Raw genomic sequence first — 56,168 nt, 5'->3', positions numbered from 1 at the left:
CCGCGTGGCCCGCACTGCCAAGCGCCTGGGTGTGCGCACCGTGGCCGTGTACTCGGACGCCGACGCCAACGCCCAGCATGTGCGCGCCTGCGACGAGGCCATTCACATCGGTGGCAACGCCGCCAAAGACAGCTACCTGCAGTGGCAGCGCATCCTCAACGCCGCCAAGGCGACGGGCGCGCAAGCCATTCACCCCGGCTACGGCTTTCTGAGCGAGAACGAAGACTTCGCGCGGGCCTGTGCCGCCGAAGGCCTGGTCTTCATCGGCCCGCCGCCCGAGGCGATTGCCGCCATGGGCTCCAAGGCCGCGGCCAAAGCCCTGATGGAAAAGGCCCAAGTGCCCCTGGTGCCCGGCTACCACGGTGACAACAACGAGCCCGAGTTCTTGCTGGCCCAGGCGCAGGCCATGGGCTTCCCGGTGCTGATCAAGGCCAGTGCCGGCGGCGGCGGCCGTGGCATGCGGCGCGTGGACAAGGCCGAAGACTTCATCGCGGCACTGGCCTCTTGCCAGCGCGAGGCCCAGGCCAGCTTTGGGGACCAGCACGTGCTGGTCGAGCGCTATGTGCTGCGCCCTCGTCACATCGAGATCCAGGTCTTTGCCGACACCCTGGGCGACTGCGTCTACCTTTTCGAGCGCGACTGCTCGGTGCAGCGCCGCCACCAAAAGGTGCTGGAAGAAGCCCCCGCACCGGGCATGAGCGCTGAGCGCCGGGCCGAGATGGGTGCCGCTGCCGTGGCGGCTGCCAAGGCCGTGGGCTATGTGGGCGCGGGCACAGTGGAGTTCATCGCCGAAGAGCGCGACGATGGCGACCTGCGCTTCTTCTTCATGGAGATGAACACCCGCCTGCAGGTGGAGCACCCCGTCACCGAGGCCATCACTGGCCATGATTTGGTCGAGTGGCAATTGCGCGTGGCTTCGGGTGAACCGCTACCCGCCAAGCAAGAGGCCCTGCGCATCCACGGGCATGCCATCGAGGCGCGCATCTGCGCCGAGAACCCCGAGGCCGGCTTTCTGCCCGCCACCGGCGAGTTGGCCGTGCTGCGTTGGCCCGAGCACGTGAGCTTCCAGCGTAACGCTGACAATGAGCCCATGCATGACCCAGCGGCCGTGCGCGTGGATGCGGGTGTGCGAGAGGGCGATGCCATCAGCCCTTACTACGACTCGATGGTGGCCAAGCTCATCATCTGGGGTGCGGATCGGGCGCAAGCCCTGGCCCGCCTGGAGGCGGCGCTGCGCGACACCCACATCGTCGGCCTGAACACCAATGTGGCCTTTTTGCGCCGCGTGGTGCAGAGCAAAGCCTTCTCTCAGGCTGACTTGGACACGGCCTTGATCGAGCGCGAGCGTGAGGCGTTGTTTGGCCCCTCCAAGCTGCCCCTGGAAGTGGCTGCGGCCGGTGTGGCCGCGCTGACCCTGCACAGCGAGGCTGCGCTGCAAGGCAGCGACCCTTGGTCGCGCCGCGACGGCTGGCGCTTGCACGGCGGGGCGCGCCGCCGCTTAGATCTGGCGGTGGGCGACACCCATCATGTGGTGACCTTGGCGCATCAGCATGATGGCAGCCTGCAGATGGGCTTAGGCGGCCAGACTTGGCCGATGCAATGGCAGTCTTTAGGTGGTGGCCGCTTCGATGTTCAACTGGCCTCTTGCCGCAGCACTTTGTCCGTCTACGCCCAGGGCGAGCGCGTGGCGGTGTTTGGCGAAGCCGGCAGCCTGGAGCTGCAAGAGTTCGACCCCATCGCCCATGCGGCCGATGGTGCGGGCAGCGCGGGCCGCCTCACAGCCCCCATGCCCGGCAAGGTGATAGCCTTCCTCGCCAAAGCGGGCGATGCCGTCAAGGCAGGTCAAGCTGTGGCCGTGATGGAAGCCATGAAGATGGAGCACACCCTGACTGCGCCGCGTGACGGCACCGTGGAAGAGCTCTTGTATGGCGTGGGCGACCAAGTGGGCGAGGGCGCTGAGTTGCTGAAGTTGGCTGATTGAGGGGCGGGGCCACGGCTCCCCGGGCGCCCTGACCTTTGAGCCCGCAAGCGCTGAGCCTCCCACCTACAATCCCGCCCTTATGAAGTTTCTTGCATTTGGCCTTGTGGCTGGGCTGAGCCTGGGCTTGTCTGCCCAGCCGGTGGTGGCCCAAGCGGCTGCGCCGTCCGGCCTTCCTTGTTTGACGGCATCGTCGGTGGTGGCGTTGCCTAAGGCTGAGAGGGCTCGGCATCATGCCTCTACCTTGGTGGTCGATGCCCAGGGGCGGCTGCAGGCCTATTGGTTTGCAGGCAGCCGAGAGGGTGCCCGCGACGTGGTCATCTTGCGCTCCTTGTGGCAGGCTGGGCAGTGGACGGCACCACAAGCTGTGCTGGACGCCGCGCGCCTGAGCGAGCTCTTGGGACGCAAGGTCAGAAAGCTGGGCAACCCGGTGCTGTGGCGCGGCAAAGATGGCGCTTTGCAGATGGCCGTGGTGCATGTGACGGCCGGGGGCTGGGCTGCGGCGCGCGTGGCGCACTTGCGCTCAGACGACCATGGCCTGACATTTGGCCAAGCCCGCGATTGGGTGTTGAGCCCGCTGTGGAATGTCTCTACGCTGGTTCGCTCCCCGCCTTGGCCTGCGGCTCAGGGTGGCTGGTTGCTGCCGGTGTATCACGAGTTGGCCGTCAAGCGGTCCGAGTTGTTGAAGCTGAGTGAGACGGGTGAGCTGATCAGCCATCAGCGCATGGAGTCTGGCGCCGGCGTCTTGCAGCCGACCTTGGTGGGCCGCGATGACAAACCAGGCTTCATGCTGTCGCTCAGCCGCACGGGTGATGCGGAGCAGGCCCCCTTTATTCACCAGCAGCAGTCGCTGGACGGCGGGCGCACTTGGAGTGCGCCCCAGCGCTTGTCGCTGCCCAACCCCAACGCGGGCATTGCCTTGATGGCTTGGCCGGCACTGCGGGGTTGGCTCTTAGCCTATAACCCTGAAACCAGCAGTCGCAAAACGCTGAGCTTGGCCTGGCGCGCTTGGGACGACCCGCAAGGCGAGTGGCGGCCGCTGACGGCGCCGGCTTTGACCTGGCAAGAGCCGGGTGAAGCCTCTTACCCAGCCTTCCAATGGCAGGCCGGCCCTGCTGGCGCGGGCGAAGTGCATCTCAGCTACACCAGCAACCGCGAGCGCGTTCTCCATGTCCGGCTGAACAGCTGTGCGAGCCCCCTGGCGGAGGGCGTGCGTCAATGACCATGATGAGTGGGCGCAGCATGCGCTGGATGGGGCCGCTGCCTTTGGTGTGGCCTGCCGCCTTGCGCTGGGTGCTGTTCTGGCTGGTGTGCATGTCGCTCTATCGTCTGGTGTTCTGGCTGTGGTTTGGCCAGCCAGGCACATCCTCGGGAGACTTGGCGAGTTCCTTTTTGTTGGGCCTGCGCTTTGATCTGCGCTTGGCCCTGATCAGCACGGTGCCCTTGCTGCTCTTGGGCCATTGGCCACTCTTGTCGCCGTGGTCCAGCAGCCTGGGTGTTCGACGGGCCTGGAAGGTTTATGGCGTGCTGCTGACCGTGGTCTGGACGCTGCTGAGCATGGTGGACTTTGCCCAGTACAGCTATCTTGCTCAGCGGCTCAATGTCAGTGTCTTTGGACACTTGAGTGACCCCTATGACGCGGGACTGATGGTCTGGCAGTCCTACCCGGTGGTGACTTTGGTGGTGGCCTGGCTTTTGATCAGCGCCCTGATGGCCTGGGGCTTGAACCGCCTGATGTGGCCGCCCTCACACCTGCTGGCCTGGCAGCAGTGGCGTGCTCAAGCCAAAGCCTGGCCGCGCCGGGGCCGCAGCGTGGCCTGGGCGGTGTTGGGCACCTTCTTGGCGCTGCTTGGCATGCATGGCCAGTGGTCTCAATATCCATTGCGCTGGAGCCAAGCGCATGAGTTGAGCGGTGGGCCCTTGGTGGCCAATATGGCCCTCAACCCCAAGCTCAATCTTTATGACTCCCGCAACACCCTGGGCGATGACGCCGACCTGCAAGCCCTGCAGCGCCACTATCCGCGCTTGCGCGAGCTCTTGGCGCTGGACGCAGCTGCTGAGGGTGCTTCGTCCAAGGGGTTCAACTTCGCGCGCAAGGTGATCCCTCGCGAGCCTGTGCTCTCACCGCAGAGCAATGTGGTGTACATCTTGTTAGAGTCCTTCGCGGGCTATAAATCCAGCCTGTCGGGTAATACGCTGGACACCTCGCCCCACATCAGGGCCTTGGCCGAACAAGGGCTGGTGTGGGACCGCATGTTTTCGGCCCACCACTTGACGGCACGCGGGGTGTTTGCCAGCCAGACCGGCCTGCCCGATGTGAAGGTGCGCGACACCGCCAGCAAAGACCCACTGGCCGTCAGCCAGAACATGTTCATGAATGCGTTGCCCCAGCACCGCAAGTGGTACTTCATCGGTGGCAGCACCAGCTGGCGCAATGTGCGTGGGTTCTTGAAGCGCAGCACTCCCGAACTCACCATTGTCGAAGAAGGCCAGTACGAGTACCCCGTGGTCGATGTCTGGGGGGTGTCGGACCATGATGTCTTCAAGACGGCTGCGGCCCGCTTGACGGCCACCCAGGCGCAAGACGGCAAACCCTTTGTCGCGGTCATCCAGACAGCCTCCAACCACCGGCCCTATACCCTCCCCAAGGCCGATCTCGGCACCCCTGGCCAGGCGGACAAGTTTGTGCCCTTGACGGCCGCCGAGGTCTCCGCTGCCCAATGGCAGGCAGCGGGCTTTGACTCCTTGGAGGAGCTCAACGGCTTTCGCTACCTGGATTGGAGCGTCGGTCAGTTCTTTGAGATGGCGCGCGCCCAGCCCTGGTTCAAGAACACGGTGTTTGTGATGGTGGGCGACCACGGCCTGCGTTCTGACCACCCTGGCGCCCATGTGCCCAGCTACTTTGCGCCCTTGGGTATGACGGTGGGCCACACGGCGGGCATCATCTTGGCCCCCGGCCGTTTGGCGCCCAAGCGCTACACCACCTTGGCCAACCAAATCGACCTCTGGCCCACAACCCTGGGCTTGATGGGCGTGCCCTATACCCACACCAGCTTGGGGCGCGATCTCTTGGACCCACGCTTCGACGCCCATCGCTTTGTGTTCAATATCGACCATGAAGCCGGGCCACAGCTGATGCTGTGGACGGATCAGCGCTATATTTCTGTGCAAGCCGATGGGACAGCCTTCAAACGCCATGACCTGAAGGACGGCCAAGCTCAACTGCACCGTGGCCCGCCCGATGCCCTGGACCAGCAGATGCGAGACGACGCCCTGGCTTGGCATGAAGCCGCCCGTTACCTCATCCGACACAACCCCGCGCGGCCCCAACCATGAGCGACTTCTCCTCCCTCGGCGCGGCCTGGCCCCACCTCAACGGCGCGGCACAGTTCAGCTTGTTGGCCTGGACAGCCGTCGCCTTGCTTGTGGTGCACGGCTTGCTGGGGCGCCTCAATGTGACTGCTTGGGCGCGGGGCATTGCCCTGGCGCTGTCTTTACCGTTGTGTGTGCTGGCGGCTTGGTGGCTTCGCGGCACCTTTGGCGACCTGGCGCTGCTGAGCCTGGCGGCGCTGGCCGTGGCGGTGTGGCGGGCGCTGGCGCGGCCAACGTCCGCGATGAGCCTGGGCATGTCTCAGCGCCCCAAGCGCTCCACGCTCACCATCGTCCTAGCCGCCATGGTCGCCCTGCTGGGCTGGGTGTTGTATGCCAATTTATTGGGCCTGGGCGCGGTAGACCTCTATGCCTGGGGCGACGTTGATGAGCCCCAGGCTCGCCAAGCCTTGCTCAACACCGTGGGCCATGCCAACCTCTGGGCCTTGGTCTTGGACCCGTTTGCTGTGTTGGCCGCGACGAGTATGGCGCTGAGAGGCGGGCTCGCAGCCCACCGCCAGCGGGGTTGAGGCGGCACCCTCCTTCACGCTAGGCTGGCCATGGACTTTCCCCGTTTCATCGTCTGCACCGGCGGCACCAAGGGTGACCTCTACCCCTATCTGCGCCTGGCCCAAAGCCTGGCGGCCAAAGGGGTGCGCGTCACCATGCTGGCGCCTGAAGTGTTTGGCGAGCAAGTGCGGGCGGCCGGGCTGAGCCATGAGTCCAATGTGTCGGAGGCGCGCTACCACCAGCTCTTGGATAACCCGCTCCTCTTTGATCCGCACCAAAGCTTTAAGGCTTTGTTTTCGCTCCCAGATCAAGAGTTGCTGGATGCCCGCGCCCAATTGCTGAGGGTGGCGGCCGGCGAGCCCGCCGTGCTCTTGTGCCACCCTTTTTACCTGTTTGCAGCGGGCTTGGCTCGCGCCGCAGCGCCTGAGCTGCGCGTGGTTGGGGCCTACCTGGCACCCTCCAATTTGCGCACCGTGCATGACCTGCATTTCATGGGGCCTATGCCTATCGCGCACTGGCTGCCGCTGGCGGCTCGGCGCCTGCTGTGGCAGCAGGCCGATGCGCGCTTCATCGACCCGGTGGCCTTGCCCAGCCTCAACCGCGCGCGCGCCAAACTGGGCTTGCCCGCCGTGGAGCACGGCTTTTTGCTGCACATGCAAGCCCAGGCCGAGTTGTCGGTGGCGCTGTTTCCCTCGTGGTTTGGGCCGACCCAGGTGGACTGGCCCCAGCCCCTGCTGGAAGGCGGATTCGCCCTGCACGATGGCGAGGCCCACCAAGCCTTGCCCCCCGAAGTGGAGGCCTTTTTGCAAGCCGGTGCAGCCCCCTTGGTGATGACCTTGGGCACGGGCCACAAGCATGCAGCAGCGGTCTATCAAGCGGGCGTGGCCATGGCCCAGCAAACGGGCCGGCGCTTGATCTGCCTGACGGGCTTTCGGCAACAGTTGCCGCAAGACCTGCCACCCAACGTGCTGTGGGCGGCCTATGCGCCCCTGCACCTGTTGCTGCGCCGCTGTGCCGCGCTGCTGCATCACGGCGGCATAGGCACCGTGGCCGAAGGCTTGCGCGCGGCCGTGCCCCAGTTGGTGCTGCCCTTTGCCTGGGACCAGTTCGACAACGCCTTCAGGGTGCAAGCCCTGGGCGTTGGCTTGAGCCTACCTGCCAAGAAAGCCACGCCCGCCCGCTTAACCCGCGAGTTACTGCGCTTGATGCAAGACGCGCAGCGCATCACCCAATGCCACCGTGTGGCTGCCTTGCTGCCCCACGACCCCAGCCCTGATGCCATCGTGGACCACCTGATGCAGTGGTCCACCACCCCTTGACTTGACCGAAAGCCCTGCCATGAGCGCCACCTTGCCCACCTGCGTCACCCTGGTTGAAGTCGGCCCCCGCGACGGCCTGCAAAACGAGAAGCAGGCCGTGCCTGCGGCGACCAAGATTGAACTGGTGCATCGTCTGCAAGCCGCCGGCCTGCGCGAGATCGAGGTCACCAGCTTTGTCTCGCCCAAGTGGGTGCCGCAGATGGCCGATAACGCCGAGGTCATGGCCGGTGTGCAGCGCCAAGCGGGCGTGCGCTACTCGGTGCTGACGCCCAACCTCAAAGGCTGGGAGGCGGCTGCCTTGACTCGCCCCGATGAAATCGTCGTCTTTGGCGCCGCCAGCGAGGCCTTTAGTCAGAAGAACATCAACTGCTCCATCGCCGAATCGATTGAGCGCTTTGCGCCCGTGGTGGCTGCTGCGCGTGCGGCTGGGGTCAAGGTGCGCGGCGCCATCTCCTGCGCGGTGGGCTGCCCCTATGAGGGCGAGATTGCCCCAGAGCGGGTCGAGTTGGTGGCCCGCTTGATGGCCCAGATTGGTGTGCAGCATGTGGGCGTGGCCGACACCATTGGCGTGGGCACCCCGCGCAAGGTGCAGCGCGCGCTGGAGGCGGCACTCAAGCACTACCCCTTGGCAGAGGTCAGCGGCCATTTCCATGACACCTACGGCCAGGCCCTCTCCAATGTCTATGCCAGCCTGGAGCTCGGCATCAGCACCTTCGACACCAGCGTCTCCGGCCTGGGCGGCTGCCCCTATGCCAAGGGCGCCACGGGCAATGTGGCCACGGAGGACGTGGCCTATCTGCTTCAGGGCCTGGGCATTGACACCGGCATCAACCTGGATGCCTTGATCGACGCCGGTGTCTTCATCCGCGAGGCCCTGGGCCAGCCCACCGGCTCGCGCGTGGCGCGGGCGATGCTGAGCAAACGCCAAGCAGCCTAAGGCCGTCTGGGCTGTGCGGATCTTCGTCTACGGCACCCTCAAAGAGGGCTTTCCCAACGCCTACCTCAACCTGGGTCAGCGCGTGCCTGGCCTCTTCCGCACCGTGCAGCGCTTTCCCTTCTACGTCGTGCGCCTGCCCCTAGAGAACCGCGCGCCTTGGCTCATCCACCAACCCGGCTTGGGCCATCACGTCATCGGCCAGGTCTTTGAAGTGGACGAGGCCAACCTTGAAGCGATCGACCGCTTTGAAGAAGTGGGCCAGCCGACGGGCTACACCCGCGTGCCGGTAATGCTGCAAGCTCTGGCGGACCCCGTCACCCAAGTACAGGCCTTTGCCTACATGAAGCAGCCGCAGCAACTGACAGCAGACATCCCGCGCGAGGGGCCGTTTGAGGAATACACGGCAGAGTTGGCTGCGGGGTACTGGATAGAGCAGCCTACGGCCCAGTGAGCTTATTGCAGAGAAACTGTTCTTGGGGGGCTGATGGACTTGGGGCGAAACTCCGCGTAGGGGCGTTGCCAAATCCCGAGTCGAGCTCCCCCTGGGTCAATAGCTCACTTCCTCGGCACCACCTTCAAGGTCGACGCCGTCTGCCTCGCCACATCCTCCTCCGCTAACCATTGCGGCCGGGTCTCACCCCGGGCATGGCCTTCGGCTTGGTCGCGGTAGTGGCGGTCGGGCCAGACGCCGCTTTGGCCCACGGGGTTGCCGCCCTGGGCTTTGTGCGGGGCGGCAAAGTCGATGACGCGGCGGGTAGAGGGGCCGTAGGTCACAGACCAGGGGGCGGGGCCTAAGGGACCGGAGTAGTTGTTGGGGACTTCGCGGCCGCCGGGCACGGGCAGGGGGCCGATGTTGAAGAGCTTGTCCAGCGGCTTTTGCTGGCCCAGGGGGTGGCCGTGGGTCAGGGTGTGGGCGCGGCCCCAGGTCCATTGAGCCGGGTCTTTGCCAAAGGTGGCGCGCAGGTGCTGCAGCGTGGCGGCCCAGGCGGCTTTGAGCACGTCGTCCCGCGTCTCTTTGGCGGGCGTGTCGCGCTTGTCCCACCAGGGAGAGTTGGCGTCGGCCGCCAGGCGGGGCAGGGCGTGGTCCAGGGCCTTGGTGCGGCGCAGGTTGCTGAAGGGCGTGGGGGCCGCACCGTCTTTGCTGTCTCCGCCCAATTCGTCGGCCATGGCCTCGCGCGCCAATTCGTAGATGAACTGCTGGAAGATCGTGGGCGCGGTCAGCTCCATGTCGTAGCGGCCGGGCCATTGCGCCAGTTGTTGCAGCAGGGCTTGCTCTTCGGGGGCTTTGACCAGCTCATTCAAACGCGGCAGCAGGGGCTTCAGCACGCGCTGGGCATAGGTGGTCTCGGTGTCGAGCTGCAGGGCGTGGGTGGTGGCGGCGGTCCAGCGCTGGGTCGGGTCGCGCAGTTGGCGGTCTAGGCGCAGGGCGCGGTCCCAGAGGTTGTAGTAGCCGGGCGCGGCGGTGGCAGCGGCCGGTTGATGGTTGGCCGAAACGATGTAGCCGCAGGCTGGGTTCTCTTCTTGCGGGTTGCTGCTGAAGGGGTGGAAGCCGGGCTTGTCGGCCTCGGGTTTGCTGCCGTCCAGCACAAAGGCCGGGTTCACGCCCTCTGGGCGCTGGGGCAGCTTGGCGGCGGCCCACCAGGCGATGTCGCCCTGGGTGTTGGCCCAGACCACGTTCAAGCCGGGGGCATGAATGCCCTCAACAGCCTGCCTTGCTTTGGCCAAAGTGTCGGCGCGGTTCAGTTGATAGAAGGCTTCGACGGCGGGGTTGGGCGCCACCAACTGCGTCCACCACATGGCAATGGGGCGGGTCTGCTCGCGGCCGGTGGTGAGTGCGTCGCTGATGATGGGGCCATGCGGCGAGCGCCGCAGTGTCAGCGTCACGGGCGCTTGGCCTTTGACTTGGATGGTCTCGGTGCGTTCGGTCATGTTCACCCATTGGCCGCCCACCATCACTTGCTGGGGGTTGGCGGGGTTCACCGTTTCGGCGACGAGGTCGATGTCGTCGTTCTGGAACATGGTCAGGCTCCAGCCGAACTGGCTGTTCATGCCCAGCAAGGCCATGGGGTTGAGCGCGCCAAAGTGGCCGTAGAGCTCAAAGCCGGGGCTTTGCAAATGCGCTTCATACCAAACAGCGGGGGCGGCAAAGCTGATGTGCGGGTCGCCCGCCAAAATGGGTTTGCCACTGGCACTGCGGCTGCCCGCCACCACCCAGGCATTGCTGCCTTCAAACAGGGGTACTTGGGCCTGGGCCAAGGCGGCATCGCTGAGCTGGCCCAAGGCCGCCAAGGCTTGCTTGTCTGCAGGCTGTAGCAAGGCCGCGCTCGGCTTGGGTGCGGCAGTGGCAGCGGCGGGCAGGCCCGCTGCGGTGGCTTGGCGTTCGCCCTCGGCCACGGCGCCGTTCGAAGCCCAGCTCAGATCAAAGGCCTTGAGGTAGTCGGGGCCGAGTTCATCGCGGATCTGGGTCAGCACCGGCCCGGTGCGGAAGGCCGAGGCAAAGCTATAGGCCAAGTAACCGGCCACGCTCAGGGTGTCGGCCGTGGTGAAGGGGCGTTTGGGAATGCCCAGCAAGGCAAATTCCAGCGGCGCGGGGTGGCTGTCTTGAAAGGCGTTGACGCCGTCCAGGTAGGCCTGCAAGGCCTGGGTGGAGGGCGCGTTGCGGTCCAGCAGGGCGGCGCGTTTGTCGGCCTCGTCACGCAGGGTCAGCGTGCGCATCAGCTTGTCGGTGGGCAGCAGCTTGGGGCCTAGCACTTCGGCCAACTCACCGCGCGAGAGACGCCGCATCATCTCCATCTGGAACAGACGGTCTTGGGCATGCACCCAGCCCAAGGTGCGGTAAAGATCGGCCTCGTTTTGCGCCTGGATGTGCGGCACGCCAGCTTCGTCATAACGCACGGTCACAGGGGCCTTCAGGCCGGTGATGGCCACCTCGCCGCTGCGTTGGGGCAGGCGTTGCTGCACAAACCAGGTGGCACCGCCCACGCCCAGCGCGATGAGGGTGGCCGTGGCGATCAGACTGCGTTTCAACCAAGGCTTCATGGTGTGCCCTCAGGGGTGTTGAAGAGGCGCTGCCAGCCCGCGTGGCCCAGCGACTCCATGGTTTCAATATTGCGCTCGTAAATGTCCTCAGCCTCGGGGAAGGCCTCCACCGCGCGGTCAATGCTGGACTCGCGGATCAGGTGCAGGGTGGGGTAGGGCGAGCGATTGGTGTAGTTGGAGATGCCCTCGGGCTCGGTGCCCCCAAACTGGAACTGGGGGTGGAAGCTGGCGACTTGCAACTCGCCCTCCAGGCCTAAGCGTGCGACGGCCTCTTCGGCGTCATGCACAAAGTCGTTGAAGTCGAGGAAATCGCCCAAAACATGCGGGTGGACCAGCAGCGTGGTCTCCACCTCGTCGGGGTTGGCCTGGGCCAAGAAGTTCAGCTCGGCCACCAACTCGGCCATCAAGGCCTCGGGCGTGGTGGCGGGGCTCAGCACCCAGCGGATCTGCCCCTTGATATGCGGGGCTTTGGCAAAGGGGCAGAGGTTCAGGCCGATCACGGCCTTCTCCAGCCACTGGCGGCTGAGGGCCAGGGCTGGGCTTTCAGAAGAGGGAGACGACATCAGGTGATTGTCACCCGGCGTCAGCGCGTCGTCTGCCCCCCGTTTACGTTGTTGACGCGGTCTTCACTTGCCAGGCTGATAGGGCAGCGAGGAGTGGTGCAGCACGATGCGCATCTGGCCCTTGTCGTCCTTCTTGAAGCCCCAGGTCTTGTCCACCACGGTGACCTTGCCGTTCTTGTCGGTGAGGATCACATTGCCTTGGGTCAGGGCCAGGTCGCCATTGATGAACACACCGGCGTTCTTGAACTCATACTTCTTCCAGCCCTTGAGTGCAAAGCCGCTGTCGTTGGGGAAGGCCTTGTCGTCACCCACAAAGTAAGCCAAGGCACCTGCACGGGTGGTGCGGAAGGTCTGCTCGCCATGGGTCAGGGTGGGCTTGAACAGCACCACACCCATGTTGTAGCCGTAGGCGCCATCCAGCACGGCACCGGCGGTGGCCTTAGCCTTGGTCAGACCGCCCGAGGCAAAGTCGTCGCTGATCTGGATCAGGGCTTTGCCCCAGCCCTCTTGGATAGCGCGCACATCGGCTTCAGTGATGTTGGTGTTGACCACCGTAGGCTGGAAGGCCATGGCAGCGCCCGAGAGGGCCAGCAGGGCAGAGGCCAGGGCGCCGCGGCGGGCGCAAGTGGTCAAGGTCATCGCACGGGTCATGGAATTCTCCTGTCAGTTCAAAAACGGATGGACCGGCTGACGGCGCCCCAACGACGCCCTACTAGGGCCTGTTAACACTACGGTAAGGGAACGCGTTGTGAGTCAAAAATGGCGCAGGCAAGGCGCAAACCGCAGCCGGGCTGCCCGCCCGGCGAGGAATTGCAACGCCGCATGCGCCATTTTTGGCCACAACCCAAAGGGAAGCGGCGGATTGGGGTGCCCCTCGTCGTTACAACGCTTGCCCGCACATCAGTGCGAGCGGCGCATTGCGCCTAGATGGGCGCCCCAATTCGCTGCTTCGCGCCCCTTGCCGTAGTGTTAACAGGCCCTCATTCAGCACAGTCACAGTCTCGCCGCCCCGGATGACAGGCTGCGGGCCCCTCAGATGAACGTTGAACGCACCTCAGATGACGGGAAGATGACAGAGTGCGCAGGGCCGCTCAAGGCTGCGCGTCCAGGCGATAACCCAGGCCACGCACCGTGTGGATCAGGGCTTGAGCATGGCCTTCGTCCACCTTGGCGCGCAGGCGGCGGATGTACACATCAACGACATTCGTGAGCGGGTCTTCATGCGCACCCCATACATTGGCCAAGATGCGCTCGCGGCTGAAGAGGCGCCCCGGTGCACTCATCAGCAACTCCAGCAGGGCCATTTCACGGGCTGTTAAGTCAATGGCTTGGCCAGCGCGGCTGACGCGCATGGTGTCGCGGTCCAGCAGCAGGTCGGCCACCTGCAGTGCGGTGGGGGCTGCAGCCGTCAGGCCCCGGCCTCGTCGGCCCAGGGCTTCAATGCGGGCCAGCAGTTCTTCAAAGGCAAAGGGTTTGACCAAGTAGTCGTCGGCCCCCAGTTTCAGGCCGCTGACGCGGTCTTCCAGGGTGCCCAGGGCGGTCAACATCAAGATGGGCAGTGCCACGCCAGAAGCCCGCAGGGTCTGGCACACCTCCAGCCCATTCATGCCCGGCAGCATCACGTCCAGCAGCATCACACTAGGGGCTTCTGTCCACAGGGGGTCACGCGCCAGGTCCATGGCCATCTGCAGGCCCTCTGGGCCGGTGCGGGCCACTTGCACGCGGTGGCCTTCGGCGCGCAGGCCGCGCTCCAGAAAGTCTGCCACTCGGCGGTCGTCTTCAACGATGAGGATGTTCATGACTGAGTGGAGGTGATCAGAGGCAGGGTCAGGCGTGCCACCGTGCCGCCTTCGGGGTGGGGCTGCAGCTGTAACTGCCCGCCATGGGCCTTCACCAAGGTTTGGGCCAAGGGCAGGCCCAGGCCGGCACCATCAGCGCGATGAACCCGTGCGCGAGCGCCCCGAAAGTGGCGCTCAAACAGGCGCGGTACGTCTTCAGGCTGCAGGCCGATGCCGTGGTCTCGTACCTCCAGCTGCCAATGGGAGCCCATCTGTTGGGTGCTCACTTGTACCCTGCCGTCATGGTGGGAGTAGCGAATGGCGTTGTCCAGCAGCAGCATGATCAACTGCCGCAGCCTGGCGGCGTCGCCCTGAACGGCCAATTCTTCGGGCAACTCATCTTGCACCTCAAGGTGAATGTGGCTGGACGCAGCCAGCGGCTGGGCCTGTTGCAGCGCTTCTTGCAACGGTAGCCGCACGGGCACCGGGCGGCGCTGGATGCTGAGGGCTTCAGCGTCGCTGCGGGCCATGGTCAGCAGGTCGTCAATGATGCGGGCCAGTTGGCTGGAGGTGTCCACGATGCGGCGCAAGGCATCTTGGTACTCGCCTGCGGGCTTGTCGCGGCCCCGCAGCGCGATTTCAGCTTCGCCTCGGATCGCCGTGGTGGGCGTGCGCAGCTCATGGCTGATGTCGGCAAACAAGCGGCGGCGAGAGGCGTCTACCGTCTGCAAGGCCTGCAGGGCTTGCTGCAGCTCGGTGGTGCGCAGCGCCACTTGATCTTCCAAGTCTTGTCGGACTTGGGCCTCGCGGGTGCGGTGCTGCTGCAGCTCCTCCGCCATGGCATTGACGGTGCGGCCCAGGCCCGCAAATTCGTCGTCGCGCTGGTCCGGAATACGGTGGGCCAGGTCGCCCCTTTGCAGGGCTTGTGCGCCTGCGGCCAGCTCATTCAAAGGCTGGCGCAGCGCACGGGCAAAGTACATGGCCAAGAACACGGCGGCCGCTGCAATCACCAAGGTGGCCGTCAGCGCACCTGCGGCGACCAGGGCCAAAGAGCGATCGGCGGCCGCACGTTCGCGCTCCACGGCTTGCTGCTCGCGGGCAATGGTCTCGGCCAACAGGCTGCGCAGGTCACGCCCCTCGGAGGCATCAAACACCCGTGTCAGCTCGGCCCAGGCCACGGCGGGGTCGGCGTCGGCGGGCAGGGGGCGGGTGCTGGCCAGCGCGCTGCGCAGCGCTTCTAGGCTGCGGCGCAAGATGCCCAGAGTTTCTTGCCGCTGGGCCAGCTCTTGAGCGGCACGGCGGGGGTCGTCGTCCAGCTCGGCGGCAGTGCGGGCATAGCCTTCAAGCCGCTGCAAGGTGACCAACATGTCGAGCTGGTAGCGGTCACGCAGTTGCCCATCGGCACCGGCTTGCAGCAAGGCCTGTGAGGTCCAACTGCGCAGGCGCTGCTTGGTGGCCGAGAGCTCTAGATAAGCCTTGAGCAGGTCGCTGGCCACGCGGCCGCGCTGCACATGGCCGGTGGCGACATCAATGGCCCACCAGGCCACCGCGCCTTGCAGCATGAAGGCCAGGGCCAGGACGCCCAGCGCGAAAGAGAGTCTTTGGCGAAACATGGGGCTATTGTCACCAAGGCCGCCGCAGCCAGATGAACGCCAGATGACAAGCCCATGAAGCAAAAAGGCGCCACCGTGTGACGGGCAGCGCCTTATTTGTCCGCGTGCGCAGTGGCAGCGGCGTCGGGCTTAGGCGGCCGTGGTTTCGATCACACCACGGCGGATCTGGTCGCGCTCCATGGACTCGAACAAAGCCTTGAAGTTGCCTTCGCCAAAGCCATCGTCACCCTTGCGTTGGATGAACTCGAAGAACACGGGCCCCAGCAGGGTTTGCGAGAAGATCTGCAACAGCAAGCGTGGCTTGCCGCCTTCAGTGGTGCCGTCCAGCAAGATGCCGCGGGTCTGCATGTCGGACACCGTCTCACCGTGGCCGGCCAGGCGCTCGGAGAGCATCTCGTAATAGGCCTCGTTGGGCGCCGTCATCAACGGGATGCCGGCCAGGGCCAGCTTGTCGATGGTGTCGTAGAGGTCGTCGGTGAGCAGGGCGATGTGCTGAATGCCTTCGCCGTTGAACTGCATCAGGAACTCTTCGATCTGACCGGTGCCCTTGGACGATTCTTCGTTCAGTGGGATGCGGATCATGCCGTCGGGCGCCGTCATGGCCTTGGAGGTCAGGCCGGTGTACTCGCCCTTGATGTCGAAGTAACGGATCTCGCGGAAGTTGAAGAGCTTCTCGTAGAACGCGCCCCAGAAGTTCATGCGGCCGCGGTAGACGTTGTGCGTCAGGTGGTCGACGATCTTCAAGCCATGGCCGACGGGGTTGCGATCTACACCTTCAATGAATTCGAAGTCGATGTCGTAAATGGACTTGCCGTCTTCAAAGCGGTCGATCAAGTAGAGCGGTGCGCCGCCAATGCCCTTGATGGCGGGTAGACGCAGCTCCATGGGGCCGGTAGGGATGTCGATAGGCTGGGCGCCCAATTCCAAGGCGCGGTTGTAGGCCTTGTGGGCGTCTTTGACGCGGAAGGCCATGCCGCTGGCCGAAGGGCCGTGCTCGGCGGCAAAGTAGCCGGCGTAGCTCTTGGGCTCGTTGTTGACAATGAAATTGATGTGGCCTTGGCGATAGAGCAGCACATTCTTGGAGCGATGCTTGGCCACCAAGGTAAAGCCCATCTTCTCGAACAGGGGCTCCAACTGGCCGGGAATAGGGGACGAAAACTCAACGAACTCAAAACCCATGAGGCCCATGGGATTGTCAAACAGATCAGCCATGACAGACTCCTGCAAAAAACCAAACGTCAAAAACACAGCCCCAGAGCGGGGCAGGGGTGCGCGATGACTCAGCGCGAACGTTGGGGCAGGACCGGAGGCGAGCAGGGGATGCCGCGCACGCTGCGTGCGAGGTGATCACCGATCAACAAAGGGCTCAGGTCTGACATGGGCGCGATGGTAGTGGAAATCTGGCGCCCGTGGTGTCGGCTTTTTACGCCGCTCACCGAATAAAGCTCGGTCAGAGCTGTTTGAGCTGGGTCTTGAAGAGTTGCGCGCGCTGGCGGTAGCTGGCGGCGCTGGCTTGCAGGCGGGCCACGTCCTCGTCGCTGAGGGTGCGCACTACCTTGGCGGGCGCGCCCAGGATGAGCGAGCGGTCGGGGAAGGTCTTGCCCTCGGTGACCACCGCGCCCGCGCCCACCAGGCAATGCTGGCCAATGACCGCGCCATTGAGCACCACCGCCTGAATGCCAATCAGCGAGCCTTCGCCCACGGTGCAGCCGTGCAACATGGCCTGGTGGCCAATGGTGACGTTGGCCGCAATGGTCAGCGGGTAGCCCATGTCGGTGTGCATCACCGTGCCTTCTTGCACATTGCTGCCCTCGCCAATCGTGATGCGTTCGTTGTCACCTCGGATCACCACACCGCTCCACACCGAGCTGTGATCGTGCAGGGTCACTTTGCCGATCAAGGTGGCTTCGTTGGCCACATAGGCGGAGTCGGCAACGTCGGGGGCATGTTCGCCCAGTTGGTACAGCGGCATTGGGCGTGAGGGTGTGTAAAGGTTCAGCCGGCCGCAGGGCGGGCCAGCAATTCCACCGCGTCCAGCAGCGCGGCGGCTTGCTGGCTGAGGGTGCGGCCATCGGCCATGGCCAGGCGTTGCAGGCGCTCTAGCGCCTCGGCGCGGGGCAGGGAATAGCGATGCATCAGCACGCCCACGGCAATGGGCACGGCATCGGCCAAGGGATTGACCGTGGGCCCAGGTGCAAAGCTGGGCACCCCCGCAGGGGCAGGTGCACTGGCGTTGGGCGCAGGGGGCTGGCGCTCTGCGGCTGCGGGCCGCAGCCGGGGTTGAGCCCGCACACTGGAGAGCGCCGCCTCGACTGTGGGCACGATCTGGGCAATGTCCAGGGGCTTGACCAAATAGGCCACAGCGCCCAGGGCCTTGACTTGGTTGACGGTGTCGTCGTCGGCAAAGGCCGAGAGGAACATGAAGGGAGTGCCTAGATATTCGCGCAGATAGGCGGCGACATCAAAGCCGGACTTGCCTTCCATGCGGATGTCCAGCAGGGCGAGATCAGGGCGGTGTTCGCGGGCCAGCAAGATGGCATCGTCACCGTTGTCGGCGTCGATCACCTCATACCCGGCCCGGCTCAAGCCGTGGGTGACCGTGGCCAGCACCAGCCGGTCATCGTCCACCACCAGAATCTTGCCCTTGCCGCTCATGGGTTCATCACGCTGTGAAGCTGCCTTATGCCGCGATTGTCACTCAACTGCAAGGGGCTTGTTCGCGAGAAAAGCAGAGGCGCCCCACGGTGTGGCCTAGACGGCCACCGCCGGTGGCGACAGCCCCAGCCGCGCCACCACATCATCGCCGTCGGACTCCAAGGAGATGGCCGCACCCTTGCGGGGCAGCAAGGCGCGCACCAGGCCGAGTCCAGAAATGCCTGAAGGGATCTGGCTGATGTGGAAGTCCGGCGCCAAATGGCCCCGGTTGCGGACGCTGATGCACAGCTCGCTTTGGCCGACTTCCAGGCTGCAGCGCACTTCGTTGCCAGGGCTTTGAGCAGCCGCATCGCCGCCGCCGCTGTGCTTGATGGCGTTGGTGAACAACTCGTTGATGGTCAAGGCAATGGGGATGGAGTCGGCCTCGGTGAGCGCAAAGCGCTGGGGCGAAGGGCCGCTGACCTCCAAGCTGATGGTGCGGCCAAACATGCGTTGCACCGAGGTGGCGATGGCCTCAATGACCTTTTGCACCCGCAGCGGCCCCGTCATGCCCACCTGTAGGCCGTGCACCTGGGCAATGGCATGCACATGGCCCACGGCTTCGGCAATGGCGGCTGCGGCCTCCGGGTGGCGTTGGGCGTTTTGCTGCAAGAGCCCGGCGACACCCTGCAAATTGTTTTTGATGCGGTGGTGCACCTCTTTGATCAGCATCTCGCGCTGCGAGATGGCCGCCACCAAGCGGGCTTCATCAGCAGCCCGCTGCTCTGTCACATCACTGGCCACCAGCAGTAGTTGCTCTTCATCGTCGTTACCGGCTTGCAGCGAGACAATGCGCATGTCCCACACCTCAGCGGCATCGCCGGTGTCGGGGTTGGCCTCGCGCTGCAATTCGCGGCGCACCATCTCGTGGGTGGCCATGGCATGGTGCAGGTCGGCATTCAGCGCAGCCGCCTCAGGGCCAGTCAGCCACAAGGCTGGCGGGCGCGAGACGATCTCGCTGGCCGGCCGCCGGGCAAAGCCCGTCATCGCTTGGTTGAGCTGCAAGACCTGCTGGTTGCTGGCGTCAAAGAGGGCGATGGCCAGCGGTGCGGTTTCGATGATGCGCTGCAGGCTGGCGCGCGCCTGGGCAATCTGGGCCTCGGCCTCGCGGCGGCGCTCGATGTCCAGCAGCGCAAAGGTGAGTTGGCCTGCGCCACTGTCGCGGCCGGTGACCACGGCATTGCCCACCACCCAGAAGTCGCGGCCGTCGCGGGCTGTGAGCTTGCATTCAAAGGTCTCGGCTTGGCCTTCTTCCAGCGTGGCCAGCCAGTTGGTGCGGCGCAGCGGGTGTTCGGGGTCATCGGAGGCCACCACGGAGATGGGCTGGCCCATGAAATCGGCCAACTCGCCGCCAAACATGCGGCGGGCTGAGCGGTTCATCCATTCAATGCCTTGGTCGCCGACGGTGACGATACCCACCAGCACGGAGTCCAGAATGGCCCGGGTGCGGTCGGCCTGCACCAGCAGGGTCTCGCGCGCGCGGCGGCGCTCATCCACGCTCACAAACGAGCAGATCGCCCCGGCACCAGGGTCTTGAGGGTCCACGGGCCGCACGCTGACCTGAGTCCAAAAACCGCTGCCGTCGCGCCGCGTCAGGCGCCGCTCGCCCACGGCACGGCCGTGCAGGCTGAGGTCACGCCGCTCATGCGCGCTGTAGTTCAGGTAGGCCCGCTCGTCTTCATATAGCTCTGAAAGCGCCAGGCCTTTGAGCGACTCTTGGGGTCGGCCGGTCATTTCGGCCATGGCTTGGTTGGCGCGCTCAATGCGGCCTTCGCGCTGGTAGATGATGCCCACGTCGGAGAGGCTGAACATCAGCTCACGCTCGCGCTCCAGCCCTTCCATCTCAGCCTGTTGTGCGCGCAGGCGGGTGATGTCGGTGAGCACCGCCACGATCTCGCTGGGGCCGGGGCCACCTTCGGAGGCGCGGCGCAACGCCAAAGACACCCACACGGGCTGGGTCCGCTGTGGGCTGACAGGGAGTTGGTATTCCACTTCGCACAAGCCCTGCTGCACCGCATTTAGCAGGGCTTGCCGGGCCGACGCGCCGGGCACACCGGCGCGGATCAGCAAGTTGTCGAAGCTCTGGCCGGTGGCGCTGCTCTCGGGCAAGCCCAGCAGCGCCTCAAAGCGGTGGTTGCTGCGCAGCACCTCGCTGCCGCGCAAATAGGCCATGCCGGCGGGGTTGAGGTCGAGGATGGTGCTCAGCTCACGCAACAGTTGCGCATTGCGCTGGCGGCTGCTTTCTTCCTCGCTCACATCCAAGGTCACCACCGTGCAGACGGGGCGGCCTGGGCTCAGCTCGGCAGGTTCAACTCGGCTGAGTAGCCAGCGCTGGCCGGTGTCACGGTGCCGCACCGCATAGCGCACCTCGGCGCGTTCGCGCTTGCGCAGGGCTTGTTGCAGGCGCTCGTACTCGGGCAAAGATGCTGGCTCGACCACGTCGCGCCCAATGGACATCAGTGCCGTATTGGGCCCGCCGTCGCTGCCACCACCGCCCGCACCGCGCCCGGCCGAGCTGGTGACCCAGCCTCGGGCCGAGTCATAGGTGGCCACGCCCACGCCGGCGGTGCCCATCAAGGCCGTGATCTCAATTTTGGACAGGTCGCGCGCGTCGTCGGCGCTCAGGTCCTCGATCTGGGCCAGCCAACGCGGCGGCATGGCTGTGCCCGCAGAGCGCACCCGAATGCGGGCACGCAGCCGTTGATCTTGAGGGGCTTCGATCCAGCCGAGCATTTCGCGGGTCGCACCCACTGGGGGCAGATCACCGGGCCAGCCCATGAGGCCCACCAAGGCTTCGCCCAACTCGCCGACATGGTTGACCCGGCCTGCCAGGGCCTGCAGCGGCGCGTTGGTCTGCCAAATGCGGCCCGATTTGTCGAACAGCATCAGCGCCTGAGGGCTGATGGCAAAGAGTTCAGCCAGTTCGCTGTCCAGCGCGCGGCGCACCGAGCTGCCGGGGCCAGCGGGACGAGGGGGAAGCACGGGTGGTGGCGTCGTCATGCGGGTGAAGAAGAGGTCACCCGCTGAGTGTACGCGCCGAGTTAGGGCAACGCTGAAAAAGTCCCTCGTAGCGCGGTGTGGTGCCTATTCGTCGCGCATCTGCCAAGCGGCACGCAAGCTGGTCAGGACGGCGCGGTTGACATCGCCCGGGGCCAGCATCAGGGATTCGGCCGCCTCTTGGATGTCGTACGGGGATTCCATCTCCACGGCCACGGCCAGGTCTAGCCAAGGGTGGAGTGGGCCGCTGGCTGAGGCCAGAGCGTCTGCCACGCGGCCCGGCACGGGCAGGCTTTCCAGCAGTTGCTCAAAAGGCTGGCCCAGCATGCGGTCGAGCAGAGAGAACACCCCGCAGATGAAGACCTCGTTGCGCAGGTTCTCATCGCTTTGATTGCGGACCAGCTCTTCCATCAGCAGACCTCGACGCACCGCCAAGAACATCAAAGGCTTGAGTTCGGGGTCGTCCACGGCGCCGGTGACCAGGAGCGCCAGCCAGCGCTTCAGGCGCTTGGTGCCCAGCACCATCAGCGCGTGCTGGAAGGAGTTGATCTCAACCGACAGCCCAAACGCGGGTGAATTGATGAAACGCATCAGCCGGTAAGCCAGCGCGGGTGCTCGGCGCAGCACGCGTTCCAACTCGTCTGGGTCCTCATCCCGCTCAATGCGTTGCAGCAGGTCCAGCACCACGCTGACGCCGGCCGGAATCTCGCGCTTGGCAGTGTGCTCGTCGGGTGGATCGCCCAGCGGCCAGCCCAGCACGCCATGCGCGCCTCGGCGGAAACTGTCGGCCACCTCGAAGGCGCAGGTGTTGCCGGTCTGCACAAAAGGGAGTTGGCGGGGGGGGGCATCGGCGAGGTTGTTGTCCCCCGTCCGTCGGTCGTCAGGTCTGTCGACGATGGCTTGGGCAAAGGCGCTGATCACCGCTGGGTCTAGCGGTGCCAAAGGGCGGCCTTTCAGCACGCGGCTGGCGCGGGCCGTGCGGTCCGAGGTCCACAGAGGCAGCCAGGCCGCATCGCCCGCCAAAAAGGCCGGTACTTCCACAAAAACATGTCGTGGCAATGTTTGCTTCACCAAGGCCTGCAAGGTGGATTCGTTGGTCAGGTTCAGCCACAGGGCTCCCGCCTCTTCGGGCCAGGCCTCTTGCAACGCTGCGACCAAGGCGCTGGCGTCCGGGGTGTGGTCCGCGCGCACAGGGTGCAGCGTCAAGCGCGTGGCCATAGGGCGTCGCCGTGCATCAAAAACAGTGCCTGCTCCCAAGAGCAGATGGTCGAATACCGCAGCGCTCATCGCATCGGTCCCTTTGTCATGTGGTCAGGTCTTGATGTAGTCGAACAAGGACATGCGCTGCATGGTGGAGTAGGTCTGCAGTGCCGCTTCATAGCCCGTCTGTTTGTTCTGGAAGTCGGAGATGGCCTTGATCATGTCCAGGTCTTCGGCCGCTGAGCGCGTGTTTTCACTGAAGAGTTTCAAGTCTTGTACCCGCACCTCAGCGCCGTCGATACGGGTCAGCATTTCGCCCGTCATGCTGCGTGCGCTCTGCAGGTGGTTACGCACCGAGTCAATGTCGCGCAAACCGGATTGAATGGTTTGTGTCACGGCCGCATTGCCGCGGTTGGGTGTCTTCAACTCAGCAATCACCCTGTCCAAGGCTTGAAACACCGTCAAATTGGGCTGCGAAGGGGCCATCTCAAAGGCGTCGCCCGAGGCGGGGGTGCCGCTGATGTTGACCGCCATGCCGTCAATCTCAATCGCCTTGGTCGGGTCAAACGGTGCTTGGAAGACACCCGTGGCCACGCCATCGCGCAAGATCGAATACACCTTCTGGCCAGGCGCCAAGTCAGTGAATTCGATGGTGTAGGTCGATCCGGTCAAGGCCTGTGGATTGGTGACACGACCGGAGTCGATCCAGGCCGATCCGCTGTTGATGGGGCGGGTGACAAACACACCGTTGCCCGTGTTGGCAGAGAGCCAGGTTTGCTGGCCATCCAAGGTCAAGGGCAAAGGCTCCTCAGAGGCCACGCGCACCTCTCCGCCGGTGCCAACATAGCCCACGCCGCCTGGGCGGTCAATGAAGGGCGGCTGGCTGGCGCCCTGGCCTGCAAAGATGTAGCCGCCCGTGCCGTCAGAGCGGTTGGCCACCCCCAGCAGCTGGTTGCGGATGGCGGTGATCTGGTTGGCTACGTCGCGGCGCTCGGCGTCGGTGAAGCTGGCGTTGCCGCCGCTGGCCAGCAACTCTCGTGCTTGTTGCAGCAGTTCACCACCGTCGGCCAAGGCGGATTCCGTCAGGGTCATGGAATTGCGACTGGCGTCCAGGGCGCGCTGGGTGGCGTCGGTGCGCTGCATCAGAGAGCGCGCACGCTCCGCACGGGCAGCGGCGGTGGGGTCGTCGCTGGCATGCATCACACGCTTGCCGTTGGTTAGGCGCTCGTTGGCCTCAGAGAGGTCTTGCTGGCGCTTCTGCAAAGAGAGCACTGAAGAGGCGAAAGCATTGGCGGTAGAGACGCGAATCATGAGGTCTGCCCTTCAATCAGTTAGCTGCCCAGCTGCAACATGGTGTCGAACACCGATTGCGCCACTTGCAGCACCTTGGCGGCGGCTTGGTAAGACTGCTGAAACTGGATCAGGCGCGAGGCCTCCTCGTCCAGATTGACGCCGGTCTTCGACGCCAAGGTGGCGTCGGCCTGCTCTGATGCGGTGGCGGAGATATTGGTGGCCAATCGGGCGCTCTGCACCCGCACACCGATGTCGGCCATGGCCGCAGCGTAGGCGTCAGTGGCAGTGCGCCCGCCAATGGGGTTGCCATTGCCGTCCAGCGTCAAGCCGACGATGCGGTCATCGGCCAAGGACGACATGGCCAACGCATTGCCGTTGTTGCTGCCGGGAAAGAGGGTCTTGTCCACGGTGATGGTGTCACCCGTCTTGGGCACACCGTTCAGCGACACCGTGAAACCATTCAGGTTGATACCTTCGCCCGCCGTCCAGGTGCCTGTGCCGACGTTCACCAGGGCACCTGTGTCGCGGTCCAACATTTCCCAGGTGTAGTCTCCGGTGCCGGAGGTGAAGCTGATGTTGGTGATCAGCTGGGTGTCAGGGGTGCCCGTGACGAGCAATTCACGCAGGGTGGCCGTGCCCGTGTTGCCCACGCCGAAGGTGGCGGTCACCGGCGAAGCTGCAGCAACGCCCAGGGTGTCGTCAAGAGCGCGCTGCATGCCGCTGGCCGCACGGCCTACAGGCTGAAGCGTATAGCGGTCACCGGGCTGCAGGCCGAGCCCCCCCACATCAACGCGCATGCCGTCGACCACGTCACCGCTGTTGATGTTGCGCACCAATCCGTCTGACAAACGCGTCAGTTGCAAGTTGCCGCCTGCATTCAGGCGCAAGTCGTAATCGCTGGCCACCAACTGCGAGGGGTCGGTGACGGTCATGTTGACGGAGGCCAAGAGCTGTCCGCTGCCGTCGCGTGCATTGAAGCGTGACGCCAAGGCTTCGGGGCCGCCAAAGCGGAAGAGCGCCACGCCCGGTCCTGGGGGCTTGCCGAGGTCCAAGCCGCGTGACTGCGCCTCGTTGACCTTGCCTGCAAAGGCGGCCGCCATTTGGCCCAGCATGTTGCGGGCATCGACCAAGTCGTTGTTTTGAAAGTTGATCAAGCCGGCCATCGAGCCGCCGGTCAGGGCGTCCTCGTTCAGGTCGAGCAGCTGGCCTTGCGTGGAGATGGCCAGCGCAGCGGTGCTGGGGTCTGGGTCGCCGGACTTGATGACGATCTGAGAGGCCTCGCTGCCCAGCACCAGGCGCTGGCCACCGGCCACGAAGACGCCGACCGTGCCATCGTCTGCGGGCAGGGTGGTGACTTGCAGAAAGCCGCTCAGCTCCTTGATCAGCGAGTCGCGCTGATCCAGCAAGTCGTTGGGGAGTTGATTCAGACCTTTGTAGCCAGCGATCAGATCGTTGACTTCGGCAATGCGCCCTGTCAGCCCGTTGATGGTGACTGCTGAGGACTCTAGGTCTGCCACGACACCGCGCTGCAGGATGTCAATGCGGTTTGCGGCGCCAGCAAAGCGGTCGGCCACATCGGCCGCGCGGGCCAGCACCACTTGGCGGGCAGAGTTGTCGGAGGGCGAGTTGGCCAAGTCTGTCATGGCGGCGAAAAAATCGCCCATGGCATAGCCCAGGCCTTGCTCGCCCGGTGGGAACACGTCTTCGAGTTGCACCAACTGCTGATGGCGTGCGTCGTCCATCTTGGCCAAGGAGGTGGCCACCGCTGCCTGCATGGTCAGGAACTGGTCGTGGGCGCGCCGCACATTGACCACATCCACGCCCTTGCCAAAAAAGCCCGCGCCACTGAACTGGCCCTGTGAGGTGGCCACTTCAGTTTGCTGGCGCGAGAACCCTGCCACATGGGCGTTGGCGATGTTGTGGGAGGTGGACTGCAAGGAGGCCGTGCTGGCGAACATGGCCCGCATGCCGATGTTCATCAAGGCGGAGCTGGTCATGGTGGGTTCCTGCAGGTCAGCCGTTCACACTGCGTTGCAGGCGCAGCGTGGTGTTGATGACGCGGCCCAGCTTTTCGGCATAGGCGGGGTCAGTGGCGTAGCCTGCTTTTTGCAAGCCCTCGGCAAAGCCCTTGGCATCCGCCCCAGCGGCCACCACGCCGGCATAGCGGGGGCTGTTCTTCATCAACTGGGCATAGTCTCTGAAGGAGTCTGCATAGCTGTCATAGGCGCGGAACTTCTGCACCACCTTGCGAGCCACACCATTGCTGTATTCGGTGGTCAGCACGTCCACGGTATCGCCCTTCCAATTGCCCGTGGCCTTGATGCCGAACAGGTTATGGGCGCTGCTGCCGTCGGGGTGCTTGATCTCCTTGCGGCCCCAGCCGCTCTCATGGGCGGCCTGCGCGATCATGAACTCAGCCGGAATGCCGCTGGCGCGCTCGGCGGCCTCGGCGGCTTGGGTGTGCTGTTGCACGAAGTTGGCGGCGGACTTCTGCGGCAGGGTAACCTTGGCATCAGGCCGGTTCAGTTCCAGTGGCTTGGCCAGTGCGGCTTTATCCACCTTGGGGATGGGCCCGGGGTTCATGCCCATTTGCCGCTCCAATTGGCGCGCAATCACATCGCTCAGGCTGCCCGGTGCGCCGGAGAGCTTGGTGGCCAGTTGGGTGTCCAGCATCTCGTAGCCCAGCTTGGTGCCTTCGTTGGACAAGGGGTCTTCAGCCAGCGTGGCCTTGCGCATGCTCTTGAGCAGCTCTTGCATGAAGATGGCTTCAAACTGCTTGGCGGCTTCGCGCGTGACAGCCTTGGGGTCTTGGGCGGCGCGCTGTTTGAGCAGCTCCATGCCGCGTACATCGCCAAAGCCTGATCCTGCGCCCTGTAAAGCGCTTGAGGGGGTCATCAGATCACCTCCAGTTCCGCTTGCAATGCACCAGCGGCCTTCATGGCCTGCAAGATGGCCAGCAGGTCTTGCGGCGTTGCGCCCAGTGAGTTCAAAGCCTTCACTACATCGGCCAGCTTGGCCCCTTCAGGCAACTGCGTGATGGCTCCGCCTTGTTGTTGAACCGTGATCTCTGACTTTTCCGTCACCACCGTTTGACCGCCCGAGAGCGCGTTCGGTTGGCTCACGATGGGAATGGCATTGATGGTGACCGTCAGGCTGCCATGGGCAATGGCACAAGCGGCCAAGGTGACTGCCTGGTTCATCACCACCGAGCCGGTGCGGGGGTTGAGCACCACGCGCGCCGCCGGTTTGGCCAGCTCAATGGGCAGGTTCTCAATGTCGGCCAAGAAGGTGACCCGTTCATTCATGTCTTTGGGGGCCTTGACGCGCACGATGCGGCCATCCAGAGCTTGTGCCGTGCCGTCGCCTTTTTCTCGGTTGATGGCCATGGCCACCGCGCGCGCGGTGTTGAAGTCACCGGCGGCCACATCTAGCTGAAGGAACTCACCTTGGTGAAGCGGTGTGGGGACGCTGCGTTCAACGGTGGCGCCTTGGGGCACACGGCCTCCGCTGAGATGGTTGATCTGCACCTTCGAGCCTCCCGCAGCGGCGCCCGCGCCCCCCACAATCAAACCGCCTTGGGCAAGGGCATAGACCTGCCCGTCGGCGCCCTTGAGCGGGGTCGCAATCAGGGTACCGCCCCGAAGGCTTTTGGCATTACCGATGGAGGACACGCTGACATCGATCTGTTGGCCGGGCTGCGCAAAGGGCGGCAGTTGCGCGGTGACCAGCACCGCTGCAATGTTCTTGATCTGCATGGCTGTACCCGGAGGCACAGTGATGCCCATCTGCTGCAGCATCGAGTTCAGGCCTTGGGCAGTGAACGGCGCTTGGGCGGTTTGGTCACCCGTGCCGTCTAAGCCCACCACCAATCCGTAGCCCATCAGTTGGTTGCTGCGCACGCCTTGCACGGCGGCCACCTCTTTGAGCCTTTGAGCCGCTTGGCTGGACCAGGGCCACCACAATGCGGCCCAGGCCGTCAGTGCGACGAGGGTGAGGGCATGCTTGAACAGTCGTTGGGAGGTGGTCATGGTGTTGGCAAGTACTTCAGGGAGCTTGCCAACGATTCTGGGCAAACTTAAACCGGCAGAAGGTTTAAGAAGAACCGTGCGAGCCAGCCAATTCCTTGAGCGTCTGACATCTGGCCGCGACCACGATGCTCAACACGCACATTGGCGATCTGAGCGCTCTGAACGGTGTTGCCCGGCAAGATGGCGCGCGGGTCCACCTGCCCAGTAAAGCGCAGCACATCCACGTTGTGGTTCACGCCAATTTGCTTCTCACCCGCGATCAAGAGATGGCCATTGGGCAGCACCCCGGTGACGATGGCGGTGATGGTGCCGCTGAAGTCATTGGTGTTCTCAGTGGTGCCCGAGCCTTCGAACTTGTTGGTGCCGTTGGCCGTGGCATTGGCCAAGCCATTCGCAAAGCTGTTGGCTTTGACGCCTGGCAAGGCCGAGATGCCCGCATCGACGGATGCCTTCTTGTCCACCGTGCTGGTGGCCGACTGCGTGGCGCTGACCTTTTCGGCAATGCGCACGGTCAAGGTGTCGCCCACATGGCGGGCTCGATAGTCTTCGAACATTGGCCGGTAGGCGGCGGAGGCATAGATGGACCCTGTGATGGCCGCAGGGGGCGGCGCAGATACCGGGACGGGTTCGTAGGCCGCCATGGCGATGGGGCCGCTGGCCGGCATGGCCGGCGCGGTGGCGGTGGGGAACTCGACATTCGGGACGGGGTAGAGGGTTTGGCAAGCACTCAGGCCCAAGACAGGCAAGGCCAGTGCCATGGCGCGAAGCAGGAGAGACGACATCAGCGGGCTCACAGTTGCGACAGACGCTGCAGCATCTGGTCGGAGGTGGAGATGGCCTTGGAGTTCAGCTCATAGGCGCGTTGGGTCTGGATCATGGACACCAGCTCTTCCACCACGTTCACATTGCTGGTTTCCAGAAAGCCTTGCTGCAGCGTGCCCAGGCCGTTGGCGCCCGCGTTGCCTGCTTGCGGGGCGCCTGAGGCGGCCGTCTCGGCAAAGAGGTTTTGTCCGCGTGGTTCTAGACCCGCCGGATTCACAAACGTGGCCAGTTGCAGCTGGCCCACGTTCTGCGGCACGGGCTGGCCGGGCAGGGCCACACTTACCACGCCGTCGTTGGAGATGGTCACGCTCTGCGCCGTCACCGGGATGGTGATGCCGGGTTGCAGCAAATAGCCACTGTTGGTGACGATCTGGCCTTGGGCATCCAGTTGAAAAGCCCCGTCGCGGCTGTAGCCGGTGGTGCCGTCCGGCATGGTGATCTGGAAGAAGCCGTTGCCCTTGATGGCGATGTCCAGCGTGCCCGAGCTCTGCTGCAAGTTGCCTTGCGCGAAGTTGCGTGCGGTGGCCACGGCCCGTGTGCCCAGGCCGATCTGCAAGCCGGTGGGCAACTGCGTTTGCTCCGAGCTGGCCGCACCCGCTTGCCGCAGGTTCTGATAGATCAAGTCCTCGAACACCGCATGGGCTCGTTTGTAGCCCGCGGTGGCGGTGTTGGCGAGGTTGTGCGAGATGTGGTCCAGCTGGGTCTGCTGGGCCTCCATCCCGGTTTTGGCAATCCAGAGCGATCTAAGCATGGGTACTGCTCCCATTGAGGGTGATGACCCAATGATCGTCCGGACTTGAGGCGCCCAAGGCTCCAAAAAGCAGGCGCTTCACCGCACAGTTTTGGGGTGCGGTCGCCCGCGCTTAGAGCGGTGCCAAAGGCTCGAACTGGGCTGCCTGCTTAGCTTGCCAGGCGGCAATGGCTTGGCTCATTTCGCCAATGTCGAAGATCGCACTTTGCAGCAGGCTCATCTGGGCCAGGGCGTCGGCTGTGCCGTGGTCGCGGGCATAGTTCAGCGCTTGTTTGCTGCCCGAGATAGCCAGTGGGCTCTTGGCAGCGATCTCAGCGGCCAAGGCCAGGGCGTGCGCCTCCAGCGCAGCGGCATCAGGCAGCACCGCATTCACCAGGCCAGCCGCCAAGGCGCGCTCGGCCCCTAAGCGCTCGCCGGTGTAGCAAAGCTGGCGCACCAGACCTTGCGGCAGCAGCTTGGGTAGGCGCTGCAGCGAACCCAGGTCGGCGGCCATGCCGATGTGGATCTCCTGCACCGTGAAGAAGGCATCGGCACTGCACACCCGCACATCACACGCGGCGGCCAGGTCCAGCGCGCCGCCAATGCAGCCGCCCTGCACCGCACAGATCACCGGAAAGCGCGCTTCTTCCAGCGCCGTGAAGCAGGCCATCAGCCGCTGCAAGCCTGCGGTGAAGGCCTGGCGCTGTCGTGCGGTGGAGGTGTTGAGCATGGCCAAGCCACCGGCAAACACCTCGAGCGCCATGCCCGCCGAAAAGTGCTTGCCGGTGGACGACACTACCAGCACCCGCGTCTGCCCTGCGTCGTCCAGCGCCTGCACCGCGTCCTTCAGCGCCGGAAAGAAGCTGGGCTCCATGGTGTTCATGCGCTCAGGGCGGCAGAGCACCAAACGCGAAACGCCAGTGGCAGGGTCGGTGTGGATGGTGAAGGCGGGGTGGGACATGGGGAGACTTCCTCTGAAGTGTTGCGAGTGATCTTTGCGCAGCGGGGAATGGTAGGCCTTGGCGCGAGGCTGAGACGCCAGGGTTTGCGGCAAGATGCGTCGATGCAGAGCAAACCTGATGAACCTTGTTGTTTGATGCTGCCGGGCCTGGATGGCACAGGCAATCTGTTTGAGCCTTTATTGCAGGCCTTGGGTGATGAATGGCCTAGTCGAGTCATGCGCTACCCCGTCAACCCCGGCTGGGGCTATGCAGAGCTGCTGACGTGGTTGCAGGATCACATTCCCAACGATCAGCCGCTCTTCATCCTGGCGGAGTCCTTCTCGGGCCCATTGGCCATTGAGCTGGCAGCGCGACGGCCTCAACAGGTGCGAGGCCTTGTGCTGTGCTGTACCTTTGCAGCCAACCCGCGGCCGGGCTTGAATTGGGCTGCGGGGCTGTTGCCTTGGCTGCCCATGGTGACATGGCCTAGCGGGCCTATGCTGCGCTTGCTCATGGGGCTTGATGGGCCGGCTGAGGCCCGCCGGCAGATGGCCGAAGTCGTGTCGGGCCTGCCGCCGGACTTGGTGCGGGCACGCTTGGCGGCTGTGATGGCGGTGGATGTGCGGCCCGTCTTGCCAAGCTTGAGGCAGCCAGTTTGGGTGCTGCAAGCCGACGCTGACGCGCTGGTGCCTTCTGCTGCCACGCAAGAATTCTGTGACGGTATTTCCCATGCCCAACTTGTTCGGCTGGCGGGGCCCCACGCCTTGCTGCAGGCTTGTCCTGAGGCGGCAGCCGCCGTTTTGAGGGATGCTTGGAGGCAATGCTTCCCCGATCTTCCTGCTGAAAGTGCATACTCATGAACCAAACGCTGACCACCCCCGACGGCATCTCCTTAGCGCTTCGCGCCTGGGTGCCGGAAGGCCCGCCATGTGGCCAGGTGCTGCTGGTGCACGGCCTGGGCGAGCACATGGGTCGCTATGAGGCCGTGGCGCAAGCTTTGGTGGCGCAAGGCTGGGCGGTGCAGGCCTATGACCAACGCGGCCATGGCGCCTCTGGCGGAGGGCGCGGCCAGATGGCGGCGGATGACAGCCTGTTGGCCGATCTGGGCCTGGTGCTTGGGCACATGCGCAGCGTGCCTTCAGCGGGGCCGCTGATCTTGTTGGGGCACAGCCTGGGCGGTCTGGTGGCCGCGCGCTATGTGGCTGAAGGCTTGCAGGCCGCACCGGCGCCCTGGTGGCAGGCGGTTGATGGTTTGGTGTTGTCATCTCCTGCCTTGGATGCGGGCATGACGGCGTTTCAGAAGCTGCTGACGGCCGTGGTGTCTCGTGTGGCGCCCAGTTTGGCCGTGGGCAATGGTCTGAACGTGAATGACATCTGCCGTGACCCCGCCGTGGTGCAGGCCTATGTGGCCGACCCGCTGGTGCACGACCGCATCAGTGGCCGCTTGGCCCGTTTCATTGCCGAGGCTGGGCCTTGGGTGGAGGGCTTGGCGCCGCAATGGCGCACGCCCACGCTGCTGATGTGGGCCGGGGCGGATCGGTGTGTGAACCCCGCCGGGTCGGCCCGCTTTGCGCAAGCAGCGCCGCCTCAAGCTTTGAGCCAGAAAGCCTGGCCCGCGTTGGCCCACGAAATCTTCAATGAACCCGAGCGGGCCGAGGTGGTGACGCACCTGCTGGACTGGCTGGCGCGCCGCTGAACCTCACTTGGCCGTCGGCATCACAAACTCAGCGCCCTTGCCAATGCTGGCGGGCCAGCGCTGCATGATGCTTTTTTGCTTGGTGTAGAAGCGCACGCCTTCTTCGCCGTAGGCGTGCATGTCGCCAAACAGGCTCTTCTTCCAGCCGCCAAAGCCATGCCAGGCCATGGGCACGGGGATGGGCACGTTGATGCCCACCATGCCCACCTGCACGCGGCGGCTGAACTCGCGCGCCACATTGCCGTCGCTGGTGAAGCAGGCCACGCCGTTGCCGTATTGGTGGGCGTTGACCAGATCAAGCGCCTCAGCAAAATCTTTGACGCGCACGCAGGCCAGCACCGGGCCGAAGATTTCCTCTTGGTAGATGCGCATCTGCGGCGTGACGTGGTCAAACAAGGTGCCGCCGGTCCAGAAGCCGTCTTCCAGGCCGCTGGCGCGCACACCGCGCCCGTCCACCACCAAGCTGGCCCCTTCTTCCACGCCCAGGGCGATGTAGCCCTCGATGCGGTCGCGGGCCTCGCGGGTGACGATGGGGCCCATCTCGGCGTCCAACTCCATGCCGTTCTTGATCTTCAGGGTCTTGGCGCGCTCGGCCAGCTTGGGCATCACCTTATCAGCCACATCGCCCACCAACACCGCCACGCTGATGGCCATGCAGCGCTCTCCGGCGGAGCCGTAGGCCGCGCCGATCAGCGCGTCCACCGCCTGCTCGACGTCGGCATCGGGCATGACCACCATGTGGTTCTTGGCGCCGCCCAGGGCTTGCACACGCTTGCCGTGGTGGGCGCCGGTTTCATAGATGTATTGGGCAATCGGGGTAGAGCCCACAAAGCTGATGGCTTTGACATCGGGGTGGCTCAGCAGCGTGTCCACGGCCAGCTTGTCGCCCTGCACCACGTTGAACACGCCATCAGGCAGGCCGGCTTGCTTCAGCAGGTCGGCGACGAACAAGCTGGCGCTGGGGTCGCGCTCGCTGGGCTTGAGCACAAAGGTATTGCCGCAGGCCAGGGCCACCGGGAACATCCACATGGGCACCATGACGGGGAAGTTAAACGGCGTGATGCTAGCCACCACGCCCAGGGGCTGGCGCAGGGTCCAGTTGTCGATGCCGGTGCTGACCTGGTCGGTGAAGTCGCTCTTCAGCAGTTGCGGTGCGCCGCAAGCAAACTCAACGATGTCGATGCCGCGCATCACCTCACCCTGGGCGTCGGTGAAGACCTTGCCGTGTTCGGCGGTGATCATCGCGGCCAGCGTGTCCTTGTGCTGGTTCAGCAGCGCCAAGAAGTTGTTCAGCACCCGGGCTCGGCGTATGGGCGGTGTTTCCGCCCAGGCCGGAAAGGCCGCGGCGGCGGCGGCCACAGCGGCGTGCACATCGGCCTCGGCGGCCAGGCGAACATGGCGGGCCACGGCACCGGTGGCCGGGTTGTAGACGGCCTGACGGCGCTCGCCTGAACCGGAATAGGGTGCGCCCGCAATGAAGTGAGCGATCTCGGCGGTGCTGGTGTAGGGCAGGGGAGCAGTCATGGTGGCCTGAGCACAAGGGAGTTGAAGCACGCAGTCTAGTGAGTGTGGCGAGGCTTTGAAATGCTGCCTGACTGGATTCATTGTTCTGAATAATGAACAATAGATGCTGAGCAAAGCACTGGGAACTGCACGATGAGCACCGACTTGAGAACCTTGATGTGGAGCCATGTGCACGCCCTGACCGTGCTGGCCGAGGCCGGCAGCTTCACCACGGCGGCCCAGCGCTTGGGGGTGTCTAAGGCGGCCATGAGCCAGCGCGTGGCCGAACTGGAGCGCGCCCTGGCTGTGCCCCTGGTGCGCCGCACCACCCGCAGCATGCAGCTCACCGAGGCGGGCCTGCGCCTGGTGGAGGCGACCCGTGGCAATTTCGAGGCCATTGCTCAGGCCTTCAGCGGCATTCAAGAGTTGGCAGCGGAACCGCGCGGGCTGCTGCGGGTGACCGCCCCGGTGGCCTTGGCGCGCCAGCATTTGGTGGACTTGCTGCCGCAGTTCCTGAAGCAATACCCCCAGGTCCGCCTGGAGCTGGACCTGTCCGACCGCCTGCGCCCGCTGGCGCAAGAAGGCTTCGATCTGGCCATCCGCCACACCAGCATGCCGCCCGACACCCATGTCGCCTGGGCCTTGCGGCCCACGCGCTCTTTGTTGGCGGCTAGTCCCGCGTACTTGGCACAACGGGGGCAGCCCCGTCACCCGAGTGAGTTGAGCCAGCACGCCTGTTTGCTCTACCCCCGTCCCGGGGAGGCCAGCGCCTGGAGCCTGGAGCCCAACAACGGCGACGCAGCAGGGCGCGTCAGCGTGGCGGTCAGCGGGCCCTTTGCGGCCAACAACAGCGAGGCCTTGCGCGAGGCGGCGGTGGCGGGCTTAGGCATTGCCCTGCTGCCAGACTTCAGCGCCGAAGGTGCCCTGGCCCAGGGGCTGCTGGTGCCTGTTTTGCCGCAGTGGCAGCCGGTGGGGGCGTTTGGCTCGCAGATCTGGGCGGTGCGTCCGCACAGTGCGCAAGTGCCTTTGGCGGTGAAGGCGCTGGTGGCTTTTTTGAGGCAAGCCTGGGGAGCCAAGGCCTGAAAAGCCCACCTTAGGGCGCTCACTTCCAGCGTCCTTGCCGCACCTGCCCTCCAGACAATCGGAGCATTGATGCATGCTTCCCCGAAAGAGGGTCTATGGGCAATAACGCCGCATTTCAACTCAGCCTGGCCAAGCGCCTGGGGCTGGGCTTTTCCGTGCTTTTGCTGGCCATGTGCCTGGTGGCCGGGCTGGCGCTCTGGGAGCTGCAGGCTCAGGGTCAGCGCATGCGTCATATTGTGGAGGTCAACAACAGCAAGGCTGAATTGGCTCACGGCCTGATGGAGAACATCAGCAGCATGGCCATTCAGGCTCGGTCCATCACGCTCTTGACCGATGTGAAAGACATCGACGCAGAAACGGCGCAAATGGCCCAAGCCCTGCGTGACTACGCCAAGCTGTTTGGAATGCTCGACCAGCAAGTACGCGCGGACGGCGACCCCGAGGAAGTGGCGCTGAGTGCGGCCATCGCCGCTGCCGCTGCCAAGGCCATTCCCTTGATCAAGCAAGCGGCCCATGAAGGCGAGATCGGCGCCGGGGTGGAAGCCACCTTGACCCTGACCAGCCGTGTTCGACCCGCTGAGGCTGAATGGCGCAAGCTGGTCAGCAACTATCTGGCCCATGTGGCCGCAGAGAACAAGCATGCTGCCGAGCAAGCACTTGCCGCGCAGCAGCGCGCTGGAGTACTGATCGGCGGCTTGCTGCTGGTGGCGCTGGTGTTCGGGGCCATCTTGGCGTGGCGTATCACCCTGAGCGTGACCGTGCCCCTGGGCCAAGCGGTGCAACTCGCCGAGGGCATTGCTCAGGGCGATCTCAGCCTGCCCATGCCCGCCCAGCGGCACGACGAAATGGGCCGCTTGTTTGACGCCATGTCGCGCATGCAAAACCACCTGCGCGATTTGGTGGGGGGTATCCGTGAATCCGCCGAATCTCTGCGCACAGCCAGCGCGGAAGTGGCCGCTGGCAATTTGAATTTATCTCAGCGCACCGAAGTGGCGGCGGGCAACCTGCAAGAAGCGGCCTCGTCGCTGACACACGTGACCGATACCGTACGGCAGTCGGCCGATGCGGCTCAACAGGCCAATGCCATGGCGGCCACGGCCACCGAGGTGGCCCGCAAAGGCGGTGAGGTGGTGGGACAGGTCGTCAACACCATGGAGCGGATCAATGAATCCTCGCGGCGCATCTTTGACATCATTGGCGTGATCGACGGCATCGCCTTCCAGACCAATATCCTGGCCCTCAATGCGGCGGTTGAAGCGGCACGTGCCGGCGAGCAAGGGCGCGGCTTTGCCGTGGTGGCAGGTGAGGTGCGCGGCCTGGCTGGGCGCTCAGCCCAAGCGGCCAAAGAGATCAAGGCCTTGATTGGCGCCAGTGTCGCGACGGTGGACCAGGGGGCCCGGCTGGTGGCTGATGCGGGCTCCACCATGGAAGAGCTGGTGTCCAACGTGGCCCTGGTGCAAGGCATCATTGAAGAGATCACGACGGCTTCGTCTCAGCAAAGCTCAGGCTTGGCGTCGGTGAATGCGTCGGTGGGCCAACTCGACGCCATGACGCAGCAGAATGCAGCGCTGGTGGAGCAATCTGCTGCGTCTGCCGATAGCCTGCAATCACAGGCAGGGCGCTTGGCCGAAATGGTGAGCGTTTTCAAGGTTCAGGCCTAAGTCAAACCATTGCCCGACCAACTCTCGGGCCGCTTCAACGAAAAAAAACGACCCAACCCGTGAGGGTTGGGTCGCTGGAAGTCCTCCGAGAGGACGTCGTTGGGACCCGTTGTCTGCCTACTGCAAGAGCTTTAGGCTTGACGATGAGAGGACTGTATCGCACGCCTGAGGGTGATACAAACCCCCAATTGGGGGATGACATAAGCCCTGATTCTGAGATTGCCCCCCTTGACTGAAGGGGGCGAGCGACAATCCAGACATGGCTGAACCCCTTTCCCCCCTGAACGAAGACGAGATGGCCGAGCTGGATGCGGCGCTGGATGCGATTCCCGCGCCGCTGGAGCCCCTGGACCTCTCTATGTTGGATGGCTACCTTGTGGGCGTGCTGCTGCAACCTCAGGTGGTATCGCCTGAGCAATGGTTTGCCCACGTCATCGATGTGGATGGCCGCCCCGCGCCCCGGGGTTTCAATACCGCCCGCCTGCAGGCCTTGGCCGCACGCCGCCATGCCGAGCTGAACCGCGCCATCCACCATCGTCAGTGGTTTGACCCTTGGGTGTTTGAGCTGGAAGAAGACGAGGACCCGCTGCAAACCGTGATGCCCTGGGTGGCCGGCTTTGCCACGGCGATGGAGTTCTTCCCGGCGCTGACGAACTTGGATTCCGCCGACGTGCTGGAGCCGCTGGCCGTGCTCTACCGCTCGTTTGACCCGGACGATCTGGAAGACGCTGATGAGCTGCTGGCCATGATCGAAGAGCTGGAGCCGCCCAACGACCTGGCTGAAGCGGTTGAAGCCCTGGTCAGCAGCAGCTTGCTGCTGGCCGACGTCAGCCGCCCGCAGCCCAAGAAGCCGGCGGCTGTGAGGCGTCCGCCTAACCCAGGAGCCGCACGGCGTGCAAGCCAAGGCCCTGGGCCACGCTCGCGAGGCGGTCGCCCCGGATCACGCTAGCCTGCGAAAACGGCGCAGCAATGCGGGTGGCCAGCGGCAGCAGGCCGGTGGAGCCGCCGGTGAGGTAGACCACGTCGATGTCTGCGGGCTTGAGGCCCGCCATGCGCACCGTCTCCACCCCCGCATCCACAATGCGCTGCAGGTCTGCGTCCACCGCGCTCAGGGCTTGAGGCTCGGTGAGCGAAGCTTTCAGACCCCGCTCGACCTGCCACAGGTCCATGTCGGCTTGGCCGCCTTCGGCCACCGCAATCTTGGCGGCCTCCGCCTCGCTCAGCAGGGCATGGCCCAGGCGCTCTTGCACCACGGTCATCAGCCGGCCGTGCAGCAGCGGGTCGGCATAAAAGCTCTTCATGCCGCGCAACTCCATCACTCGCTGGGGGCTGTAGAGCGTGTTGATCAGGTGCCAGGTGGCGAGGTCGAAGTAAGCGCGGCTGGGCACTTCGCGCTGTGCGGGCGGTGGGCCTAAAGATTTGTAGCCGATCAAGGGCAGGATGGCGCTGAGCTCGATGTGGCGGTCGAAGTCTGTGCCGGCAATGTGCACGCCGTGGCTGGCCAGGATGTCGGCCGAGCGATCCAGGCGCGCACGCCGCTCAGGCCCCACCCGCACCACGGAAAAGTCCGAGGTGCCCCCGCCGATGTCGGCCACCAAGACCCATTGCTCGCGGGTGGCGGTGCTTTCATAGTCCAACGCGGCGGCGATGGGCTCGAACTGAAAGCTGATGTCGGTAAAGCCCACCGCGCGGGCTGCGGCTTCCAGGGCGTTCTGCGCCTGGGCGTCGCGCTCCGGGTCGTCGTCCACAAAGAACACAGGGCGGCCCAACACAGCTCGGGTGAGCGGGCCACCGGCCTCGACTTCGGCCAAGGTTTTGAGGTGGCGCAGATAGCCGCTGAGGATGTCAATGAACTTGACGCCGCGGCCATCGCCAATGTCGGTGCTTTGCTCGACCAGGCTGGAGCCCAGCACGCTCTTCATCGAGCGCATCAAACGGCCTTCCATGCCCTCCACATACGCCGCCATGGCCGCGCGACCGTAGAGTCGGCGAGGGTCCTCGTGCGGGGCTTGGCCCTCCATGGTGTAGAACACCGCGGTGGGCATGGTGGGCAGGCCGTTTTCTACGGCGACCAAGCGCACGTGCTGGTCGTCCACGGGCAGTGCAATGGCCGAGTTCGAAGTGCCGAAGTCAATGGCGCAAAAGCGGGCGCCGTGGGCCGCTGAGCGGGGCAGGGAAGAAGAAGATGCAGACATATCGCGCTTCAGCGAGGGGGGCGCGATTCTGGCACACACCAACGGGCCACCTCCGCGAAGGCAGCCTGCGTGTGAATGGCTCGCTCGTTCAAGCGTTGGACAGGGCCACGCGGCTGCGGGCCTGCGGTGCACGCGGGCCGCAGAAACCAAAGTGGAGCTGGGGCTGCTGGCCCATCATCAACTCGGCCAATGCACGGCCGGAGCCCGCACCGTGGGTCCAACCCAGCGTGCCGTGGCCCGCGTTCAGCCATAGGTTGGGCAGGCGATCGGCCCGGCCGATGTAGGGGATGTTGGTGGGTGTGCTGGGGCGCAGTCCGGTCCAGAAATTAGGCTCGCTGGTGTCAGCCACGCCAGGGAACAATTCTTCGTAGCGGTGCACCAGCGCGGCGCAGCGCACCTGGGCGGTGGCAGTGTCTAAGCGGGTGTCGTAGCCGGCCATCTCGGCGGTGCCGGCGATGCGGATGGTGTCGCCCAAGCGCGAAATGGCAATCTTGCGGGTGTCGTCCAAGAGGCTGACGCTGCTGGCTTGATCAGGCTTTTTGAGCTTCAGCGTGGCGGAATAGCCCTTGGCGGGGTAGATGTCCAAGTCCACGCCTACCGGGCGCAGCAAGGCGGTGCTGTAGGAGCCCATGGCCACCACATACTGGTCGGCCAGCAAGGTGCTGCCGAGTTCAGTTTGGCGGTTGACCACGCGCACGCCGCTGATCTCGCCGCCCGCCGTGTTCAAACCCAGAATGTCGTGCTCCCAGAGGAATTTGACACCCCGCGCGGCACACAGCGCGGCGAGCTTTTGCGTGAAGGTGCAGGCATCGCCCGACTCGTCGCTGGGCGTGTAGGTGCCGCCGTGGATGTAGCTGCCAAAGCTGGCCAGTGCAGGCTCCACTTTCAGCACCTCTTCGCGGCTCAGCACCCGGCGGTCCACGCCGTAGCGGCGCATCAATTCGGCGCCTTGGGCACCGGCCTCAAAATCAGCCGCCGACGAGAAGAAATGCAAGATGCCTTTTTCCAGCCGGTTGTAGCTGATGCCGGTGTCTGCCACCAAGCTCTTCAGCGATTCATGGCTGTAGGCGCCCAGCGCCACCAGTTGCTGCACATTGCGGGCAAAGGCTGCGTCGGTGCATTGGGTCAAGAACTTCACGCCCCAGCGCCACTGGTACGGGTCCAGCCGGGGGCGGAACAGCAGCGGGGAGTCGTCACGCAGCAGCCATTTGGCCACCTTCAGCGGCGCGCCTGCATTGGCCCAGGGCTCGCAAAAGCTCACCGAGATTTGGGCGCCATTGGCAAAGCTAGTTTCAAGCGCAGCGTCGGCTTGGCGGTCTACGACGGTGACGTCATGGCCTTGTTGGTTCAAGTACCACGCGGTGCTGATGCCAATGATGCCTGCGCCGAGAACAATGACTTTCATGGGTGAGCTCTGGTTGCGTTGAGGTGACCGAGCCCGACGGGGCGCGTCACGGTGCGGCGGATTGTGTGCGGCAACGCTCGCCAAATGAAGTGTGATTCATTTAAATCAATATTCATTAGCAATGCTGATATTCAGGCGCATCTCTGCCCGCCACCGCTGGTATCGGTTTATCGCCACAGCCTCTGGCAGAAAGCCGCAAAAGCGGGTGAAAGCCCGACTCCTCTGCGCTTATGGTTGGAGCCAATGAGCCGAAACTCCAAGAGCCACAGACGCATTGGAGACCACCATGAGCACCCCGTCCCGCCCCAGCTTTCTGCGCCGCTTGATGGGTCATCCTGCCCCTGCGCCGGAATTTGACGCGGGCGATATGGGTACGGCTTTTGGCATGGACTACTGCCTCGATCAGCGCCCTCTGGAGCCACTGCCCAGCCCGGCTGAGGTGGCCGAGGCTGAGCGCCAGGCGCGGGTGTGGAACTTCCGCCGCGACCGCAGCTGAAGGTCTGTTTCAGCAGGCGGTCTGCCCGGCAGACGCCTGCGCTGTGTTCCTTGTCGATAATCCCCCCTTCAATCAAAACACAGGGGCGGGAGTGGCATGGACACACTGGACAAACTCAATCAACTGGCTGAATCCCACGGGCCGCTCAAGCCCGGCAAGGGCATGGTCTCGGGCACCATTGCCTTGGTGCTGGGCATCTTGTGCTTCTTGGGGGTGCTGGCCTTTCACTTCCCCCAGTACCTGACCACGCCTGAGCTGCGCAAGAACTACAGCGTCGAGGTGATCCGCCAAGTGATGTACGGCGCCATGGTGATCGCCGGTGGCTTGGCTATCTTCAACATCGTCTTGGGCCGTGTGCGCTGGTTGTCCCTGGGGGCCTTCACCCTGGTGGCCTTGACCGCGTTTTTGGGCGGCCACAAGGTCATGGTCAATGACTTTCCTGACCACACGCCCTATATCGGGCTGGACTGGTTCATCCTCGATCTGCTCGGGTCCTCGCTGATCTTCATCTTCATCGAAAAGCTGTTTGCGCTCCGCAAAGACCAGCCGGTCTTTCGCGCCGAGTGGCAGACGGACCTGACCCACTTCATCGTCAACCACATGGTGGTGGGCTTTATCTTGCTGGCCACCAACCTGCTGGTGCACAAGCTGTTTGGCTGGGCGGTGCAAGACGGTATTCGCGGCTGGGTGCAGAACCTGCCCTTTGTGCCGGCGCTGTTGCTGATCATCTTGGTGGCAGACCTGGTGCAGTACTGGGCACACCGCGCTTATCACGAGGTGCCGCTGTTGTGGCGTATCCACGCGGTGCACCACAGCGTCAAGAGCATGGACTGGATCGCGGGCTCACGCCAGCACATCCTGGAGCTGCTGATCACCCGCACGGCGGTGCTGGCACCGATCTTCCTGCTGGGCTTCTCCAAAGAGGTGATCGACGCCTATGTGGTGGTGGTGGGCTTCCAGGCGGTGTTCAACCATGCCAACGTCAGCGTGCGCCTGGGGCCGCTGCGCTATGTGATCGTCACCCCCAATTTCCACCACTGGCATCACTCTCAAGATGCCGAAGCGATTGATCGCAACTACGCCGCTCACTTTGCCTTTTTAGACCACCTCTTCGGCACGGCCGTGCAGGCTGACCGCAAATGGCCCGACCAATACGGCGTGGTGGGCGACTATGTGCCCGATGGCTTTTGGGCCCAGTTCAAGTTTCCCTTCACCTGGAAGGGGTGAGGACAAAGCGGCCCGCCAGGGCCTAGCTCGCACCAAAGCCCTTGAGGCTTGGAAGGTCTAGCGGCCTTGGTTTTCGGTATTTCCTGAGTTTTCATAAAATCCTGAAATCCAAGGAAAGGCCGAAATCATGAATCTTCCTCCGCTCACCCAGCGCTTCGTGCTGCACTTTGGCGAAATGGGCAGCCGCTGGGGCATCAACCGCACCGTGGGTCAGATCTACGCCTTGCTCTACGTCTCGTCCCGCCCGCTGAACGCCGACGAGGTGGGTGGTGCGTTGGGGTTTTCGCGCTCCAACGTCAGCATGGGCCTCAAGGAGTTGCAATCTTGGAACCTGGTGCGGCTTCTGCACCAGCCCAATGACAGGCGAGAGTACTTTCAGGCCCCCGAAGACATCTGGACCATCTTTCGCACCCTGGCGGCCGAGCGGCGCAAGCGCGAGATTGACCCGACCCTGAGCATGTTGCGCGACGCGCTGATGGAGCAGCCCGGCGCGGCCGAGGACATCCATGCCCAAGAGCGCATGAAGCAAATGCACAGCTTCATCGAGATGATGACGGACTGGCTCGACGATGTGGAGAAACTGGACTCTGACACCCTGGCCAGCCTGATGAAGATGGGCTCTCAAGTGCAAAAGCTGCTGGAGATGAAGGACCGTGTGAAGCAGGTCTTCACCGGCAAGTCCGCACTGGAGCCCGCCAAGCAAAGCCCTGCCGGGTCTGGGGGACGGGTCAGCGGAGGCGATGATGGACAGCTTTGACCCGGTGGTCCTGGCGCGCATCCAGTTCGCGGCCAACATCAGCTTTCACATCCTGTTTCCCACCATCAGCATCGCCATGGGCTGGGTGCTGCTTTTCTTCAAGTACCGCTTCAACAAGACCCGGCAGTCCCACTGGATGGACGCCTACCAGTTCTGGGTCAAGGTCTTTGCACTGACCTTTGCCTTGGGCGTGGTCAGCGGCATCACCATGAGTTTTCAGTTTGGCACCAACTGGCCGGGGTTCATGACCACGGTGGGCAACGTTGCCGGGCCACTCCTGGCCTATGAGGTGCTCACGGCCTTCTTTCTCGAGGCCACCATGCTGGGCATCATGCTGTTTGGCCGAGGGCGTGTCAGCGAGCGGGTCCACACCTTGGCGACATTTTTGGTGGCCGCTGGCACCACCGCGTCGGCCTTCTGGATACTGGCCCTCAACTCCTGGATGCACACGCCCGCTGGTTTCGAGATGATCAACGGTCAGGCCCACGTGACCAGTTGGCTGCAGGTGATCTTCAATCCCTCTTTTCCGTATCGCATGGCGCACATGCTGATCGCCTCGGGGTTGACGGTGGCTTTTCTGCTCGCCGGTCTCAGCGCCTACCGCAGTTTGCGAGGCGATCAGAGCAAAGCTACCCAAGCTGTTTTGCGCACAGGCTTGGTGTTGGCGGCGCTGCTGATCCCCGCACAGATCGTGGTCGGCGACCTGCACGGGCTCAACACTCTCCAGCATCAACCGGCCAAGCTGGCGGCCATGGAGGGGATTTGGGAGACGCAAAAGGGCGCGCCTGCCGTCTTGTTTGCGCTGCCGGACCAAGCCAGCCAAAGCAATAAGTTGGAGGTGTCGATCCCCAAGCTGGCCTCGCTCTACCTGACGCATGACTGGAATGGGGAAGTCAAAGGCATCAAGGAATTCGGCGACAAACACCCGCCCGTGGCACCGGTGTTCTGGGCCTTTCGGGTGATGGTGGGCGTGGGGCTCTTGATGCTGGTGGTGAGTTGGTGGTCGGTGTGGCAAGTCCGCAAGGGGGGCCTCAAGCCCTGGATGAGCCGTGTGTTGGTCGCCATGACCTTCTCGGGTTGGGTGGCCGTGCTGGCTGGTTGGTACACGACCGAGATCGGCCGACAGCCTTGGTTGGTACAGGGCGTGTTGACGACGGCGCAAGCCGCCTCCGCCCAACCCGCTGGCAACATCGCACTGACGCTGGCCATGTACCTGACGCTCTATCCGGTCTTGTTGTTCGCCTATGTCAGGGTGGTGTTCTATCTGGCGCGCAAGGCGGCCGCCACTGAAATGGAGGCGCATCATGCTTGACGCTCAGCAGGTGTTGACCCTGCCGGATCTGAGCCAGCCCTCTGGCTGGTTGCCCCTGGCCTTTGCCTTGGTGATGGCCTTGGCCATGTTGGCCTATGTGATTTTGGACGGCTACGACCTCGGTGTCGGTGTGCTGCTGCGCAGAGCCGATGATGAGGCGCAGAAGGACACCATGATTGCCAGCATCGGTCCCTTCTGGGATGCCAACGAAACCTGGTTGGTGCTGGGTGTGGGCGTCCTGCTGGTGGCGTTTCCGCTGGCCCATGGTGTCATCTTGGGGGCGCTTTACTTGCCGGTCGCCCTGATGCTGTTCGGCCTCACCTTGCGGGGCGTGGCGTTTGACTTCCGAGTGAAGGCCCAGGCCGAGCACAAGCCGCTGTGGGACCGCGCGTTCTATGCAGGGTCGCTGTTGGCCGGATGGTCACAAGGCTTCATGCTGGGAGGCTTGGTCACCGGTTTCAACAAGGATTGGGGCGCGCAGGTGTTCAGCGTGCTGATCGGCCTGTGCTTGGTGGCAGCCTACTGCCTTTTGGGGGCGGGCTGGCTCATCATGAAGACAGAAGGGGCGCTGCAGCTCAAGGCCGTGCGCTGGGCGCAAACCAGCCTGTGGTTGACCGCTGCGGGCGTAGCCGCCATTTCATTGGCAACGCCCTGGGTCAGCCCACGCATTTTCGACAAGTGGTTCAGCTTCCCCAATGTGATGCTGCTCTTGCCCATCCCCGCCATGACGGTGGCGCTGTTCGTGGTGATGGCCCGCAGCCTCAAGCGCTTGCCCACTCGGCTCGCGCAACACAATCAGTACGGGGTGGCGGTGCCCTTTGCCAGTACCGTTGGCGTGTTCCTGTTGGCCTTTTATGGCTTGAGCTACAGCCTGTTCCCTTGGCTGGTAGTGGACAAGCTCACCGTCTGGAATGCCGCCAGCGCGCCCGAGGCTTTGGAGGTGATTTTCTACGGCACCGTCATTGTGTTGCCCGTCATCATCGCCTACACGGTGTTTGCCTACCGTGTGTTTTGGGGCAAGAGCACGGCTTTGAAGTACTGAGCGCTCAGCGCACCAACAAGACCGGTGTGCTGCAGTGGGCCAGGACCTTGGTGGCCACCGAGCCCATCACCAAGTTGGCCAGCGAACTGTGGCCGTGCGAGCCCATGATCAGCAGGTCAAACTTGCCTTTGTCGGCGGTGGATGAAATCACGTCGGACGCATTACCCACCTTGGAGACATAGCTGGCTTGAATGCGCTGCTTGGTGAAGAAGGTGCGGATGGGCTTGAAGACCTTTTCCGCCTCGTCGTCATAGTGGGACTTCAACAAGGCCTTGTCCAAGGCGGCGGCGGCGCGGGCGGGAATGGCGGGCACGGTGTGCACCACGGTGTATTCATGGTGCGCACCCAGCCATTCGTCATGGGCGGCCAAATAGGCCAGCATGCGCTTGGTGTAGGGGCTGCCATCGGCGGCGACGAGAATCTTCATGGGGGTCTCCTTGAGGTGAATGTGATCAGTGTGGCAGCCTCGTCGGCTCAGGGCTTGCCTTACATCAAGCCAAGCATAGCTTGGGGCGGCACTTGCCGAATGTGGGTTGCCACACGCAGCAGGCTCGCTACACCGTGATCAGCTTGAGCCCGTCCCAGCCCTCGGCCTCGCCTTTGCGGGCCAAGCCGCGCGCCTGACACACGACGCGCGCCGGCGCTTGCCCCGCGCGAGGCAGGCTGTAGTCATGGCGGCAGTGCAGGTGGCCGTGCAGCCACAGGTCCGCCCGGGGGATCAGGTCGTCGTCGGCGCAGCAAAAGCTGGCCGTGCCGGGCTGTTTGCCAAAGCGCGGATCGGCGCTGCGCAGGCTGGGCGCAAAGTGGGTGATGACGCAGGTCGCGTCCCAGCGGGCTTGGGCTGGCTCGCAGAGTGTCTGCTCCAGCCAGGCTCGGCATTGCAGGCCGGCCTCTCGCACAGCGGCGGCATCAAAGGGCGCGCCGCGCCAGCGGCTGTTCATTACCCGTTGGAAGTAGCCCGCCGCACGCATGGCGCGCTCGCGCTGGCCAGCACCAAAGAGGTCAAAGTCGCTCCAGCGCACCGTGCCGCAAAAGCGGATGCGGCGGCCGTCGTCACCGCTCAAGACGGTGGTGGATTGCTCCAAGAGCTGCAGGCCCAGCGCCTCGCATCGCGCCCGCAAGGCCGGCCACGCTTCATCCAGCTCTCGGCCGTCAAACTCGTGGTTACCGGCCACCATCAAAACAGGCACCGGCCAGTCTTTGAACAGCGCCAGTGCGTCCCAGCGGGTGTCGATGTCCCCGGCCAGCACCAACACTTCTGCGCCTGGGGCGGGTTCGGGGGCATAAGTCTCGGTTTCGAGGTGAAGGTCGGACAGCAATTGAAGGCGCATGGCCCGAATGATCGCCGAACTGCCTGACGCCGGGATGCCAAGTAGTGCGCGGCGTCGTCGTTGACACCCCACAGCCTGTCCTGACCACCGCTGCGCACGACCAACAAACTATGTACTTCAAGCCGAGCGGTAGCGAATAAAACCCAGGAGGGTGTAGATCCTGTCTATGCTGCTTGTGGGATCAGCTGGGATCACTCCACAAGGCTCACAGAAGCCGAGAGGTCGTCGAGGGGAATACGCATGCGAGCACCTGCATTGGGATTGGTGTGCTGGGCTCTATTGGGTAGCACTGTGGCACTGGCCACCGAGTGGTCGGTGCGGCCATCTTGTGCGGGGGTGGCGAACTGCTTCACCAACCCCATGGGCAGCACCATGGTGAATGGTCGTACCGTCAGCTTGGCGGGTCGTTGGAGCTTTTTCCAGCCCGGCGATGTCTTGGTGATCTATCCTGCCGCCAATGGCGCGGCATGGTTGCCCACAGGCGCCTTGAGCGGCGCGCCGGCCTTGAACATCGACGGCGCGCGCGGCACAGCTGCGGCCCCGATCAAGGTGATGGCGGCGGCCAACCAAGTGGTCAAGCTGGGCCAAGGCCTGAACATCACCAACGGCACGCAGCATGTACAGGTGTCCGGCTTGGACATCACCGACCCGCGCCCGGGCCGCCACGGCGTGGTCATTGATGGTGGCAGCAGCGACATCGTCCTGAAGACCAACCGCATCCACGATGCTGCGATCAATGGGCTCAACATCACCCCAGCGGCTGGGCCGCGTTTGATGATTGGGCCGGACAACGTCTTGGTCAACAACCGGGGCAACGGGGCGGCGATTGGCCCATCAGGGCTGAACCCCAGCACCAATGCCATTGGGTCCTACTTCACCGGCAACACGGTGATGGGCAATGGCCGCCATGGCGTGTCGTCAGAGGCCTCGTATTGGTCGATCGAGCGCAACCAAGTTTTGGGCAATGGCGCTTTGGTGGGGGGTACCTCGGGCATCCACCTCTTCAGCCCGAGTGACAACGCTGGCCCCGATTGCGATGGCAACCTGGTGGCCTACAACTATGTGAATGGCCAGCAAGACAGCCAGCAGGCCGACGGCAACGGCATCCAGGTCGATCATTTCTGCGACTACAACATCGTGGCCTTCAATGTGGCCTAGGGCAATGCCGGAGCGGGCATCAGCCTGCTGGTGGGGCGCGGCAATTACATCGTGGCCAACACCGTGGGTGGCAATGCCACCGACACCAACCGCCTGCGTTTCCCAGGCGTGCTTCGGGCCGAGATCGGTTTGGCCAGCAACACCAGCGTTTGCTACAACAACGACGACTTCGGTCAATGCCTGGGCTGGCTGCCGGTGCCCGCTGGCCGCAGCGGCGGCAATTTCATTTACGGCAACCTGATCTACAGCACCCAGGCTGCGGTGCCTGCGATTGGCGCCACACCGGATTTCAGCGACCCGGCACGCCATAGCAATGCGCTCTACCCGAACCTGTTCTTCAATGGCGGTGGCGGCGCCAACTTGCTGTGGCGCGGTGTGGGCTATAGCACCGTGGCCGACATCGACCGCGTGACCGGCATGAGCGCTTATGGCGGCGGCAACGCAGTGGAAGTGCCGAGCCTTGCCAACCCAGGTGCACCGGGCAAGGGCAGCGACGGGCTGCGGCTGCTCAAGCGCCCCAGCCAGCCCGGTTGGTCCATCTCACCGGGCACACCAGACATGCTGGGCAGATTGCCTTTTGCCGGTGGCGGCCAGTTTGGGGCTTACTACAGCCCACCCTGACGCGGCGATAATTGTCAGCTTCACGGTTTAGGGGCTGGGGTGCTGTGGCCCGGCCGACTCGCGCGCTATGTCTTCCTCATCATCACCCACTTCAGAGGTGGCCCATCACGGCGCATCCGACCATTGCCTGAACTGCGCCACGCCTTTGGCGCCCGAGGCCAAGTTTTGCCACGCTTGCGGCCAAGACACCGCCAATCACCCGCCCAGCCTGTTCGAGTTTGTGCATGAGTTCGTGGCGCACTATGTGGCGCTGGAGGGCACGCTGTGGCGCTCGCTCAAGGGTTTGGCCTTTCGACCGGGCTTCCTGACGGTGGAGTATTTGGCCGGACGCAAGGCACGTTACGTCTTGCCTCTGCGCTTACTGCTCACCTTGGGCTTTGTATTCTTCTTATTGGTGAAGCTCGTGCCGAGCAGTCCGGAAGATGAGTCCAGTTCGGCTGAGATAGAGAGCGTACTGCGCGAAGAGGCCGTGGTGTCGGGTCCTTCGGCGGCCAGTACACCGGCCGCGGCGACATTTAAATTGGGTGGGGGATCGGTGGTGGTGGGCGGAACCAGTCTGTCCCAGACCAAATCTCAGGACGATGTAGCGACCACGAAGTTCGGGGTGGAGCTTGATGACGCTCCCGCTTGGCTGCGCCCCCAACTGGAAGCGGCCAACCAACGCTGGGAGAAAGATTCGTCGGCGGAGTTTGAGCGGCTCAAGGCAAAAGTGCGTGGGATGATGCCCTATGCCGTACTGTGTTCGCTGCCGTTCTTTGCCGGCATTTTGTCGTTGGTGTTTTGGTGGCGCCGCTATTCCTATGGTGCTCACTTCGTGTTCGCCATGCACCTGCACGCCTTCTTTTATCTGGGCTTGCTTCTGCTGATGATTCCTGTCTCGGCAGTGGCCTGGGTGGTGGCCCCGTGGATCGTGGTGTATCCGCTGCTCGCCATCAAACGTGTTTATGCTCGCAACTGGCTGTCGGCCTTTGGCAGTAGCGCGTTGGTCTTCGTGCTGCACGCCACCTTGCAAGTGCTGATGTTCGCCACCGTGTTTGCCATCGGCGCCCTTGCACCCTGAGGGTAGGCAGACTCAGCGCGTGGCCCGGCGCCGCACCGCGTCCAGATAGGCCAGCCCATCGGGGGGTTGGCCGCTGCGCTGCGATTGCCAGATCATCTCGCCCAAGCACTCCATGACCTCGTGCTGGGCCTCATGCAAGGAGTTGCGTTTGGCGGCCAGCAACTCCACTGCTTGCCGAATGCCACGCGGCTGGTCGATGGAGACCTGCTCGCTGATGGTCAGGTGCATGGACAGGTGCAAAAACGGGTTGATGCGGCCGTCGTCCACCGTGTAAACCGCAGCCAGTGCGGCCTCCACATCGGCCAAGTCGGCGTGGTATTCGGGGTGCTCGTCCATCCAAGCGGCGGCCAGCACCTCAATGGGCGCCATGGGCTGGCCCTGGCGCTGCTTGGCAAAGGTGTCGCAAAAGAAACGGCGAACGTCGTTTTGTGAGGGCTGGAACATCCGAGAATTGTCGACTCTTCCCAACCGAGCACCTCCGCTTGATCACCGATTGGCAGTTTTACGCCGTGGCCATTCCGGCCGTGGTGCTGATGGGCTTGTCCAAAAGCGGCTTTGGTGCGGGCTTTGGCGCCCTGGCGGTGCCTTTGATGGCCTTAGCCATCCCGGTGCCCCAGGCAGCGGCCATCATGCTGCCGCTGCTGGCCATCATGGACGCCATGGGCTTGATGGCCTTGGTTCGTCAGGCCGATTGGCGGCTGTTGCGCCTGCTGCTGCCTGCGGGGCTGTTGGGCACGGTGGTGGGCACGGTGCTGTTCGGGGTGCTCAGCGCCAAGATCGTGGCCGCCGTGGTGGGGGGCATCACCTTGCTGTTTTTGGCCATTCGGCTGGCCTTGCCGCCCCGCGCTGATGCGCCACCGCCGCCGCGCTGGCTGGGCTTTGTGCTCGGGGTCACTTCAGGCTTCACCAGCTTTGTGGCCCATGCGGGCGGGCCGCCGGTGAGCTTTTATGTGCTGCCCATGCGCCTGGCGCCGGTGGTGTTCACGGCCACGATGGCGGTGCTGTTTGCCGTCATCAATGCCTCAAAGTGGGCGCCCTATGCCTGGCTGGGCTTGATTGACACTACCAACCTCGCCACCTCACTGGCGCTGGCGCCCTTTGCGCCCTTGGGCGTGTGGCTGGGCCTGCGCTTTGTGCAGCGGGTCAACCCCACTTGGTTTTACCGCCTGTTTTATGCGGGCATGGCGGCCACGGGCTGCAAGCTGCTGTGGGACGGGCTGGCCTGACATCAACTGCCGACACGGTAGATGCCGCAGCCGATCAGCCACTTGTCATTCAGCGCCACCACATAGCTGGCCTTGGGCTGCACCTGGCCATTGGACTGATTGACGATGTTGTACTCCACCCAGTGATTGCTTTGAGTGGCCTCCCAGGCTTCGCGGGTGAAGCGGTCGCCGTCAATGCCCGGCACTTCATGCACGCGATGGCCTTCCATGGCCTTCTTGGCGGCATGCACCACATAGCGGCCTTCCCGATCCACCACAAAAATGTAGAGATCGCGATCCACAAAGCCAGCGCTGGCGGTGCGGAAGGTGCCAAAGGCGTTGTCCATGCCCTGGGTCTTGATGAGGTTCAGCGCCTTCTTCACCATATCGCGGGCTTCGTCGGCACTGCCTTGGCGCAGGCGGATGGCCGCCACGGCTTGGCTCAGCGCGCCAGCGCGGGTCACCAATTCTTGAGATGCCACGGAAGATTCGGTCACCATCTCTTTGTTCTGGCGGGTGATCTCGTCCAAGCCGTCAATGCTGCGAGCCACTTGTTCCAAGCCGGCGCTTTGCCGCGAGCTGGCCTGAGCAATGTCGCGCAGACGGCCCGAGACATCGCGCACGCCATGCACCACCGCCCCCAGCGTGCCGCTGGCGCGCTGAATGCGCTGCACCGATTGGCTGACATGCTCGCTCGATTGCCCAATCAATTGGCGGATCTCACCGGCCGCCGCAGCACTGCGTTGCGCCAGTTGGCGCACTTCGCTGGCCACCACGGCAAAGCCACGTCCGGCCTCGCCCGCGCGGGCCGCTTCAACAGCCGCGTTCAAGGCCAGGATATTGGTTTGGAAGGCGATACCGTCAATCGTGCCAATGATCTCGCCCACGCGGCGTGAGCTGGATTCCAGCTCCGTCATGGCACCCACGGTTTCTTGCATGGCTACACCGCCGGCCTCGGCCTCTTCACGCAGGCGGCCCGTCAGCGAGTCCAAGGTTTGCGCGGCACTGGCGTTTTGTGCCACCGCGTCGGTCAGGTCGGTCACGGTCTGCACGGTCTGGTGCAGGCTGGTGGCCTGCGCGTCGGTGCGTTGGGCCAAAGCGTCGCCGCTTTGGGCCACTTGTTGGCCCGAGAGGCCCACGCGCACCGCACTGCTGCGAATCTCCGCCACCATGGAGGAGAGCCGCTCGCCCATGGCCTCCAGCACGGCACCGATCTCGGCCAGCTCGTCTTTGCCTTTAATTTCCACTCTATGGGAGAGATCTCCTGAGGCCACAGCCATCACGCCACGGTGCAGCGCCTTCAGCGAGCCTACGAAGCTGCGGAAGAAGGCCAGGCCCAGATAGCTCATCAGCACCACACCAGCCACGGCCAGCGCAATCTGCGCGGCCAGTTCCAGCTTCAGGCGCTGCTCGCCCGCTTCCAGCGTCGCCAGCAATTGGGTCACCAGGTGTTGGTTCAATTCAAGAGCCACTTGGAGCGCCTTGGCCCCTTGGTCGAAGTACGGGCCGGGTTCACCCACAATGGCTTCGGCACCAATGACTTCGCGGACCTTGTCCATGTAAGCCTTGCCTTGCTGCAAGCTGTTGCTCCAACTCGCGGGGACCGAAGCGCCCGAGCGCTCGATGGCACCCTGGCGGTAGCTCATGTCTGCCAACTGTGTTTCCAAGGCTTCCGCACGGCCAAGGATCGAGGCGCGTTCGACCTTGGTGGCCTCGCCGCGCGCCAGCACACCAGCGCCTTGGCCCATGGCCTGCGCAATGGTCTCTGTCCAGGGCAGAGCGCGCTCGACCACCAAGTCCATCAGGAAGTAGCTCTTGGCGTCCGGATCCAGCACCAGCCCTGAGCGTTCGGCCGCCACATGCACCAACTGGCGCAGCTTCTCAATCTGAACGGTGTGGGCTTGGAAGGCCTCGTCTCGGCGCTGAGGGATCTTGCCCTCTGCCAGGGCCAAAGCGCCGTCTCGGACAGGGGCCCAGGCATCTTGGAGGGCGAAGGGCAGGGGGTGGTTGAACTCCGCATCAAGCGCCGCTACGCTGGCCTGTAGGCGTTTTCGGGCTTCATCACGGGGAGCCACTGCGGCTGTGTCGCTAGACGAGGCGCGCTGGTTCAGCGCGCGCAGGGTCTGTATATCGACTCCCATGGCGATCAGCCCCGGCAGCAGCCGTGCGCCTGCAAGCCGGGCCTGTGTGCCGTGTAGCTCCTGCTGTGCCCGGATCATGTTGTGGGCCATCAGCAGGGCCAAGGGCACACACAGCATCAAAGCCATCACGGACAGCTTAGTGCGCATGCGCAAGCGCCGCATCAAGTAAGTGCCTGGGCGCAACAGAGTCGCAGTGATAGCAGCCATAGAGTTCCTTAGCAAGTGGCCACTCCATACACCAATGCCTCCGGGTGTTGGAGTCTTCCTCTTGCGATGGTGCCCGGCTTCGGTGCGTGGTGTTTGGCGCAAAAAGGCGCCAAAACACCGTCTGTTAGGCCTGCTGCCTCAGTGCGTCCATCACTTCATGGCAGGCGCCCATATTGTGATAGTCCACCTTGCCTGCTGGGCTCTTCTCGTTCGTCAGCTTCTGATTGGCTGGGCCCAAGATGCGGAACCAAGCCCCGTGCTGGTGGTCCACAAAATGCGTCCACACATAGGCCCAGAGTTGCTCATAGGCTTGCCAGTAGCGCGCCTCGCCCGTGCGGGTGGCCAACACGGCAGCCGCGGCCAGGCTTTCGGCCTGCACCCAGTGGTATTTGTCGCCGTCGCACACGTGTTGTGCTGTGTCGGTGGCGGGGCTGCCCTGGGGCGCAAAGCCGTAGACTAGGCCGCCGTGCTCGGCGTCCCAGCCGTGCGTCCAGGCGGCGTCGAACAGGCCTTGCGCGCGGTGCAGCAGCCAGGGGGCTTGGCCACGCGCGTCACCCGCCGCGCGCAGGTCACGCTCTAGGTTCAGCAGCAGCTTGGTCCACTCGGTGAAGTGGCCGGTTTGAAAGCCCCAGGGCCGAAAGATATTGGTTTTGTCGTGGCGGTTGTAGTCCCAGTCCGGCTGCCAGGGGCCGCCAGCTTCTCGTCGGTAGTGTTCCCAGATGCCGCCTTGGGCGTGCGCGGCCAGACGCACCGTGACCGACTCGGCCAAGGTGTAAGCCCGCTCCAAATAGGGCGCCTCGCCCGTGGCTTCATACGCCGCCAGCATGGCCTCGCAGGCATGCATATTGGCGTTCTGGCCGCGATAAGGCTGCACCTGCCAATTTGGGGTGGCCTCGTCGGCATACAGGCCTTGGTCGGGCTCCCAGAAGCGCTGCTCCATCAGCGCAAACGTGGCCGCCAGGCCGTCGCGGGCCTCAGTGATACCGGCCTGCAGCGCGTGGGCATGGGCCAGCAGCACAAAGGCCAGGCCGTAGCAGTGGTGGGTGGCGTCCAACACCTCAGCCCGCCCGTCTTGCCAGCGCAGCAGCCAGGCATAGCCGCCCGTCTCGGGCCGCCAGTGGGCTTGCTGCACAAAGCGCAGGGCGTGGCGGGCGGTCTCCAGCCAAGCGCTGGCGCGCGGGTGCTGCGGGTAGCGGCGCGCGGCTTGGGCAAAGGTCAGCACATAGCGGGTGGAGCTGACCAGGTGCCGCGTGTGCCGGTCATAGACCGTGCCGTCGTCTTTGAAGAACTGAAACAGCCCGCCGCTCTCGTCCACACAGCGCCCATCGTAGAAGGTCAGGGTGTCCCAGACGTGCTGGCGCAGCACGGCAGGGTCACGGACGTTGGGCAAGGGCGGCAGGTGCGGCAGGGTCATGGCAGTGGCAGCGTGACGGGAATGCGCCACTGTAAAGGCGCAAGGGCGGCTTAGCGCTCTTTCAAACTCAAGCCAAACGCTGTTCCGTCTTGGCGTCAAAAAGATGCGCCGCTTCAGCGGCCCAGGCCAGGCTGACGGCCTCGCCCACCTTTTGTGCCACCGTGCCCGGCACGCGGGCGGTGAGCGTGCCCAGCGGCGTGTCCACCAGCGCATAGGTCTCGGGGCCGGTGGGCTCCAGCATGGCCAGTGTGCCGGGCAGGCTGCCGCTGGCGCCGGCCGCGCTGAGCTGCAGATGCTCGGGGCGGATGCCGTAGAGCACCTCGCCCGCCTGGCCCAAGGCGGCCTGCTGAAAACCATTCAGCGGCAGCGCTAGGCCGTGGGCGCTGAGGGCCTGGCCCTGGCGCTGGGCCGTCACCAGGTTCATCGCCGGTGAGCCAATGAACTCGGCCACAAAACGGGTGGCGGGGCGGCTGTAGATGTCATCGGGGCTGCCGAACTGCTGCACCTGGCCGTCCTTCATCACGGCGATGCGGTCGCCCAAGGTCATGGCTTCGACCTGGTCGTGGGTGACGTAGACGGTGGTGGTCTTGGTGCGCTGATGCAGGCGCTTGATCTCGGCGCGCATCTCCACCCGCAGCTTGGCGTCGAGGTTGGAGAGTGGCTCGTCAAACAAAAAGAGCTTGGGGTCGCGGGCCAAGGCGCGGCCCATGGCCACGCGCTGGCGCTGGCCGCCGGAGAGCTGGCCGGGTTTGCGGTCCAGCAAGTGGCCGATCTGCAGCATCTCCGAGACCCGCTGCACCGCAGCGTCGCGCTGGGCTTTGGGCACCTTGCGCATCTCCAGCGCGAAGGCAATGTTCTGCGCCACGTTCATGTTCGGGTAGAGCGCATAGCTCTGGAACACCATGGCAATGTCGCGGTCCTTGCTGGGCAGGTGGGTGATGTCCCGCTCGCCCAGGCGGATGGTGCCCGAGGTGGGCACATCCAGCCCGGCAATCATGGACAGCAAGGTGGACTTGCCACAGCCCGAAGGCCCGACGAGGATGAGGAACTCACCGGCCTCAATGTGGATGTTGATGCCCTTGAGGATGTCCACCGCGCCATAGGACTTGCGGACGTCTTGAATGGTCAATGCACTCATAAATACTCTCAGCCTTTGACCGCACCGGCGGTCAGACCGCGGACAAAGTACTTGCCCGCAACGATGTAGACGAACAGCGTGGGCAGCGCGGCGATCATGGCGGCGGCCATGTCCACGTTGTATTCCTTGACGCTGCTGGAGGTGTTGGCCAGGTTGTTCAGGCCCACGGTGATGGGCTTGCTGTCGGCGCCCGAGAAGACCACGCCATAGAGGAAGTCGTTCCAGATGTTGGTGAACTGCCAGATCAGCGTGACCACCAAGATGGGCGTGGACAGCGGCAACACGATGCGCCAGAAGATCTGCCAGAAGTTGGCACCGTCCAGCATCGCGGCCTTGATCAGCTCATCGGGCAAGCCCACGTAGTAATTGCGAAAGAACAGCGTGGTGCTGGGAATGCCCGCAATTACATGCACAAAGATCAGGCCCCAGACCGAGCTGGCAATGCCCAGCCAGCCCAGCACCTGGCTCATGGGCAGCAGCACCACTTGCATGGGCATGAAGACCCCGAACAGCAGCAAGGCAAACATGAACTCACTGCCCTTGAACTTCCACTTCGACAGCACGTAGCCGTTGAGTGCGCCGATCAGGGTGGAGGTCAGCACCGCAGGTAGCACCATCAGCACCGAGTTCATGAAGAAGGGCTTGAGGCCGCCGCAGTCGGTGCCAGTGCAGGCACTGCTCCAGGCCGTGGCCCAAGCCGCAAAGCTGGGGCTGGCGGGCAGCGACAGCAGCGTGCCTTCACGGATCTCGTCCATGGTTTTGAACGAGGTGGCCAGCATCACGTAGAGCGGCGTCAAGAAGAACAAGGCAAACACGCCCAACGCCGCGAACAGCAGGACGCGGCCCAGGCTCAAGCGGGGCGACAGGGTGGAGGGCGCGCTCATTTCTTCACCCGCAGTTCTGAGTAGAGGTAAGGCACCACGATGGCGGCCACGGTGGCCAGCATCACGGTGGCGCTGGCAGCCCCCAGGCCAATCTGGCCGCGTGAAAACGCCATGGTGTACATGAAGGTGGCGGGCAGGTCTGTGGCATAGCCGGGGCCACCCGCAGTGAGCGCCATCACCAGGTCAAAGCTCTTGATGGCCAGGTGAGACACCACCATCAGCGTGCTGAAGAACACCGGCCTTAACGTGGGGATGAGGATGCGCCAGTAGATCTTGGGCAAGCTGGCGCCGTCCACCTGAGCGGCTTTGATGATGCTGTCGTCAATGCCGCGCAATCCGGCCAGGAACAGCGCCATCACAAAGCCGGCTGATTGCCAGATGCCGGCAATCGCCACGCAGTAGATGGCCATGTCGGGGTCCACCAGCCAGCCGAACTCAAATTCGGTTAAGCCCCATTGGTGCATCAGGTGCTCCAGTCCCAGGCCGGGGTTGAGCATCCACTTCCAGGCCGTGCCCGTGACGATGAAGCTCAGCGCCATGGGGTAGAGGTAAATGGTGCGCAGCAGGCCTTCGGCGCGGATTTTTTGGTCCAGCAGAACAGCCAGCAGCAGGCCCACCGCCATGCCCCCGCCAATGAACAAGCCGCCAAACACCGCCAGGTTGCGCAGGGCCACCCACCAGCGTTCGTTCTCGAAGAGGATCTCGTACTGCTCTAGCAGGCTGCTGAAAAACCGCCTTGATCATGCAGCTTTGGCGCCCGACTTAAAGTCTGAGTTGAGTGCGTTTCGTGATGCGGGAAATCGAGCCCGAATTTCATCGAT

At 64.1% G+C, this 56,168-nt stretch carries 48 protein-coding genes and 1 pseudogene (1 of these 49 running past the window's edge); 21 read left to right on the top strand and 28 right to left on the bottom strand.

The window, feature by feature from the left end; all coding sequences use genetic code 11:
* The 7 genes from ACIQ3Q_RS07235 to ACIQ3Q_RS07205 all read left to right on the top strand — a co-directional run.
* Positions 1-1,981, top strand: partial view of an acetyl/propionyl/methylcrotonyl-CoA carboxylase subunit alpha gene (locus tag ACIQ3Q_RS07235; RefSeq protein ID WP_396268355.1) — the 3' portion only. Its footprint begins 44 nt before the window's first position; 1,981 of the gene's 2,025 nt are visible here — the last part of the coding sequence; its start codon lies off the left edge, out of view; its stop codon occupies positions 1,979-1,981.
* 79 nt (positions 1,982-2,060) lie between these two features.
* Entirely contained in the window at positions 2,061-3,200 is a 1,140-nt protein-coding gene (locus tag ACIQ3Q_RS07230; RefSeq protein ID WP_396268354.1) for an exo-alpha-sialidase, read from the top strand.
* A gap of 5 nt (positions 3,201-3,205) precedes the next feature.
* Complete coding sequence (locus tag ACIQ3Q_RS07225; RefSeq protein WP_396268353.1) at positions 3,206-5,314, top strand: LTA synthase family protein; 2,109 nt, start codon at positions 3,206-3,208, stop codon at positions 5,312-5,314.
* Positions 5,311-5,877: a hypothetical protein gene (locus tag ACIQ3Q_RS07220; protein WP_396268352.1), complete on the top strand. Its 567-nt coding sequence runs from the start codon at positions 5,311-5,313 to the stop codon at positions 5,875-5,877. Before ACIQ3Q_RS07225 ends, ACIQ3Q_RS07220 begins: the two co-directional genes overlap by 4 nt.
* A gap of 30 nt (positions 5,878-5,907) precedes the next feature.
* Positions 5,908-7,176, top strand: a complete 1,269-nt coding sequence (locus ACIQ3Q_RS07215) for a glycosyltransferase (protein WP_396268351.1) — start codon at positions 5,908-5,910, stop codon at positions 7,174-7,176.
* A 19-nt stretch (positions 7,177-7,195) separates the two neighbouring features.
* Complete coding sequence (locus ACIQ3Q_RS07210) at positions 7,196-8,113, top strand: hydroxymethylglutaryl-CoA lyase (protein ID WP_396268350.1); 918 nt, start codon at positions 7,196-7,198, stop codon at positions 8,111-8,113.
* Positions 8,114-8,126: 13 nt separating this feature from the next.
* A complete protein-coding gene (locus tag ACIQ3Q_RS07205; protein ID WP_396268349.1) occupies positions 8,127-8,564 on the top strand; it encodes a gamma-glutamylcyclotransferase family protein in 438 nt (145 codons plus the stop codon).
* Between the two features lie 104 nt (positions 8,565-8,668).
* Here ACIQ3Q_RS07205 and ACIQ3Q_RS07200 read toward each other — a convergent pair whose 3' ends face one another.
* The 17 genes from ACIQ3Q_RS07200 to ACIQ3Q_RS07120 form a co-directional block, all read right to left on the bottom strand.
* Positions 8,669-11,152, bottom strand: a complete 2,484-nt coding sequence (locus ACIQ3Q_RS07200; protein WP_396268348.1) for a penicillin acylase family protein — start codon at positions 11,150-11,152, stop codon at positions 8,669-8,671.
* Positions 11,149-11,715: a DUF1415 domain-containing protein gene (locus ACIQ3Q_RS07195; RefSeq protein WP_396268347.1), complete on the bottom strand. Its 567-nt coding sequence runs from the start codon at positions 11,713-11,715 to the stop codon at positions 11,149-11,151. The genes ACIQ3Q_RS07200 and ACIQ3Q_RS07195 overlap by 4 nt, the downstream gene beginning before the upstream one ends.
* 63 nt (positions 11,716-11,778) lie before the next feature.
* A complete protein-coding gene (locus tag ACIQ3Q_RS07190) occupies positions 11,779-12,366 on the bottom strand; it encodes a hypothetical protein (RefSeq protein ID WP_396268346.1) in 588 nt (195 codons plus the stop codon).
* Positions 12,367-12,806: 440 nt separating this feature from the next.
* Entirely contained in the window at positions 12,807-13,514 is a 708-nt protein-coding gene (locus ACIQ3Q_RS07185; protein ID WP_396268345.1) for a response regulator transcription factor, read from the bottom strand.
* Positions 13,511-15,106, bottom strand: coding sequence for a sensor histidine kinase (locus tag ACIQ3Q_RS07180; RefSeq protein ID WP_396268344.1), 1,596 nt, complete (start codon positions 15,104-15,106; stop codon positions 13,511-13,513). The genes ACIQ3Q_RS07185 and ACIQ3Q_RS07180 overlap by 4 nt, the downstream gene beginning before the upstream one ends.
* Before the next feature lie 129 nt (positions 15,107-15,235).
* Positions 15,236-16,318 carry a 4-hydroxyphenylpyruvate dioxygenase gene (gene hppD / locus ACIQ3Q_RS07175; protein ID WP_396268343.1) on the bottom strand — a complete coding sequence of 361 codons (1,083 nt, stop codon included), beginning with the start codon at positions 16,316-16,318 and terminating at the stop codon, positions 15,236-15,238.
* A 238-nt stretch (positions 16,319-16,556) separates the two neighbouring features.
* Positions 16,557-17,078, bottom strand: a complete 522-nt coding sequence (locus ACIQ3Q_RS07170) for a gamma carbonic anhydrase family protein (protein ID WP_396268342.1) — start codon at positions 17,076-17,078, stop codon at positions 16,557-16,559.
* Positions 17,079-17,101: 23 nt separating this feature from the next.
* Complete coding sequence (locus tag ACIQ3Q_RS07165; protein ID WP_396268341.1) at positions 17,102-17,761, bottom strand: response regulator; 660 nt, start codon at positions 17,759-17,761, stop codon at positions 17,102-17,104.
* Between the two features lie 96 nt (positions 17,762-17,857).
* Positions 17,858-20,800: a PAS domain S-box protein gene (locus tag ACIQ3Q_RS07160; protein WP_396268340.1), complete on the bottom strand. Its 2,943-nt coding sequence runs from the start codon at positions 20,798-20,800 to the stop codon at positions 17,858-17,860.
* An 84-nt stretch (positions 20,801-20,884) separates the two neighbouring features.
* Positions 20,885-22,084 carry an EAL and HDOD domain-containing protein gene (locus ACIQ3Q_RS07155; protein WP_396268339.1) on the bottom strand — a complete coding sequence of 400 codons (1,200 nt, stop codon included), beginning with the start codon at positions 22,082-22,084 and terminating at the stop codon, positions 20,885-20,887.
* Between the two features lie 24 nt (positions 22,085-22,108).
* Positions 22,109-23,308 carry a flagellar hook-associated protein FlgL gene (gene flgL / locus ACIQ3Q_RS07150; RefSeq protein WP_396268338.1) on the bottom strand — a complete coding sequence of 400 codons (1,200 nt, stop codon included), beginning with the start codon at positions 23,306-23,308 and terminating at the stop codon, positions 22,109-22,111.
* Between the two features lie 20 nt (positions 23,309-23,328).
* Complete coding sequence (gene flgK / locus ACIQ3Q_RS07145) at positions 23,329-25,287, bottom strand: flagellar hook-associated protein FlgK (RefSeq protein ID WP_396268337.1); 1,959 nt, start codon at positions 25,285-25,287, stop codon at positions 23,329-23,331.
* A gap of 16 nt (positions 25,288-25,303) precedes the next feature.
* Positions 25,304-26,185: a flagellar assembly peptidoglycan hydrolase FlgJ gene (gene flgJ, locus ACIQ3Q_RS07140; protein WP_396268336.1), complete on the bottom strand. Its 882-nt coding sequence runs from the start codon at positions 26,183-26,185 to the stop codon at positions 25,304-25,306.
* On the bottom strand, positions 26,185-27,318 hold the full coding sequence (locus ACIQ3Q_RS07135; RefSeq protein ID WP_396268335.1) for a flagellar basal body P-ring protein FlgI: 1,134 nt from the start codon (positions 27,316-27,318) through the stop codon (positions 26,185-26,187). The genes flgJ and ACIQ3Q_RS07135 overlap by 1 nt, the downstream gene beginning before the upstream one ends.
* A gap of 47 nt (positions 27,319-27,365) precedes the next feature.
* Positions 27,366-28,100 carry a flagellar basal body L-ring protein FlgH gene (locus tag ACIQ3Q_RS07130; protein ID WP_396268334.1) on the bottom strand — a complete coding sequence of 245 codons (735 nt, stop codon included), beginning with the start codon at positions 28,098-28,100 and terminating at the stop codon, positions 27,366-27,368.
* 8 nt (positions 28,101-28,108) lie between these two features.
* A complete protein-coding gene (gene flgG / locus ACIQ3Q_RS07125; protein ID WP_396268333.1) occupies positions 28,109-28,891 on the bottom strand; it encodes a flagellar basal-body rod protein FlgG in 783 nt (260 codons plus the stop codon).
* Between the two features lie 112 nt (positions 28,892-29,003).
* Complete coding sequence (locus tag ACIQ3Q_RS07120; protein WP_396268332.1) at positions 29,004-29,831, bottom strand: enoyl-CoA hydratase-related protein; 828 nt, start codon at positions 29,829-29,831, stop codon at positions 29,004-29,006.
* A gap of 135 nt (positions 29,832-29,966) precedes the next feature.
* Here ACIQ3Q_RS07120 and ACIQ3Q_RS07115 point away from each other — a divergent pair, with 135 nt between their 5' ends.
* Together ACIQ3Q_RS07115 and ACIQ3Q_RS07110 are read left to right on the top strand one after the other, a co-directional pair.
* The gene (locus ACIQ3Q_RS07115) at positions 29,967-30,671 is read left to right on the top strand and encodes an alpha/beta fold hydrolase (RefSeq protein WP_396268331.1); all 705 of its coding nucleotides are present in this window, start codon (positions 29,967-29,969) and stop codon (positions 30,669-30,671) included.
* Positions 30,668-31,507, top strand: a complete 840-nt coding sequence (locus ACIQ3Q_RS07110; protein ID WP_396268329.1) for a lysophospholipase — start codon at positions 30,668-30,670, stop codon at positions 31,505-31,507. Before ACIQ3Q_RS07115 ends, ACIQ3Q_RS07110 begins: the two co-directional genes overlap by 4 nt.
* Before the next feature lie 3 nt (positions 31,508-31,510).
* On the opposite strand, the gene ACIQ3Q_RS07105 is transcribed toward ACIQ3Q_RS07110, so the two are convergent.
* Entirely contained in the window at positions 31,511-33,031 is a 1,521-nt protein-coding gene (locus ACIQ3Q_RS07105; protein ID WP_396268328.1) for a CoA-acylating methylmalonate-semialdehyde dehydrogenase, read from the bottom strand.
* Positions 33,032-33,163: 132 nt separating this feature from the next.
* Between ACIQ3Q_RS07105 and ACIQ3Q_RS07100 the strand changes: the two genes are divergently transcribed.
* The 3 genes from ACIQ3Q_RS07100 to ACIQ3Q_RS07090 all read left to right on the top strand — a co-directional run bounded on the left by ACIQ3Q_RS07100 (position 33,164) and on the right by ACIQ3Q_RS07090 (position 36,703).
* Positions 33,164-34,093, top strand: coding sequence for a LysR family transcriptional regulator (locus ACIQ3Q_RS07100; RefSeq protein ID WP_396268327.1), 930 nt, complete (start codon positions 33,164-33,166; stop codon positions 34,091-34,093).
* A gap of 95 nt (positions 34,094-34,188) precedes the next feature.
* A complete protein-coding gene (locus tag ACIQ3Q_RS07095) occupies positions 34,189-35,754 on the top strand; it encodes a methyl-accepting chemotaxis protein (RefSeq protein ID WP_396268326.1) in 1,566 nt (521 codons plus the stop codon).
* Positions 35,755-36,013: 259 nt separating this feature from the next.
* Positions 36,014-36,703 (top strand): YecA family protein, encoded by a 690-nt coding sequence (locus ACIQ3Q_RS07090; protein ID WP_396268325.1) that lies wholly within the window; start codon positions 36,014-36,016, stop codon positions 36,701-36,703.
* Here the strand turns inward: ACIQ3Q_RS07090 and ACIQ3Q_RS07085 are convergent.
* Together ACIQ3Q_RS07085 and ACIQ3Q_RS07080 are read right to left on the bottom strand one after the other, a co-directional pair.
* Positions 36,627-37,949, bottom strand: a complete 1,323-nt coding sequence (locus ACIQ3Q_RS07085; protein WP_396268324.1) for an Hsp70 family protein — start codon at positions 37,947-37,949, stop codon at positions 36,627-36,629. The genes ACIQ3Q_RS07090 and ACIQ3Q_RS07085 overlap by 77 nt on opposite strands.
* Positions 37,950-38,037: 88 nt before the next feature.
* Positions 38,038-39,354 (bottom strand): D-amino acid dehydrogenase, encoded by a 1,317-nt coding sequence (locus tag ACIQ3Q_RS07080; RefSeq protein WP_396268323.1) that lies wholly within the window; start codon positions 39,352-39,354, stop codon positions 38,038-38,040.
* Between the two features lie 286 nt (positions 39,355-39,640).
* Between ACIQ3Q_RS07080 and ACIQ3Q_RS07075 the strand changes: the two genes are divergently transcribed.
* The 5 genes from ACIQ3Q_RS07075 (at position 39,641) to ACIQ3Q_RS07055 (ending at position 44,188) form a co-directional block, all read left to right on the top strand.
* On the top strand, positions 39,641-39,850 hold the full coding sequence (locus tag ACIQ3Q_RS07075) for a hypothetical protein (protein WP_396268322.1): 210 nt from the start codon (positions 39,641-39,643) through the stop codon (positions 39,848-39,850).
* A 96-nt stretch (positions 39,851-39,946) separates the two neighbouring features.
* Positions 39,947-41,077 carry a sterol desaturase family protein gene (locus tag ACIQ3Q_RS07070; RefSeq protein ID WP_396268321.1) on the top strand — a complete coding sequence of 377 codons (1,131 nt, stop codon included), beginning with the start codon at positions 39,947-39,949 and terminating at the stop codon, positions 41,075-41,077.
* A gap of 127 nt (positions 41,078-41,204) precedes the next feature.
* Entirely contained in the window at positions 41,205-41,834 is a 630-nt protein-coding gene (locus ACIQ3Q_RS07065) for a GbsR/MarR family transcriptional regulator (protein ID WP_396268320.1), read from the top strand.
* A complete protein-coding gene (locus ACIQ3Q_RS07060) occupies positions 41,818-43,146 on the top strand; it encodes a cytochrome ubiquinol oxidase subunit I (RefSeq protein WP_396268319.1) in 1,329 nt (442 codons plus the stop codon). The genes ACIQ3Q_RS07065 and ACIQ3Q_RS07060 overlap by 17 nt, the downstream gene beginning before the upstream one ends.
* 10 nt (positions 43,147-43,156) lie before the next feature.
* Positions 43,157-44,188, top strand: coding sequence for a cytochrome d ubiquinol oxidase subunit II (locus ACIQ3Q_RS07055; RefSeq protein WP_396268382.1), 1,032 nt, complete (start codon positions 43,157-43,159; stop codon positions 44,186-44,188).
* Between the two features lie 4 nt (positions 44,189-44,192).
* Here ACIQ3Q_RS07055 and ACIQ3Q_RS07050 read toward each other — a convergent pair whose 3' ends face one another.
* Positions 44,193-44,615 (bottom strand): universal stress protein, encoded by a 423-nt coding sequence (locus ACIQ3Q_RS07050; protein WP_396268317.1) that lies wholly within the window; start codon positions 44,613-44,615, stop codon positions 44,193-44,195.
* 127 nt (positions 44,616-44,742) lie between these two features.
* Positions 44,743-45,519: a metallophosphoesterase gene (locus ACIQ3Q_RS07045; protein ID WP_396268316.1), complete on the bottom strand. Its 777-nt coding sequence runs from the start codon at positions 45,517-45,519 to the stop codon at positions 44,743-44,745.
* 240 nt (positions 45,520-45,759) lie between these two features.
* On the opposite strand from ACIQ3Q_RS07045, the gene ACIQ3Q_RS07040 reads away from it, so the two are divergent.
* The 3 genes from ACIQ3Q_RS07040 to ACIQ3Q_RS07030 all read left to right on the top strand — a co-directional run bounded on the left by ACIQ3Q_RS07040 (position 45,760) and on the right by ACIQ3Q_RS07030 (position 48,358).
* On the top strand, positions 45,760-46,677 hold the full coding sequence (locus ACIQ3Q_RS07040) for a right-handed parallel beta-helix repeat-containing protein (RefSeq protein ID WP_396268315.1): 918 nt from the start codon (positions 45,760-45,762) through the stop codon (positions 46,675-46,677).
* A gap of 30 nt (positions 46,678-46,707) precedes the next feature.
* Positions 46,708-47,298, top strand: coding sequence for a hypothetical protein (locus tag ACIQ3Q_RS07035; protein WP_396268314.1), 591 nt, complete (start codon positions 46,708-46,710; stop codon positions 47,296-47,298).
* A gap of 67 nt (positions 47,299-47,365) precedes the next feature.
* The gene (locus ACIQ3Q_RS07030) at positions 47,366-48,358 is read left to right on the top strand and encodes a DUF3667 domain-containing protein (protein WP_396268313.1); all 993 of its coding nucleotides are present in this window, start codon (positions 47,366-47,368) and stop codon (positions 48,356-48,358) included.
* Between the two features lie 12 nt (positions 48,359-48,370).
* On the opposite strand, the gene ACIQ3Q_RS07025 is transcribed toward ACIQ3Q_RS07030, so the two are convergent.
* Complete coding sequence (locus ACIQ3Q_RS07025; RefSeq protein ID WP_396268312.1) at positions 48,371-48,802, bottom strand: DUF1841 family protein; 432 nt, start codon at positions 48,800-48,802, stop codon at positions 48,371-48,373.
* 38 nt (positions 48,803-48,840) lie between these two features.
* Between ACIQ3Q_RS07025 and ACIQ3Q_RS07020 the strand changes: the two genes are divergently transcribed.
* Positions 48,841-49,584, top strand: coding sequence for a sulfite exporter TauE/SafE family protein (locus tag ACIQ3Q_RS07020; protein ID WP_396268311.1), 744 nt, complete (start codon positions 48,841-48,843; stop codon positions 49,582-49,584).
* A gap of 2 nt (positions 49,585-49,586) precedes the next feature.
* On the opposite strand, the gene ACIQ3Q_RS07015 is transcribed toward ACIQ3Q_RS07020, so the two are convergent.
* From ACIQ3Q_RS07015 to ACIQ3Q_RS06995, 5 genes and pseudogenes are all read right to left on the bottom strand, one after another.
* On the bottom strand, positions 49,587-51,911 hold the full coding sequence (locus tag ACIQ3Q_RS07015; protein WP_396268310.1) for a methyl-accepting chemotaxis protein: 2,325 nt from the start codon (positions 51,909-51,911) through the stop codon (positions 49,587-49,589).
* A gap of 124 nt (positions 51,912-52,035) precedes the next feature.
* Positions 52,036-53,325, bottom strand: coding sequence for an AGE family epimerase/isomerase (locus ACIQ3Q_RS07010; protein WP_396268309.1), 1,290 nt, complete (start codon positions 53,323-53,325; stop codon positions 52,036-52,038).
* Positions 53,326-53,392: 67 nt separating this feature from the next.
* Positions 53,393-54,463 (bottom strand): ABC transporter ATP-binding protein, encoded by a 1,071-nt coding sequence (locus ACIQ3Q_RS07005; protein WP_396268308.1) that lies wholly within the window; start codon positions 54,461-54,463, stop codon positions 53,393-53,395.
* An 8-nt stretch (positions 54,464-54,471) separates the two neighbouring features.
* A complete protein-coding gene (locus tag ACIQ3Q_RS07000; RefSeq protein ID WP_396268307.1) occupies positions 54,472-55,347 on the bottom strand; it encodes a carbohydrate ABC transporter permease in 876 nt (291 codons plus the stop codon).
* Positions 55,344-56,063: pseudogene (locus tag ACIQ3Q_RS06995) on the bottom strand (carbohydrate ABC transporter permease); the annotation flags it as partial. The pseudogene ACIQ3Q_RS06995 and the gene ACIQ3Q_RS07000, both read right to left, overlap by 4 nt.
* Between the last annotated feature and the right edge of the window lie 105 nt (positions 56,064-56,168).

It is taken from the genome of Ideonella sp., assembly GCF_044358605.1.
GTDB lineage: Bacteria > Pseudomonadota > Gammaproteobacteria > Burkholderiales > Burkholderiaceae_C > Ideonella.
The sequence above is the reverse complement of the archived record's forward strand: the minus strand, read 5'-3'. Positions and strand labels throughout refer to the sequence as shown.

Coding starts and splice junctions, on each gene's coding strand:
- ACIQ3Q_RS07230 (WP_396268354.1), top strand. CDS start 2,061: ATGAAGTTTCTTGCATTTGGCCTTGTGGCTGGGCTGAGCCTGGGCTTG.
- ACIQ3Q_RS07225 (WP_396268353.1), top strand. CDS start 3,206: ATGAGTGGGCGCAGCATGCGCTGGATGGGGCCGCTGCCTTTGGTGTGG.
- ACIQ3Q_RS07220 (WP_396268352.1), top strand. CDS start 5,311: ATGAGCGACTTCTCCTCCCTCGGCGCGGCCTGGCCCCACCTCAACGGC.
- ACIQ3Q_RS07215 (WP_396268351.1), top strand. CDS start 5,908: ATGGACTTTCCCCGTTTCATCGTCTGCACCGGCGGCACCAAGGGTGAC.
- ACIQ3Q_RS07210 (WP_396268350.1), top strand. CDS start 7,196: ATGAGCGCCACCTTGCCCACCTGCGTCACCCTGGTTGAAGTCGGCCCC.
- ACIQ3Q_RS07200 (WP_396268348.1), bottom strand. CDS start 11,152: ATGAAGCCTTGGTTGAAACGCAGTCTGATCGCCACGGCCACCCTCATC.
- ACIQ3Q_RS07195 (WP_396268347.1), bottom strand. CDS start 11,715: ATGTCGTCTCCCTCTTCTGAAAGCCCAGCCCTGGCCCTCAGCCGCCAG.
- ACIQ3Q_RS07190 (WP_396268346.1), bottom strand. CDS start 12,366: ATGACCCGTGCGATGACCTTGACCACTTGCGCCCGCCGCGGCGCCCTG.
- ACIQ3Q_RS07185 (WP_396268345.1), bottom strand. CDS start 13,514: ATGAACATCCTCATCGTTGAAGACGACCGCCGAGTGGCAGACTTTCTG.
- ACIQ3Q_RS07180 (WP_396268344.1), bottom strand. CDS start 15,106: ATGTTTCGCCAAAGACTCTCTTTCGCGCTGGGCGTCCTGGCCCTGGCC.
- hppD (WP_396268343.1), bottom strand. CDS start 16,318: ATGGCTGATCTGTTTGACAATCCCATGGGCCTCATGGGTTTTGAGTTC.
- ACIQ3Q_RS07170 (WP_396268342.1), bottom strand. CDS start 17,078: ATGCCGCTGTACCAACTGGGCGAACATGCCCCCGACGTTGCCGACTCC.
- ACIQ3Q_RS07165 (WP_396268341.1), bottom strand. CDS start 17,761: ATGAGCGGCAAGGGCAAGATTCTGGTGGTGGACGATGACCGGCTGGTG.
- ACIQ3Q_RS07160 (WP_396268340.1), bottom strand. CDS start 20,800: ATGACGACGCCACCACCCGTGCTTCCCCCTCGTCCCGCTGGCCCCGGC.
- ACIQ3Q_RS07155 (WP_396268339.1), bottom strand. CDS start 22,084: ATGAGCGCTGCGGTATTCGACCATCTGCTCTTGGGAGCAGGCACTGTT.
- flgL (WP_396268338.1), bottom strand. CDS start 23,308: ATGATTCGCGTCTCTACCGCCAATGCTTTCGCCTCTTCAGTGCTCTCT.
- flgK (WP_396268337.1), bottom strand. CDS start 25,287: ATGACCAGCTCCGCCTTGATGAACATCGGCATGCGGGCCATGTTCGCC.
- flgJ (WP_396268336.1), bottom strand. CDS start 26,185: ATGACCCCCTCAAGCGCTTTACAGGGCGCAGGATCAGGCTTTGGCGAT.
- ACIQ3Q_RS07135 (WP_396268335.1), bottom strand. CDS start 27,318: ATGACCACCTCCCAACGACTGTTCAAGCATGCCCTCACCCTCGTCGCA.
- ACIQ3Q_RS07130 (WP_396268334.1), bottom strand. CDS start 28,100: ATGTCGTCTCTCCTGCTTCGCGCCATGGCACTGGCCTTGCCTGTCTTG.
- flgG (WP_396268333.1), bottom strand. CDS start 28,891: ATGCTTAGATCGCTCTGGATTGCCAAAACCGGGATGGAGGCCCAGCAG.
- ACIQ3Q_RS07120 (WP_396268332.1), bottom strand. CDS start 29,831: ATGTCCCACCCCGCCTTCACCATCCACACCGACCCTGCCACTGGCGTT.
- ACIQ3Q_RS07115 (WP_396268331.1), top strand. CDS start 29,967: ATGCTGCCGGGCCTGGATGGCACAGGCAATCTGTTTGAGCCTTTATTG.
- ACIQ3Q_RS07110 (WP_396268329.1), top strand. CDS start 30,668: ATGAACCAAACGCTGACCACCCCCGACGGCATCTCCTTAGCGCTTCGC.
- ACIQ3Q_RS07105 (WP_396268328.1), bottom strand. CDS start 33,031: ATGACTGCTCCCCTGCCCTACACCAGCACCGCCGAGATCGCTCACTTC.
- ACIQ3Q_RS07100 (WP_396268327.1), top strand. CDS start 33,164: ATGAGCACCGACTTGAGAACCTTGATGTGGAGCCATGTGCACGCCCTG.
- ACIQ3Q_RS07095 (WP_396268326.1), top strand. CDS start 34,189: ATGGGCAATAACGCCGCATTTCAACTCAGCCTGGCCAAGCGCCTGGGG.
- ACIQ3Q_RS07090 (WP_396268325.1), top strand. CDS start 36,014: ATGGCTGAACCCCTTTCCCCCCTGAACGAAGACGAGATGGCCGAGCTG.
- ACIQ3Q_RS07085 (WP_396268324.1), bottom strand. CDS start 37,949: ATGTCTGCATCTTCTTCTTCCCTGCCCCGCTCAGCGGCCCACGGCGCC.
- ACIQ3Q_RS07080 (WP_396268323.1), bottom strand. CDS start 39,354: ATGAAAGTCATTGTTCTCGGCGCAGGCATCATTGGCATCAGCACCGCG.
- ACIQ3Q_RS07075 (WP_396268322.1), top strand. CDS start 39,641: ATGAGCACCCCGTCCCGCCCCAGCTTTCTGCGCCGCTTGATGGGTCAT.
- ACIQ3Q_RS07070 (WP_396268321.1), top strand. CDS start 39,947: ATGGACACACTGGACAAACTCAATCAACTGGCTGAATCCCACGGGCCG.
- ACIQ3Q_RS07065 (WP_396268320.1), top strand. CDS start 41,205: ATGAATCTTCCTCCGCTCACCCAGCGCTTCGTGCTGCACTTTGGCGAA.
- ACIQ3Q_RS07060 (WP_396268319.1), top strand. CDS start 41,818: ATGATGGACAGCTTTGACCCGGTGGTCCTGGCGCGCATCCAGTTCGCG.
- ACIQ3Q_RS07050 (WP_396268317.1), bottom strand. CDS start 44,615: ATGAAGATTCTCGTCGCCGCCGATGGCAGCCCCTACACCAAGCGCATG.
- ACIQ3Q_RS07045 (WP_396268316.1), bottom strand. CDS start 45,519: ATGCGCCTTCAATTGCTGTCCGACCTTCACCTCGAAACCGAGACTTAT.
- ACIQ3Q_RS07040 (WP_396268315.1), top strand. CDS start 45,760: ATGCGAGCACCTGCATTGGGATTGGTGTGCTGGGCTCTATTGGGTAGC.
- ACIQ3Q_RS07030 (WP_396268313.1), top strand. CDS start 47,366: ATGTCTTCCTCATCATCACCCACTTCAGAGGTGGCCCATCACGGCGCA.
- ACIQ3Q_RS07025 (WP_396268312.1), bottom strand. CDS start 48,802: ATGTTCCAGCCCTCACAAAACGACGTTCGCCGTTTCTTTTGCGACACC.
- ACIQ3Q_RS07015 (WP_396268310.1), bottom strand. CDS start 51,911: ATGGCTGCTATCACTGCGACTCTGTTGCGCCCAGGCACTTACTTGATG.
- ACIQ3Q_RS07010 (WP_396268309.1), bottom strand. CDS start 53,325: ATGACCCTGCCGCACCTGCCGCCCTTGCCCAACGTCCGTGACCCTGCC.
- ACIQ3Q_RS07005 (WP_396268308.1), bottom strand. CDS start 54,463: ATGAGTGCATTGACCATTCAAGACGTCCGCAAGTCCTATGGCGCGGTG.
- ACIQ3Q_RS07000 (WP_396268307.1), bottom strand. CDS start 55,347: ATGAGCGCGCCCTCCACCCTGTCGCCCCGCTTGAGCCTGGGCCGCGTC.